Annotated in this window: 42 protein-coding genes, 1 other RNA gene, 1 pseudogene and 1 riboswitch; of the genes and pseudogenes, 25 read left to right on the top strand and 19 right to left on the bottom strand. The window is 70.4% G+C overall.

Annotated features, from left to right (window positions below):
• The 7 genes and pseudogenes from AB7F93_RS11680 to glgB form a co-directional block, all read right to left on the bottom strand.
• Window positions 1–395, bottom strand: a pseudogene (locus AB7F93_RS11680) (hypothetical protein); the annotation flags it as partial.
• Complete coding sequence (locus tag AB7F93_RS11675) at window positions 392–1,195, bottom strand: ABC transporter substrate-binding protein (protein ID WP_428303083.1); 804 nt, start codon at window positions 1,193–1,195, stop codon at window positions 392–394. The pseudogene AB7F93_RS11680 and the gene AB7F93_RS11675, both read right to left, overlap by 4 nt.
• The gene (locus tag AB7F93_RS11670; protein ID WP_428303085.1) at window positions 1,192–2,454 is read right to left on the bottom strand and encodes a cobyrinate a,c-diamide synthase; all 1,263 of its coding nucleotides are present in this window, start codon (window positions 2,452–2,454) and stop codon (window positions 1,192–1,194) included. The genes AB7F93_RS11675 and AB7F93_RS11670 overlap by 4 nt, the downstream gene beginning before the upstream one ends.
• A 117-nt stretch (window positions 2,455–2,571) precedes the next feature.
• The gene (locus AB7F93_RS11665; protein ID WP_428303082.1) at window positions 2,572–3,150 is read right to left on the bottom strand and encodes a hypothetical protein; all 579 of its coding nucleotides are present in this window, start codon (window positions 3,148–3,150) and stop codon (window positions 2,572–2,574) included.
• 90 nt (window positions 3,151–3,240) lie between these two features.
• Window positions 3,241–5,094, bottom strand: coding sequence for a TonB-dependent vitamin B12 receptor (gene btuB, locus AB7F93_RS11660; protein WP_428303081.1), 1,854 nt, complete (start codon window positions 5,092–5,094; stop codon window positions 3,241–3,243).
• A 126-nt stretch (window positions 5,095–5,220) separates the two neighbouring features.
• A riboswitch (cobalamin riboswitch) is annotated at window positions 5,221–5,437 on the bottom strand.
• 21 nt (window positions 5,438–5,458) lie between these two features.
• Entirely contained in the window at window positions 5,459–6,913 is a 1,455-nt protein-coding gene (glgA, locus tag AB7F93_RS11655) for a glycogen synthase GlgA (RefSeq protein WP_428303084.1), read from the bottom strand.
• Window positions 6,914–6,918: 5 nt separating this feature from the next.
• Window positions 6,919–9,084: a 1,4-alpha-glucan branching protein GlgB gene (gene glgB / locus AB7F93_RS11650; RefSeq protein ID WP_428303080.1), complete on the bottom strand. Its 2,166-nt coding sequence runs from the start codon at window positions 9,082–9,084 to the stop codon at window positions 6,919–6,921.
• 85 nt (window positions 9,085–9,169) lie between these two features.
• Here glgB and glgC point away from each other — a divergent pair, with 85 nt between their 5' ends.
• From glgC to AB7F93_RS11630, 4 genes are all read left to right on the top strand, one after another.
• The gene (glgC, locus tag AB7F93_RS11645; protein WP_428303079.1) at window positions 9,170–10,441 is read left to right on the top strand and encodes a glucose-1-phosphate adenylyltransferase; all 1,272 of its coding nucleotides are present in this window, start codon (window positions 9,170–9,172) and stop codon (window positions 10,439–10,441) included.
• The gene (malQ, locus tag AB7F93_RS11640; protein ID WP_428303078.1) at window positions 10,431–11,861 is read left to right on the top strand and encodes a 4-alpha-glucanotransferase; all 1,431 of its coding nucleotides are present in this window, start codon (window positions 10,431–10,433) and stop codon (window positions 11,859–11,861) included. The genes glgC and malQ overlap by 11 nt, the downstream gene beginning before the upstream one ends.
• Window positions 11,862–11,902: 41 nt before the next feature.
• On the top strand, window positions 11,903–12,613 hold the full coding sequence (locus AB7F93_RS11635) for a glycoside hydrolase family protein (RefSeq protein ID WP_428303077.1): 711 nt from the start codon (window positions 11,903–11,905) through the stop codon (window positions 12,611–12,613).
• Window positions 12,614–12,752: 139 nt separating this feature from the next.
• Window positions 12,753–13,877, top strand: coding sequence for an HDOD domain-containing protein (locus AB7F93_RS11630; protein WP_428303076.1), 1,125 nt, complete (start codon window positions 12,753–12,755; stop codon window positions 13,875–13,877).
• Window positions 13,878–13,902: 25 nt separating this feature from the next.
• On the opposite strand, the gene ppsR is transcribed toward AB7F93_RS11630, so the two are convergent.
• The 5 genes from ppsR to AB7F93_RS11605 form a co-directional block, all read right to left on the bottom strand.
• Window positions 13,903–14,718: a posphoenolpyruvate synthetase regulatory kinase/phosphorylase PpsR gene (gene ppsR, locus AB7F93_RS11625; RefSeq protein WP_428303075.1), complete on the bottom strand. Its 816-nt coding sequence runs from the start codon at window positions 14,716–14,718 to the stop codon at window positions 13,903–13,905.
• Window positions 14,719–14,732: 14 nt separating this feature from the next.
• Window positions 14,733–16,301 carry a LysM peptidoglycan-binding domain-containing protein gene (locus AB7F93_RS11620; RefSeq protein ID WP_428303074.1) on the bottom strand — a complete coding sequence of 523 codons (1,569 nt, stop codon included), beginning with the start codon at window positions 16,299–16,301 and terminating at the stop codon, window positions 14,733–14,735.
• A gap of 468 nt (window positions 16,302–16,769) precedes the next feature.
• The gene (gene metH / locus AB7F93_RS11615; RefSeq protein ID WP_428303073.1) at window positions 16,770–20,450 is read right to left on the bottom strand and encodes a methionine synthase; all 3,681 of its coding nucleotides are present in this window, start codon (window positions 20,448–20,450) and stop codon (window positions 16,770–16,772) included.
• Window positions 20,451–20,537: 87 nt separating this feature from the next.
• On the bottom strand, window positions 20,538–20,999 hold the full coding sequence (locus AB7F93_RS11610) for a pyrimidine dimer DNA glycosylase/endonuclease V (protein WP_428303072.1): 462 nt from the start codon (window positions 20,997–20,999) through the stop codon (window positions 20,538–20,540).
• A gap of 2 nt (window positions 21,000–21,001) precedes the next feature.
• Entirely contained in the window at window positions 21,002–21,892 is an 891-nt protein-coding gene (locus AB7F93_RS11605) for a MerR family transcriptional regulator (protein WP_428303071.1), read from the bottom strand.
• Window positions 21,893–22,016: 124 nt separating this feature from the next.
• Between AB7F93_RS11605 and crtY the strand changes: the two genes are divergently transcribed.
• The 11 genes from crtY to AB7F93_RS11550 all read left to right on the top strand — a co-directional run bounded on the left by crtY (window position 22,017) and on the right by AB7F93_RS11550 (window position 34,132).
• A complete protein-coding gene (crtY, locus tag AB7F93_RS11600) occupies window positions 22,017–23,204 on the top strand; it encodes a lycopene beta-cyclase CrtY (protein WP_428303070.1) in 1,188 nt (395 codons plus the stop codon).
• Window positions 23,201–24,295, top strand: a complete 1,095-nt coding sequence (locus AB7F93_RS11595) for a polyprenyl synthetase family protein (protein WP_428303069.1) — start codon at window positions 23,201–23,203, stop codon at window positions 24,293–24,295. The genes crtY and AB7F93_RS11595 overlap by 4 nt, the downstream gene beginning before the upstream one ends.
• Window positions 24,288–25,784, top strand: a complete 1,497-nt coding sequence (locus AB7F93_RS11590) for a phytoene desaturase (protein ID WP_428303068.1) — start codon at window positions 24,288–24,290, stop codon at window positions 25,782–25,784. Before AB7F93_RS11595 ends, AB7F93_RS11590 begins: the two co-directional genes overlap by 8 nt.
• A complete protein-coding gene (locus AB7F93_RS11585; RefSeq protein ID WP_428303067.1) occupies window positions 25,781–26,725 on the top strand; it encodes a phytoene/squalene synthase family protein in 945 nt (314 codons plus the stop codon). The genes AB7F93_RS11590 and AB7F93_RS11585 overlap by 4 nt, the downstream gene beginning before the upstream one ends.
• On the top strand, window positions 26,707–27,141 hold the full coding sequence (locus AB7F93_RS11580; protein ID WP_428303066.1) for a DUF2141 domain-containing protein: 435 nt from the start codon (window positions 26,707–26,709) through the stop codon (window positions 27,139–27,141). The genes AB7F93_RS11585 and AB7F93_RS11580 overlap by 19 nt, the downstream gene beginning before the upstream one ends.
• A 2-nt stretch (window positions 27,142–27,143) precedes the next feature.
• Window positions 27,144–27,830: a class I SAM-dependent methyltransferase gene (locus AB7F93_RS11575; RefSeq protein ID WP_428303065.1), complete on the top strand. Its 687-nt coding sequence runs from the start codon at window positions 27,144–27,146 to the stop codon at window positions 27,828–27,830.
• On the top strand, window positions 27,827–29,299 hold the full coding sequence (locus tag AB7F93_RS11570) for an FAD-dependent oxidoreductase (protein ID WP_428303064.1): 1,473 nt from the start codon (window positions 27,827–27,829) through the stop codon (window positions 29,297–29,299). Before AB7F93_RS11575 ends, AB7F93_RS11570 begins: the two co-directional genes overlap by 4 nt.
• Window positions 29,299–30,318, top strand: coding sequence for a DUF5914 domain-containing protein (locus AB7F93_RS11565; protein ID WP_428303063.1), 1,020 nt, complete (start codon window positions 29,299–29,301; stop codon window positions 30,316–30,318). The genes AB7F93_RS11570 and AB7F93_RS11565 overlap by 1 nt, the downstream gene beginning before the upstream one ends.
• Window positions 30,296–32,227, top strand: a complete 1,932-nt coding sequence (gene dxs / locus AB7F93_RS11560; protein ID WP_428303062.1) for a 1-deoxy-D-xylulose-5-phosphate synthase — start codon at window positions 30,296–30,298, stop codon at window positions 32,225–32,227. Before AB7F93_RS11565 ends, dxs begins: the two co-directional genes overlap by 23 nt.
• A gap of 71 nt (window positions 32,228–32,298) precedes the next feature.
• Window positions 32,299–33,609 (top strand): aromatic ring-hydroxylating oxygenase subunit alpha, encoded by a 1,311-nt coding sequence (locus tag AB7F93_RS11555; RefSeq protein WP_428303061.1) that lies wholly within the window; start codon window positions 32,299–32,301, stop codon window positions 33,607–33,609.
• Between the two features lie 4 nt (window positions 33,610–33,613).
• Window positions 33,614–34,132 carry an aromatic-ring-hydroxylating dioxygenase subunit beta gene (locus tag AB7F93_RS11550; RefSeq protein WP_428303060.1) on the top strand — a complete coding sequence of 173 codons (519 nt, stop codon included), beginning with the start codon at window positions 33,614–33,616 and terminating at the stop codon, window positions 34,130–34,132.
• Between the two features lie 13 nt (window positions 34,133–34,145).
• Here AB7F93_RS11550 and AB7F93_RS11545 read toward each other — a convergent pair whose 3' ends face one another.
• Window positions 34,146–34,820 carry an SCO family protein gene (locus AB7F93_RS11545; RefSeq protein WP_428303059.1) on the bottom strand — a complete coding sequence of 225 codons (675 nt, stop codon included), beginning with the start codon at window positions 34,818–34,820 and terminating at the stop codon, window positions 34,146–34,148.
• On the opposite strand from AB7F93_RS11545, the gene hemW reads away from it, so the two are divergent.
• Genes hemW through tsaB form a run of 3 tightly spaced genes read left to right on the top strand, consistent with a single transcriptional unit; the run spans window position 34,801 to window position 38,584 of the window.
• On the top strand, window positions 34,801–36,012 hold the full coding sequence (hemW, locus tag AB7F93_RS11540) for a radical SAM family heme chaperone HemW (RefSeq protein ID WP_428303058.1): 1,212 nt from the start codon (window positions 34,801–34,803) through the stop codon (window positions 36,010–36,012). The two genes, AB7F93_RS11545 and hemW, sit on opposite strands and share 20 nt — an antisense overlap.
• Window positions 36,009–37,916 (top strand): ATP-dependent DNA helicase, encoded by a 1,908-nt coding sequence (locus AB7F93_RS11535; RefSeq protein WP_428303057.1) that lies wholly within the window; start codon window positions 36,009–36,011, stop codon window positions 37,914–37,916. Before hemW ends, AB7F93_RS11535 begins: the two co-directional genes overlap by 4 nt.
• Entirely contained in the window at window positions 37,913–38,584 is a 672-nt protein-coding gene (gene tsaB / locus AB7F93_RS11530; RefSeq protein WP_428303056.1) for a tRNA (adenosine(37)-N6)-threonylcarbamoyltransferase complex dimerization subunit type 1 TsaB, read from the top strand. The genes AB7F93_RS11535 and tsaB overlap by 4 nt, the downstream gene beginning before the upstream one ends.
• Before the next feature lie 7 nt (window positions 38,585–38,591).
• On the opposite strand, the gene ispH is transcribed toward tsaB, so the two are convergent.
• Window positions 38,592–39,548 carry a 4-hydroxy-3-methylbut-2-enyl diphosphate reductase gene (gene ispH / locus AB7F93_RS11525; protein ID WP_428303055.1) on the bottom strand — a complete coding sequence of 319 codons (957 nt, stop codon included), beginning with the start codon at window positions 39,546–39,548 and terminating at the stop codon, window positions 38,592–38,594.
• A gap of 84 nt (window positions 39,549–39,632) precedes the next feature.
• Here ispH and AB7F93_RS11520 point away from each other — a divergent pair, with 84 nt between their 5' ends.
• From AB7F93_RS11520 to AB7F93_RS11500, 5 genes are all read left to right on the top strand, one after another.
• Window positions 39,633–40,586, top strand: coding sequence for an AEC family transporter (locus tag AB7F93_RS11520; protein WP_428303054.1), 954 nt, complete (start codon window positions 39,633–39,635; stop codon window positions 40,584–40,586).
• Between the two features lie 107 nt (window positions 40,587–40,693).
• Entirely contained in the window at window positions 40,694–42,964 is a 2,271-nt protein-coding gene (locus AB7F93_RS11515; RefSeq protein WP_428303053.1) for a 3-hydroxyacyl-CoA dehydrogenase NAD-binding domain-containing protein, read from the top strand.
• A 30-nt stretch (window positions 42,965–42,994) separates the two neighbouring features.
• Entirely contained in the window at window positions 42,995–44,593 is a 1,599-nt protein-coding gene (locus tag AB7F93_RS11510) for an electron transfer flavoprotein-ubiquinone oxidoreductase (protein ID WP_428303052.1), read from the top strand.
• A 33-nt stretch (window positions 44,594–44,626) separates the two neighbouring features.
• Window positions 44,627–45,373 (top strand): electron transfer flavoprotein subunit beta/FixA family protein, encoded by a 747-nt coding sequence (locus AB7F93_RS11505; protein WP_428303051.1) that lies wholly within the window; start codon window positions 44,627–44,629, stop codon window positions 45,371–45,373.
• Window positions 45,373–46,323, top strand: a complete 951-nt coding sequence (locus AB7F93_RS11500) for an FAD-binding protein (protein ID WP_428303050.1) — start codon at window positions 45,373–45,375, stop codon at window positions 46,321–46,323. Before AB7F93_RS11505 ends, AB7F93_RS11500 begins: the two co-directional genes overlap by 1 nt.
• Window positions 46,324–46,438: 115 nt before the next feature.
• Here the strand turns inward: AB7F93_RS11500 and ssrA are convergent.
• Window positions 46,439–46,797, bottom strand: a transfer-messenger RNA (tmRNA) gene (gene ssrA, locus AB7F93_RS11495).
• A gap of 168 nt (window positions 46,798–46,965) precedes the next feature.
• Window positions 46,966–47,421, bottom strand: a complete 456-nt coding sequence (smpB, locus tag AB7F93_RS11490) for an SsrA-binding protein SmpB (RefSeq protein WP_428303049.1) — start codon at window positions 47,419–47,421, stop codon at window positions 46,966–46,968.
• Window positions 47,422–47,527: 106 nt separating this feature from the next.
• Between smpB and AB7F93_RS11485 the strand changes: the two genes are divergently transcribed.
• Both AB7F93_RS11485 and AB7F93_RS11480 read left to right on the top strand, forming a co-directional pair.
• Complete coding sequence (locus tag AB7F93_RS11485) at window positions 47,528–47,974, top strand: type II toxin-antitoxin system RatA family toxin (RefSeq protein ID WP_428303048.1); 447 nt, start codon at window positions 47,528–47,530, stop codon at window positions 47,972–47,974.
• Window positions 47,961–48,248 (top strand): RnfH family protein, encoded by a 288-nt coding sequence (locus AB7F93_RS11480; RefSeq protein ID WP_428303047.1) that lies wholly within the window; start codon window positions 47,961–47,963, stop codon window positions 48,246–48,248. Before AB7F93_RS11485 ends, AB7F93_RS11480 begins: the two co-directional genes overlap by 14 nt.
• Before the next feature lie 132 nt (window positions 48,249–48,380).
• Here AB7F93_RS11480 and AB7F93_RS11475 read toward each other — a convergent pair whose 3' ends face one another.
• The 3 genes from AB7F93_RS11475 to AB7F93_RS11465 form a co-directional block, all read right to left on the bottom strand.
• Window positions 48,381–49,253, bottom strand: coding sequence for an alpha/beta fold hydrolase (locus AB7F93_RS11475; RefSeq protein WP_428303046.1), 873 nt, complete (start codon window positions 49,251–49,253; stop codon window positions 48,381–48,383).
• Window positions 49,250–50,035 carry an enoyl-CoA hydratase-related protein gene (locus AB7F93_RS11470; protein ID WP_428303045.1) on the bottom strand — a complete coding sequence of 262 codons (786 nt, stop codon included), beginning with the start codon at window positions 50,033–50,035 and terminating at the stop codon, window positions 49,250–49,252. Before AB7F93_RS11470 ends, AB7F93_RS11475 begins: the two co-directional genes overlap by 4 nt.
• A gap of 25 nt (window positions 50,036–50,060) precedes the next feature.
• Window positions 50,061–50,771: 3-hydroxyacyl-CoA dehydrogenase family protein (locus AB7F93_RS11465; RefSeq protein WP_428303044.1), on the bottom strand; the 711-nt coding region annotated here is incomplete at its 5' end.

Raw genomic sequence — 50,771 nt, 5'->3', positions numbered from 1 at the left:
ACGATTTCGTCTTCCGGCAGCGGCGGCGCGCCCTGGTAGCGCCAGTAGTACCAGCGCCCGCCCTGGTGGATGTCGAGGCGATCGACGACCGCCGCGTCCGTCATGCGGCCCCAGCCGAGCGCGAAGTCGAGCGGTGCCAGCGACGCCGTGCGGCCGAGGCGATAGCGCTCCGTGGACAGCACCCGCGCGTACGCGGTGTACTCGGCCAGCGCCCGCGCGGCGATGCCGTCGATCACGAAACGCGGCCCGTCCTGGAGATCGCGCTGCACGGGCGCGACGAGGTCGTCGTCCGGGGTGGCCACTGGCGGCGGCGGGCCCTGCACCGCCGGTACCGGCAGCGGCCACCACTGCCAGGCGAGCGCCAGCAGCGCGACGAGCAGCAGCCAGCGTTTCATGCTGGCAGGGCCGCGCAGGCGGCGATGCGCGCGTGCAGTTGCCCGAGGCCGTCGGTCAGCGCCGCCGGGCCCGGCTGCAGGATGTCGCAGGACTTGATCTCGAACACCTGCCCGCGGCGCACGGCCGGCATGGCATCCCAGCCCGGCCGGGCGGCGAGGCTATCCGCCCGAAAGCGCTTGCCGCACCAGGAGCCGATGACGAGGTCTGGTGCGCGCCGAACCACCTCGGCGGGATCGGCGATCACCCGCTCGCGCGCCGCGGCGCGGCCGGCGAGTTCGGGGAAGCACTCCTCGCCGCCGGCGAGCGCGATCAGCTCCGACACCCAGCCGATGCCGCTGATCAGCGGCTCGTCCCATTCCTCGAAGTACACGCGTGGCCGGCGCGGCAGCCGGGCGGCGGCCTGCGCGACGGCCGCCATGCCGGCTTCGAGTTCCGCGACCAGGGCGGCGGCCTTGTCCGGCACGCCAACGAGCGCGCCCACCGTCTCGATCATGGCGAGGATGCCGGCCACCGTGCGCTGGTTGAACACGTGCACGGCAAGCCCCGCGCGGATGAGCGCGGCGGCGATGTCCGCCTGAAGATCGCTGAAGCCGAGCACCAGGTCCGGTTCCAGCGCGAGGATCTTGTCGATCCTGGCGCTGGTGAAGGCGGCCACCTTGGGTTTTTCCCGCCGCGCCCGGGCCGGACGCACGGTAAAGCCGCTGATGCCGACGATACGGTCCTGCTCGCCGAGCCGATACAGCGTCTCGCAGGTCTCCTCGGTGAGGCACACGATGCGCCGGGGCGTGCGGCCGCTCATGGCGCGAGCAGCGCCGCAAGGGCGCCGGGGTTGCTTGGAAAGTAGGCGTGCACGTAGCTCGCGGTGAGACGCCCGATTCGATAGACGGCCTCGCCGGGACGCCCGTCCGGGGTGCTGGCATGCAGCGCCGGCGTGAGCGGCGTGTCGAGGCGCGAGTAGTGAAACGTGTGTCCCCGCAATGTGCCTTCCGGCAGCGCGAGCCGTTGCCCGCCGAGCGCAGCCAGGCGCGCCTGCATCACCGCGCCGCCCGGCAGCAGACCCGCCATGCGGTGCGCCGTGCCGGCGCTGTCGGTGAGCGTGTCGAACAGCACCATCATGCCGCCGCATTCCGCCAGGATGGGTCGCCCGGCGGCGTGGTGGGCGCGCAGGGAGTCGAACAACTGGCGGTTATGCGCGAGCCGTTCGGCGTGCAGTTCGGGATAGCCGCCCGGAAGCCACAGAGCGTCGGCGTCCGGCACCGGCTCGCCGGCGAGCGGCGAGAAAAGCGCAACATCCGCGCCGAGTTCCGCCAGCGTGTCGAGGTTTGCCGGATAGATGAAACCGAACGCCGCGTCGCGCGCCACGGCGATGCGGACGCCGTCGAGCAGGCGGGGCAGGGGCGCAGCGTCTGGAGCGGCGAACGCCACCGCCGGCGGCAGTGTGTCCGCCGCCGCCGGCAGCGCCGCGGCAAGGCGGTCCAGTCGGGCGTCGAGATCGGCGATTTCGGCCGCCTGAATCAAGCCCAGATGCCGCTCCGGCAGGCTGGCTGCGGCTTCCCGCGCGAGCGCGCCGTACCAGGCGATGCCATCCGGCAGGCTGACCCTGAGCAGTTCGGCGTGATGGGCGCTGCCGACGTTGTTCGCGAGCACGCCGGCGAGCCGCAGGCCCGGCCGGTAGCTTGCCAGCCCCAGCGCCAGCGCGCCGAAGGTCTGCGCCATGGCAGCGGCGTCGATCACCGCCAGCACCGGCAGCTTGAACGCGAGCGCCACGTCGGCGCTAGACGGCGTGCCGTCGTGCAGGCCCATCACGCCCTCGACCAGGATCAGGTCGGCATCGTGCGCGGCGGCGGCGAGTCGCCGGGCGCCATCGTCCGCGCCGCACATCCAAAGATCGAGGGTCTCGACCGGCGCGCCGCTGGCGGCTTCGAGGATCTGCGGGTCCAGAAAATCCGGCCCGCACTTGAACACCCGCACCCGCCGGCCGGCGTTGCGGTGGCGGCGGGCGAGTGCGGCGGTGACGGTGGTCTTGCCCTGTCCGGAGGCGATGGCCGCCACCAGCAAAGCGGGACAGGGGCGGTTCACCCGATTATTCGGCCCGGGGGCGGGCCTCCCATCAGGAATCGCGTGCGGGAGCGGCGCCCCTGTTGCGACACCGTGATTGCGGGTCCGCTCGCCGCGTTACGGGCGCGCGGCGATGCTGCCGTGCCGGCCCGGCAGCGCCGCGATCACCGCATACACGATGGCCGCCGCACCGAGGTAGAGCGCCGTCCCTTCGACCGACAGCGGCAGGTACTGCACCAGGCGCGCGCCGAACGTGGCGAGGCTCAGCTCCGCAAAGCGGCCGGAGAACACGTAGAACGCGCCGCTCGACAGCAGCTCGCAGGCCAGCGTGCCGGCGAGGGCTGTGGTTGCGAACGGCACAAGGCTCGACACCGCAGGCCGGTGCCAGCGCGTGTAGAGGCGTCCGGCGGCGAACAGCGCGCCATAGGCCGGAATCAACGCCGCGTACGCCGGGCTGACGCAGAACGCGCTGACGCCGCCAAACGCGATAGCGAGGAAATCCACGGCGGCGGCAAGCCCCAGCAGCGCGGCGAGTGGTCGCCAGCCGGGGAGCAGCGCGCCGGCCAGGAAGAACACCGCCCACGACGCATCCGGCAGGTGCAGCGGGCTCGCGAAATGGTGGCTGCGCGTCGCAAGCATCAGCGCGGCGAGCGCAAGGCCGACCGGCAGCGGGCGGGACACGGGCAGTTTGTTCATGGATGAGCGGCTCTTGGCGTGGACTTGAGGTTGGGCCGTCCGACGGAACGGGCGGCCCATTATGAAGCGCAAGCGGGCGGAAGGCGGCATTCAGCGCGCCGCGGGCGGCGCGTAGCGCACGGTGAGCAGCACGTTGCGGCCGTCCTCGTCGAACAGCCGCGCCGTCTCGTAGTTCTTGTCGAACAGATTGGCGAGCTTGCCCTCGACCGTCCAGGCGCGATCGAGCGCCCAGGCGAGGCGCAGGTCCGCTGTCACGAAACCGCCCATCGGCGCATTGTTGGCGAGATCGTCGTAGCGCTCGCCCTCGCCGTACAGGCTCGCGCCAAGCCGCCAGCGGCCGATGGCGCGGTCGGCGTCGATGCGCCCCATCAGCTTGGCGCGGCGTGGCAACTGGTTGCCGCGGTCGGCGCCGTGGCCGCGGTTTTCGGGGTCGAGCGCGGTCAGGTTGGCGGATAGATCCCAGCCGGCAACCTGCATCCCGGCGACCGCTTCGAGCCCGCGGATGCGCGCCTTGGCGATATTGGCGGGCGCGAAGATCACCGAGTCGAAGGTGATCATCTGGTCGATCTGCGTCTGGTAGGCGTTCAGCGACCAGTCGACGCCCGCGTGCAGGCCGGCAAGGCCAAGTTCGAAGCTGTCCGATTCCTCGGGTTCGAGGTTCGGGTTGCCGAAAAACGGGAAATACAGCTCGTTGAAGGTCGGCGCCTTGAACGCGCTGCCCCAGGACGCCATCACGCGCAGGTCCGGCGCAATGCGGTAGCCCCAGGCGACCGAGCCCGTGGTGTAGCCGCCGTATTGCTGGTTGCTGTCGCGGCGGGCGGCGAGCGTCAGGTCGTGCTCACCGTAGCGACCCTGGTACTGCGCAAAGCCGGCCACGTTGTCGCGCGAGTCCTGTTCGTACGGCGTGGTGGCCGACACGCGGTCGTCGAGCCAGTCGGCGCCGAGCGTCAGGCGCTGGCCGGCGGACAGCGCAATGTCGTTCTGCCAGGTGGCGCTCCAGCGCTCGGAGTCGAAGGTGTCGTTGAACACGCCCTCGAAGTAGTTGTCGCTCAGGTCCCGGTTGCGTCCGCCGGACAGGCTCATGCGCCAGCCTGGCAGCGCCTGCCAGTCGACCCGGGCGCCCACCACGTCCTGCACGAAGTCGGTGCTGTTGCCGGAAAAGATGCTGCCGTCGTATTCGTTGTCGCCGGCGCCACGCAGGTAATGCAGCTCGCCGCTCAGTGCGTCCGTGAGCCGGGACCCGGCGCGCGCGGAGACGCCGGTGTTGCGGTAGGCGTCGTCGTCCGGCTCGTCGACGAAGCAACCGGCAAACAGCGTTGCCGAGCGCGGGTCGCAGGCGTTGAAGCCCTGCGTTTCGGAGTGGCTGGCGCCGAGGTTGTACCAGCCCCGCTCGCCGCCACCGGACAGCCCGGCGCTGTAGTCCTGCGTGGCGTGGCTGCCGCCGCCCACGCTCAGGCGAGGCGTGAGCGGTCCGCCGCCCTTTTTGGTGAAGATCTGGATCACGCCGCCGACGGCATCCGCCCCGTACAGGCTGGAGCGCGGGCCGCGCACGACCTCGATGCGTTCCACAAGATCAATCGGAATGTCCTGGAACGCCGACTGGCCGAGCGTGACCGAGCCGATGCGGATGCCGTCCACCAGCACCAGCACGTGGTCGGCCTCGGTGCCGCGCAGGAAGGCCGACGCCACCTTGCCACGCCCTCCATTGTTGCTGAACGACAGCCCCGGCACGCCGCGCAGCGCGTCCGGTACCGAGCGCGCCTGCCGGCGCTCGATGGCGGCGCGGTCGATCACCGTCACCGACGCCAGCGTGTCGACGTTCGACTGCGGCGCGCGGTTCGCGGTGATGTTGATGGTGAGCGGTGGGTCTTCGGCCGCCGGGACGGCGGCGACGGAAAGAAACGACAGTCCGGCCAAAAGACCGGTCTTGCCTGCGTGCGTCATCGGGATACTCCTGCTCGCGCTCACCCGCGTGAGAGCTGTGGTGAAGTCACCGGCAAGCAGGGAAAACGGCGCGGCACGGCGGGCCGCGGGGCGGCACACCCTCCCGGCGCATCGCCCACCGCAATGCCGACCAAAGTGCTTCGGGCCGGTCTCCGGACTTGCGAGTGGGCGTGAACCCGGCTGCGGCGCCTTCCCGTGCCCGAGGGCACAGTGGCGTGAGGCCGCAGCTTGACTCGCTTACCGTTGCGGGGGCAGTGCCGGAATGGTTCGGGTGAACGCACCGGCTTCCCGTTTCATCCCCTGGGCGAACGCCCTCGGGGACACCAGAAGCGGCGCGGATGGTAGGCGTCGCCGGCCGGCGGCGTCAATTGCGGGAGCGGTCGAGCAGATCCCGGTACAGCGTCGCGTAAGCCTGCGCGCTGCTCGCCCAGGAATGATCCTTCGCCATGCCGGTGCGTTGCAGCTGCCGCCACGGCCGGTCGTCCTGATAGAGCGTATGGGTGCGGACGATGGCGGCCAGCAGCGCCGCGCTCGACGGCGCACTGCACACGATGCCGGTCGCGCTGCCGTCGGCGAGATGGGCGGGGGTGGCGTCGGTCACGGTGTCGAACAGTCCGCCGACGGCGGTCACGATGGGCACCGTGCCGTAGCGCAGCGCGTAGAACTGCGTGAGCCCGCACGGCTCGAAACGTGAGGGCACCAGAAACGCGTCCGCGCCGGCCTGGATGCGGTGCGCAAGCGGTTCGTCGTAGCCGGCGACGAACGCGATTCGCCCGGGCTGCGCACCCGCCGCCGCGCGCAGCGCGGCGACGAAGGCCGCATCGCCGCTGCCGAGCACGGCAAGCTGTACGCCGTCCGGCAGCCGCGGCAGGGCATCGAGCAGCAGGTCGATGCCCTTCTGCTGCACCAGCCGGCTGACCAGGCCGACCAACAGCGCCTGCGGGCGGACCGCCAGCCCGAGTTCCCGTTGCAGGGCGGCCTTGTTGGCGGCCTTGGCGTCGAAGTGCTCGGCGTCGTAGCGGCCGAGCAGGGCAGGGTCGGTCGCCGGGTTCCACTGAGCGGTGTCGATGCCGTTCAGGATGCCGGACAGCACGTCCGCACGGTGCCGCAGCAGGCCGTCGAGGCCGCAGCCGAAGGCGGGAGTCTGGATCTCCTGCGCGTAGCGCGGGCTCACGGTGGTGAGGCGGTCGGCGAACGCGAGCCCGCCCTTGATCAGCGCCAGCTGGCCGAAGAACTCCAGCCCGTCCATCTGCCACCACGCGGCGGGAAGTCCGAGCCCGGCCGCGGCGTCGCCGTCCACCAGTCCCTGATAGGCGAGGTTGTGGATGGTGAACACGGTGCCCGGCCGGCGCGGGTGCAGGCTGAGGAAGGCCGGCAACAGGCCGGCCTGCCAATCGTGCGCGTGCACCACATCGGCGCACCAGTCCGGTGCGAGATGGCCCAGCGCCAGCGCCGCCGCGGCGCGGCAGAACAGCGCGAAGCGAGCCGGGTTGTCCGGCCAGTCCACGTTGTCGGCGTCGTGGTAGGGGTTGCCGGGGCGCTCGAAGGCGTCGGTCGCGATCAGGTATACCGGCAGCCGGCGCCGCCCGCCGGTCGGCAGGTCGCCGCGCAGCAAGGTCATGTCGGCGCCGTACAGCGCCGAGCGGGCCACAGGTTCCGCGTTCGCCAGCGCCGCCCGCGCGGCGGGGTAGGCCGGCAACACCAGGCGCGCATCGACGCCGAGGCCGCGCAGCGCGCCTGGCAGGGCGCCCACCACGTCGCCGAGCCCGCCCGTCTTGACGAGCGGCCAGGCCTCGCTTGCCGCCAGCAGCACCCGCAGTCGCTTCACGGCAGCTCCAGCACCAGCGCGCCGAGCGGCGGCAGGGTGAGCGTGACGGACCACGGCCGACCCATCCAGGGCACCGGTTCGGCCTGCGCGCCGCCGTTGGCGACATCGCTGCCGCCGTAGAACGTGCTGTCCGAGTTGAGCCGCTCGCCGTACCAGCCGGGACGGGGTACGCCGAGCCGGTAGCCGTGCCGAGGCACCGGCGTGAAGTTAAGCACCACCAGCACGCTGCGCCCGCCGCCGTGGCGCAGGTAGCTCACTACCGACTGGCCTGAGTCGTGGCAGTCCACCCACTCGAAACCCTGCGGGTCGAAGTCGTGCGCGTGCAGCGCCGGGTGGTCTCGGTACAGGCGCGCCACGTCGCGCAGCAGGGCGTGCACGCCGCGGTGGGTGTCAAAGTCCAGCAGCGGCCAGTCAATGGCGCGGTCGTGGTTCCACTCGGTCCACTGACCGAACTCGCTGCCCATGAACAGCAGCTTCTTGCCGGGGAAGGTGAACTGGTAGACGTACAGCAGGCGCAGGTTCGCGAACTGCTGCCAGGTGTCGCCGGGCATCTTGGACAGCAGCGCACGCTTGCCGTGGACGACCTCGTCGTGGCTCAGCGGCAGCACGAAGTTTTCCGTATACGCGTACAGCATGCCGAAGGTGAGCCGGTCGTGGTGGTACTGGCGATGCACCGGGTCGTGGCTGACGAAGTCCAGCGTGTCGTGCATCCAGCCCATGTTCCACTTGAGCGCAAAGCCGAGCCCGCCGGTCCACGGCGGGCGCGTCACCTGCGGCCAGGCGGTGGACTCCTCGGCGATCATCAGCGCGCCCGGGTGCTGGCCCTGCACCACGCCGCACGCCTCGCGCAGGAACTCGACCGCCTCCAGGTTCTCGTTGCCGCCGTGGCGGTTGGGCAGCCACTGCCCGGGCTCGCGCGAGTAGTCCAGGTACAGCATGGAGGCAACCGCGTCCACGCGCAGGCCGTCCACATGAAAGGCCTCGACCCAATGCAGCGCCGAGCCGATCAAAAAGCTCTTCACCTCGGCGCGGCCGAAGTTGAACACCAGCGTGCCCCAGTCCGGGTGCTCGCCCAGGCGCGGGTCCTCGTGCTCGTACAGCGCCGTGCCGTCGAAGCGGGCGAGCGCGTGTTCATCGCGCGGAAAGTGCGCCGGCACCCAGTCCAGAATCACGCCGATGCCGGCCTGGTGCAGGCGGTCGATCAGCAGGCGCAGGCCGTCCGGGTCGCCGTGGCGGGCGGTCGGCGCGAAATAGCCGGTGCACTGATAGCCCCAGGAGGCGTCGAACGGGTGCTCCGTTACCGGCAGCAGCTCGACGTGCGTGAAGCCCAGATCCGCCACGTACGGCACCAGCTGGTCGGCGATGTCGGCGTAACTCAGGAAGCCACCATCCGGCGCCCGGCGCCAGGAGCCGATGTGCAGCTCGTAGATGCTGATCGGCTGGCGGTGCCAGTTGCCGGCGGCGCGCCGATCGAGCCAGGCCTGATCGCCCCAGGCGTAATGACTTGCCGCCGCCACGCGGCTTGCGGTGGCCGGGCGCAGCTCGGCCGCGCGGGCGCAGGGATCGGCCTTCAGCAGCAGGCCCTGCGCCGTGCGCAGCTCGAACTTGTACCGCGCCCCGGCCACGACGCCCGGGATGAACAGCTCCCACACGCCGCTGTCGCCCCGATTTCGCATCGGATGCCAGCGCCCGTCCCAGCCGTTCCAGTCACCGACCACCGACACCCCGTCGGCGTTCGGCGCCCACACGGCGAACAGCACGCCTTCCACGCCGTCCACCTGACGCACATGCGCGCCCAGGAAGTTCTGCGGGTGCCAGTGCCGGCCCTGCCCGAACAGCTGCAGGTCAAAGTCCGACAGCAGCGGCGCGAAGCTGTACGGGTCGACGGCGCGGTGTTCCTGGCCCGCGGCGTCCGACCAGCGCAGCGTGTAATGGGCCGGTAGCGGCTGCGTGTCCAAAATGGCCTCGAACACGTCGCTGCCCGGCAGGCGGCGCAGCGGCAGTTCGGGCAGGGATTCGAGGCCAACCGTCGCGGCGCCCGGGCACAGCACGCGCAGGCGCGGCCCGTGGCGGCCCAGCAGGCGAAACGGATCGTGCAGGCGACCTGCCTGCAGGCGCCGCAGATCGTCGGCGGGGACTTCTGGAATGCTTGTTGCGTTCACTCAATCCGACTCGGTTGTCGCGGCCGCTGGAAATGGTATCAATCGCCCACCGCCCGCCCTTGACGCACATTGGAGGATCGATCGCATGAACGGTGCCAGCCGGCCCGAGCGCTTCATCAGCGAGCTCACGCGCGACACGCTGGCCCTGGTGCTGGCCGGCGGGCGCGGCAGCCGGCTGGAGCAACTCACGCTGTGGCGGGCCAAGCCGGCGGTGCCGTTCGGCGGCAAGTTCCGCATCGTCGATTTTCCGCTCTCCAACTGCGTGAACTCCGGCATCCGGCGCATCGGCGTGCTCACGCAGTACAAGGCGCACTCGCTGATCCTGCACATCCAACGCGGCTGGGGGCACCTGAGCGGCCAGTTCGGCGAGTTCGTGGAGCTGCTGCCGGCCCAGCAGCGCCTGGAGACGTCCTGGTACGCCGGCACCGCGGACGCGGTGTGGCAGAACCTCGACATCATCGCCGCGCACAAGCCCGAGTACGTGCTGATCCTGGCCGGCGATCACATCTACAAGATGGATTACGGGCCGATGCTGGCGGCGCACGTCACCCGGCAGGCCGATGTCACCGTCGGCTGCTTCGAGGTGCCGGTGGCCGACGCCCGCGGCTTTGGCGTGATGGCGGTGGACGACGACCTGCGCGTGCGCAGCTTCGTCGAGAAGCCGGCCGAGCCGCCGCCCATGCCCGGCCGCAGCGACGTGGCGCTGTGCTCGATGGGCATTTACGTGTTCAACACGGCGTTCCTGTTCGAGCAGCTGTACAAGGACGCCGACACGCCGGGCTCGCAGCACGACTTCGGCCGCGACGTGATCCCGGGCCTGATCGAGCGCTACCGCGCGTTCGCCTATCCCTTTGTCGACACGCAGACCGGCGGGCAGGCGTACTGGCGCGACGTGGGCACGCTGGATGCCTACTACGCGGCCAACATGGATCTGGTGTCGGTGACGCCGGAGCTGAACCTGTACGACACCGAGTGGCCGATCTGGACCCTCCAGGAGCAGGTGCCACCGGCGAAGTTCGTGTTCGACGACGACGGCCGGCGCGGCATGGCGGTCGACTCGGTGGTGTCCGGCGGCTGCATCGTGTCCGGTGGCTCGGTGCGCCGCTCGCTGCTGTTCACCAACGTGCGCGTCGAGGCCGGCGCCGAGCTCGACGACTGCGTGGTGTTGCCGCAGGTGCAGATCGGCGAGGGCTGCCGAATCCGGCGCGCCATCATCGAGCGCGGCTGCATCATCCCGCCCGGTACCGAGATCGGCTACGACCCCGCCGCCGATGCGCAGCGTTTCAGCGTGACGCCGGGCGGCGTGACGCTGGTCATTCCGGAGATGCTGGGCCAGGCGCTGCACCATGCCCGCTGACCGCCGGGCCGGTCTGCTGCTGCATCCAAGCTCGCTGCCCGGACCGTTCCCACAAGGCGACCTGGGCCACGAGGCCTACCGCTTTGTCGAATTCCTGGCCGCCGCCGGCTGCCGCGAGTGGCAGATGCTGCCGGTCGGCCCGACCGGCGACGGCGGCAGTCCGTACCAGTCGAGTTCCAGCCACGCCGGCAGCCGTGCGCTGATCAGCCTCGACTGGCTGCGCGACCGTGGCTGGCTTGCCAGCATCGACCCGTCGCGCACGCGGGACGAACACCTGCGTGCAGCGGGGGCCGCCTTCGCCGCGCAGCCGGCGGCAGATTTTGGCGAGTTCATGGACCGCGAGGCGCACTGGCTGGCCGACTTTGCGCTCTACAGCGCGCTGAAGGCCGCGCACGGCGCGCGGGCCTGGATCGACTGGCCAGCCGGCGAGCGCCAGCGCGACCGGCGCGCGCTTGCCACCGCCCGGCGCCGCCACGCGGCGGCCATCGCCCAGGCGTGCTTCGAGCAGTACGCGTTCGCGGCGCAGTGGCGCGAGCTGCGGGCCTATGCCCACGCGCACGGCGTGCAGCTGTTCGGCGACCTGCCGCTGTTCGTGGCCCACGACAGCGCCGACGTGTGGGCGGCGCCGCAGGCCTTTGTGCTGGACGAGGCGGGGCAGCCCACCTTCGTGGCCGGCGTGCCGCCGGACTATTTCGCCGCCGACGGCCAGCGCTGGGGCAACCCGCACTACCGCTGGGACTGGCACCAGGCGCAGGACTTCGCCTGGTGGCGGGCGCGCATCGCCACCCAGGCGCAGCGCTTCGACCGGCTGCGCATCGACCATTTCCGCGGGCTCGATGCGGTGTGGATGATCCCGGCCGATCAGTCCACCGCGGTCAGCGGTGCCTGGCAGCCGGTGCCCGGCGCGGCGTTGCTGGGTGCGATCACGCAGGCCTTCCCGGATCTTGCCCTGGTGGCCGAGAACCTCGGCATCATCACGCCCGGGGTCGAGGCACTGCGCCGGCGGTTCGGCCTGCCGGGCATGGTGGTGCTGCAATTCGCCTTCGATGGCGACGCCAGCAACCCCCACTTGCCGCACCACCACGCCCGCGATGACGTGGTTTACACCGGCACCCACGACAACGACACCACGCTCGGCTGGTTCGCGGGCGCGCCGGCGGCGACGCGCGAGCGCCTGCTCGACTACCTCGGCCAGCCCGGCGAGGCGATGCCCCGGCCGCTGGTCCGCGCGGCGCTGGCCTCGGTGGCCACGCTTGCCGTGCTGCCGGTGCAGGATGTGCTCGGTCTTGACGGCGCCGCGCGCATGAACACGCCGGGCACCGTCGAGGGCAACTGGGCCTGGCGCCTCGCGCCCGGGCAACTCACGGCGGACGTCGCGCAGCGCCTGCGCGCGCTGGTGGCTTTGTACGGACGTTCATGATTTGATCCGCAGCGGTGTTTGTCGCTGCGGGGAGTTAGGTCATGTCACGTCCTGTCACCGAAGCCGGTCTCGATCTGGTGCGCACGTTCGAGGGGCTGCGCACCGACGCGTATCGCTGCCCGGCCGGCGTGTGGACCATCGGCTACGGCCACACCGGGGACGTCCAGCCCGGCCAACGCATCAGCCAGAAGCAGGCGGAACAGCTGCTGAAGGACGATCTGGCCGCGTGCGGCGCGGAGGTGGAGCGGTTGATCGGCGTGCCGCTGACGGACTGCCAGTTCGCGGCGCTGGTGAGCTTTGCCTTCAATGCCGGTGGCGATGCGCTGCGCACCAGTACGCTGCGTCGGCGGCTGAACCAGGGCGACTACGAGTGCGTGCCGAGCGAACTTGCGCGCTGGGACAAGGCGACCCATCCCGGCAGCGGGCGCAAGGTTTCGCTGCCGGGCCTGGTGCGCCGCCGCGCCGCCGAGGGCGATCTGTGGCTGCAAGGCAGCGTCGACGACCCGTTCCGCGCCAGTACCGACATGCCGCAGCACGTGCAGACCGATGACACCCGCGTGGCTAGTCGGGTGCTTGCCCGCGACGGCCTGCGTCTGCGCAGTGGGCCCGGGCTGGAGCACGCCGTGCTGCGCGTGCTGCCGTGCGGCACTGCACTGTTCGTGGAGCGGGAAATCAACGGCTGGCTGGCGGTGGATCTGGAGGGCGACGGCGCCATCGACGGGTTCGTGTCAGCGGCGTTTGTTGGCACCTGACGGACAACCGTCCACGCCCGACGATCCGCGATGTCCGCCCCTGCCCAGGGGCTAAGGTTCCGGGGCGCGCCGGTCGTTAATGCGATCAATCTGCCCCCGCCTGTCGAGGGGGCGGGGGGGCATTCATCGGGAGTTTCGGGTGGCGTTTTTCGCGATCGTTGTCGTCGTCCTGGCCGGGCTTGGCGTGCTGTGGTGGCTTGCCGGGCGACGGCGGGCGCCGTCCCACAGCGCCGCCCGTCACGCCGTGCCCGTCCGGGTGGACAGAACGGCGCATCGGGCGAGTGCCGAGTTCAGCCCGCCGCCGACCGGTATTTCCCCAGACGGGCAGCCCGACGCATCGGTTGGGCACAGCGCGGCGCCGCCCCCGGAGGTACAGCTCCTCAACGACGACACGCTGACGCCTCAGGTGGCGCTGGCGCTGACGGCGCTCGCCGATTCCATCCCGCGCCCGCGCAGCGTGATGCTGCAACTGCTGCAGGCGGGCGACGATCCGGTGGAGGTGGCGCGCGTGGTCAGCACCGACCCCGCCACCGCGGCGCTGCTGCTGCGCACGGTCAACTCGGCGCAGTTCGGCCTGGCGCGGGAAATCACCAGCGTGCAGCACGCCATTACCTACCTTGGCGCCAATCTGGTGCGGGACGTGGCCACGCATCACGCCATGGCCATTCCGGTCGACACGCGCAATCTCGCCGCGGAGCGCATCTATCAGGGTCTGTGGCGCGACAGTTATCTCGCGAGCGGCATTGCCCAGGCGCTCGCGCAGCGCTTTGGCTGGCCCTCACCGTCCGTGTTGTCGACACAGGCGCTGCTGTTTCGCCTGGGGGACGTGGCGCTGGTGCTGCACCAGCCCGAGTTGGCCGCGCTGTACAACGCCGATCCGGACCTGTCGGTGCTGGTGGACCAGACGCAGCAGGCGCTGGGTTTCAACGCCGCCATGGCCGGCACGCACCTGGCGCAGGTGTGGGGCCTGCCGCGGGCGATTGGCGAGGTGTTGCGGGGCAGCCTTGCGCCGCTGGTCGGCGGCCCGCTGGACGACGAGCAGCGCCTTGGCGTGACGGTGGGGTATTTCTCGACCCGCCTGGCTCAGGCGCTGTCCCGTCAGGTCGATTTCGACCTGACGGCCGCGCTAGGTGCCTTGATGGAGCGCGCCGAGGCGCACTACCTGCCGCGGTACCTTGCCGCCATCAACTTGCCCGATCCGTTGCTGGCGCTGGCCGAGCCTGCGGTGGAGCGCCGTCTTGCGGGCCTGGTCGCCCGGCGTTGATGCGGGCCTGACCCCACCGAGCGAATCAGAAAAAGCGCCGCTTCAGGCCGAACTGCTGAATGATGGTGGTCGAGATTTCCTCGATCGACTTGTGGGTCGAATCCAGGTGCGGGATGTTCAGGCGCTGGTACAGGCGCAGCGCCTGGCGGGCCTCGAACTGGCACTGCGCGAGCGACGCGTAGCGGCTGCCGGGGCGGCGCTCCTCGCGAATCCGGTGCACGCGTATCGGGTCGATGCTGAGCCCGAACAGCTTGCTGCGGTGCGGCGTGAGCGACTTCGGCAGGGTCTGGTTTTCGAGGTCGTCCTCGGTGAGCGGGAAGTTCGCCGCCCGGATGCCGAATTGCAGGCTGAGGTACAGGCTGGTCGGCGTCTTGCCGGAGCGCGACACGCCGATCAGCACGATGTCGGCATCGGCCAGGTGCTTGCCGTCGACGCCGTCGTCGTGGGCCAGCGTGAAGTTGATGGCCTCGATGCGCTCCTCGTACTCGGTCGACTCGGGCGCGCCCTGCGCCTGGTCGGTGTTGTGCGAGGCGGGCACGCCAAACGCCTGCTCCAGCGGCGCGATGAAGGCCTCCAGCACGTCCAGGCACAGCACGCCGGAGCGGCGGATGATGGCGCGCACGGCGGCGTCGTCGATGCTGCACAGCACCACCGGGGCGAGACCCAGGCGCGTGGCGGTGTCGATGCGGTCGACCACCTGCCTGGCCTTGGCCTCGGTGTCGATGAACGGGATGTCCACGCGGTCGATGCCGGTGTCCGGGAAATGCGCCAGCAGCGCCTCACCCAGCCGCTGCACGGTGAGGCCCGTCTGGTCGGAAATGAAAAAGACCATCCGGTTCATGGGCCGCTCACCCGTCAGCCGCCGCTGCTGCGCACCGTGAGCCGGTCGCCGGGCTGTAGCGGCCGCGTTTTCAGGCCATCGTTCCAGCGCTGCAACTGCTCAAGACTCACGCCGAAGTTCTGTGCAATGCGCCAGGCGGTGTCGCCCTGGCGCACGGTGTAGGTGTCCCGGCGGCTGGCGTCGGCGACGGCGGTGGTCTCGGCGGAGCGGTACACGGACACCGTTTGTCCGGCCGCAATCCGCCCGCCGGCAAGGGCGGGATTGCAGGCCGTGATCCGAGACACGTCCACCTGGTAGCGGCGCGCGATCGCCCACAGCGTCTCGCCGGGCCTCACCCGATGCACCACGCGCTCGCCATCGCAGCCGCGGGCCGGCCCCGGCCGCGTGTCGGCGGCGTACACGACCGGTATCAGCAGATCCTGATCCTTGCGCAGCATGCCGGTGTGCAGGCCGTTGGCCTGTCGCAGCGCGGCAATGCTGACCCGGTACTTGCTGGCGAGGCCGGTCAGGGTCTCGCCCGGCTGCACCTTGTGCCGTCGCCACTGGACGCGCCGCTGCGGCAGGTCGCCGGTCGGCCGGGGCGGCGCCACCGCTACGCGCGGCAGGGTGGCGATCGCCTGGCGTGCCTGCTCGGCTGCGTCGACCGGCACCAGCACGCGATGCGGGCCGCCGGGCGGCGTGTTGCCGCCGTTGTAGCCGCCGTTCAGCGCCCGGATGTCGTCCGGGCTCAGGTTCTCGACCGCGCCGAGCAGATCCAGGCGAATCGGGCCGTGCACGTCGACGGTCGTGAAGTAGGGTTCGTTCGGGATGTCCGGCAGGGTGATGCCGTACCGCTCGGGGTTGTCCACCAGGCGCCTCAGCGCCATCAGCTTGGGCACGTAGCAGCGCGTCTCGTTGCGCAGCGGCAGGTCCAGAAAGCCGGCGCCGCGGCCGGCCGTGCGGTTCGCCTCGCACATGCGCGAGATGTAGCCCGGCCCGCCGTTGTAGGCAGCGAGCGCCAGCGTCCAGTCGCCGTTGAACTGCTGCGCGAGCGTACTGAGATAGTCGAGCGCCGCGCGGGTCGACTCGATCACGTCCCGCCGCTGGTCCACCCAGGCGGTCTGCTGCAGGCCGTAGTCCTTGCCGGTCTCGGACAGGAACTGCCACAACCCGACCGCGTTGCTGCGCGACACGGCGTGGGACTGAAAGCCGCTCTCGACGACCGGCAGCAGGGCCAGTTCGGACGGCAGCTCGCGGCGCTCGATCTCGTTCAGGATATGGAACAGGTACCGGCCGCTGCGCTGCAGGGAGTTCTCCAGAAACAGCGGGTGGTCGAGGTACCAGCGCAGCTCGACGTCGATCTGTGGGTCGGGCGGGGCGTCGATGGCAAAGCCGACGCGCAGCCGATCCCAGATGTCCGTGATCGGCAGCACCTGACCATCAAGCGCCGCCCGGCGCGCCGCCGCGCGGGCGGCGAGGCTGTTCGGGTCGGACATGGGGCGGTGAGCGCTGTCGCGTCGGGCGCTTGCGCCGCCGCCGCCGCTGGCGCAGCCGGCAAGGCCGAGCAGCCACAATGCGATCAGCAGCCCGGCGAGCACGTGCATGCTCCGGCGTGGATAGAACGACGAGGAGGACATGGCGGCAGTTTAACCGCTGCCTGCCGGCACACAGCCAGGCCGAGTAGGCCCGGTGTACGCCCCAGCCCGGGACGGTGTGGTGTCGGCAGCGGGCTCGGCCGTCCGCGAGCTCATGATGCGGCGCAACCCTCCGGCCCCGGGCCCTGCGCTAAGGCTTGGCAAATTGGGCGACCTGCGGTCTTGCCGGACGTTACCCGCTGATTGAGTAGCACGCAGGATTTGGAGTCCAACCCAGACCGAAGGGGGCGGGGCGTGAAGAAGCGGTAAAGCGAAGAGCAGACCATCGGGTTGCTGCAGGAAGCGGACATTGGAGTTTCGGTCAGGGACCTGCGCCGCCGGCACGGGTTCGTGGCGCATCAATCGAGGCTGGCGGCAACGATGCGCCTCCTGCGTCGACACATCCTGAAGTCCTTCAGTTCTCCGGCCTGCCCGGCCTCACGCGTCGTACCCCACATTCGGCGCCAGCCACCTTTCCGCCTGCGCCTGCGTCCAGCCCTTGCGGCGGGCGTAGTCCTCCACCTGGTCGCGGCCGATGTCGCCGACGCCGAAGTAACGCGCCTTGGGGTGCGCGATGTACCAGCCGCTGACGGCGGCGGTGGGCAGCATGGCGAAGTGTTCGGTGAGCCGCATGCCCGCGTTTTTCTCAGCGTCCAGCAGTTGCCACAGCGTGGCTTTTTCGGTGTGGTCGGGGCAGGCGGGGTAGCCGGGGGCGGGGCGGATGCCTTCGTATTGCTCGGCGATGAGGGCGTCGTTGTCGAGTGACTCGCCGGCCGCGTGGCCCCAGATTTCCGTGCGCACGCGCTGGTGTAACCGCTCGGCGAGCGCTTCGGCCAGCCGGTCGGCGAGCGCCTTCAGCATGATGGCGTTGTAGTCGTCGTGCGCGGCTTCGAAGCGGGCGACGTGTTCGTCGATGCCGATGCCGGCGGTGCAGGCAAACGCGCCCAGCCAGTCGGCGACGCCGCTGTCGCGTGGCGCGACGTAGTCGGCGAGGCACAGGTTCGGCACGCCGGCCGGCTTTTCCTGCTGCTGGCGCAGGTGGTGCAGCGTGGTGAGCACCGTGCCGCGCGTGGCGTCGGTGTACAGCTCGGTATCGTCGCCGCGCGCGTTGGCCGGGAACAGGCCGATAACGGCGCGGGCGCGCAGCCAGCGCTCGTCCACGATGCGCTTGAGCATGGCCTGGGCATCGGCGAAGAGCTGGCGCGCCTGCTCGCCGACGATGGCGTCGTCGAGGATCTTCGGGTACCGGCCGGCGAGTTCCCACGCCTGGAAGAACGGCGTCCAGTCGATGTACGGCAGGAGTTCCGCGAGCGGGTAGTCCTCGAACACGGTGATGCCGGGCTGGCGCGGCGTGACCGGCCGGTAGCCGGCCCAGTCCGTCACAAAGGCATTGGCGCGGGCCTTGTCGAGCGACAGCAGCTTGCTGCGCTGCCCGCGCGCGGCGTGGCGCTCGCGCAGCTGCACGTAGTCCTCGCGCGTCTGCTGCACGAAGGCGCTGCGAAGGTCCGGCGAGATGAGGTTCTGCGCCACGCCGACGGCGCGCGAGGCGTCTTTCACGTACACGGTGGCGCCTGCGAACGCCGGCGCGATCTTCACCGCCGTGTGCGTGCGGGACGTGGTGGCGCCGCCGATCAGCAGCGGAATGTCCATCCCTTCGCGCTGCATCTCGCTCGCCACGTGCACCATCTCGTCGAGCGACGGTGTGATCAGGCCAGAGAGTCCAATGATGTCCACCTGCTGCTCGCGCGCGGTGCGCAGGATGGTCTCGCACGGCACCATCACGCCAAGATCAATGACCTCGAAGTTGTTGCACTGCAAGACCACGCCGACGATGTTCTTGCCGATGTCGTGCACGTCGCCCTTGACGGTGGCCATCAGGATGCGCGCCTGGGCGCGGGCGGTGCCGTCCTTTTCGGCCTCGATGTAGGGCAGCAGGTACGCGACGGCCTTTTTCATCACCCGCGCGCTTTTCACCACCTGCGGCAGGAACATCTTGCCGGCGCCGAACAGGTCGCCGACCACGTTCATGCCGTCCATGAGCGGGCCTTCGATGACCTCGATCGGCCGCGCGAAGGCGTGGCGCGCGGCCTCGACGTCCTCGTCCACGTAGTCGGTGATGCCGCGCACCAGCGCGTGTTCGAGACGCTTCGCGACCGGCAGCTCGCGCCAGGCGAGATCCTGCGCCGGGCCGGACGAGGCCGCGCCGCCGCGGTAGCGCTCGGCGATTTCCAGCAGCCGCTCGGTGGCGTCCGGACGGCGGTTCAGCACCACGTCCTCGACCCGCTCGCGCAGATCCGCGTCGATGTCGTCGTACACGCCGAGCTGGCCGGCGTTGACGATGCCCATGTCCATGCCGGCCTTAATGGCGTGGTACAGGAACACCGTGTGGATGGCCTCGCGCACCGGCTCGTTGCCGCGGAACGAGAACGACACGTTGCTGACGCCGCCGCTGATCTTGGCGTGCGGCAGGCGCTGCTTGATCTGCCGCGTCGCCTCGATGAAATCGACCGCGTAGTTGTCGTGCTCGGCGATGCCGGTGGCGATCGCGAAGATGTTGGGGTCGAAGATGATGTCCTCGGGCGGGAAGCCGACTTCCTTGGTCAGCAGCCCGTAGGCGCGCTCGCAGATGGCCACCTTGCGTGCGCAGGTGTCGGCCTGGCCCTGCTCGTCGAAGGCCATTACCACCACCGCCGCGCCGTAGCGGCGCACGCGCCGCGCCTGCTCCAGGAATGCCGCCTCGCCTTCCTTGAGGCTGATGGAGTTGACGATGCCCTTGCCCTGCCCGCATTGCAGGCCGGCCTCGATGACGTCCCACTTGGACGAGTCGATCATCACCGGCACGCGGCTGATGTCGGGCTCGCTCGCGATCAGGTTCAGGAACCGCACCATGGCCGCTCGGGCGTCGAGCATGCCCTCGTCCATGTTGATGTCGATGACCTGAGCGCCGCTTTCCACCTGCTGGCGGGCGACGTCGAGCGCGGTCTCGTAGTCGCCGGCCTTGATGAGGTTCGCGAAGCGCTTCGAGCCCGTGACGTTGGTGCGCTCGCCGATGTTGACGAACAGGCTGTCGTCGCGGATGTCGAGCGGTTCGAGCCCCGCCAGGCGCAGCACGTGGCGCGGCGCCGGCAGCGGGCGCGGGGCGATGCCGGTGACGGCATCGGCAATCGCGCGGATGTGGTCCGGCGTGGTGCCGCAGCAGCCGCCGACGATGTTCAGCATGCCGTCCTGCGCCCATTGCTTGAGGTGCCCGGCCATGAACTCGGCCGTCTCGTCGTAGCCGCCAAACGCATTCGGCAGACCGGCGTTCGGGTGGGCGCTCACGCGGCACTCGGCCACCTGCGCGAGCTCGTGCACGTACGGCCGCAGCAGCTCCACGCCGAGCGCGCAGTTGAGACCCACCGATAGCGGCTGCACGTGCGCCACGGAGGCGTAGAACGCCGCCGCCGTCTGGCCGGACAGGGTGCGCCCGGACGCGTCCGTGATGGTGCCGGAGATCATCACCGGCAACCGCGGGTGGCCGGCCGCGAAGTGGCTCTCGATGGCGTACAGGGCCGCCTTGCAGTTCAGCGTGTCGAAGACGGTCTCGACCAGCAGGATGTCGGCGCCGCCGTCGATCAGGCCGCGCAAAGCCTCGGTGTAGTTCTCCACCAGCTCGGCGAAGGTGACGTTGCGAAAGCCGGGGTCGTTCACGTCCGGCGACACCGACGCCGTGCGGCTGGTTGGCCCGAGCACACCGGCCACGAAGCGCGGGCGTTCGGCGGTGCCGAGTTCGTCCGCCACGCTGCGCGCGAGGCGAGCGCCTTCGCGGTTCAGCTCGTAGACCAGATCCTCCAGCCCGTAGTCGGCCTGCGAGATGGCGGTCGAGTTGAACGTGTTGGTCTCGACGATGTCCGAGCCGGCTTCGAGGTAAGCCCGGTGGATGCCCGCGATCACGTCCGGCCGGGTCAGCGTCAGCAGGTCGTTGTTGCCCTTGAGCTCACGGCCGAAGTCCGCGAAGCGCGCGCCGCGGTAGTCGGTTTCCGTCAGGCCGTGACGCTGGATCATGGTGCCCATGGCGCCGTCCAGCAGCAGGATGCGTTCGGCGAGTTGCCGGTGGAGCAGGGCGGTACGGTCGGTCATGGCGGCAAGGCGGGCGGTCGGCTGGGCGCGGGATTGTAGCGTGCGGGTCCTGGGCTACCCGGACGCCAAGCCCGCGCCCGCCTGCGTCTAGGGGCGATGCTTCCCGGACGGTTTTCCGGCGGTGATGACTTCCCACGGCGCGACGCCGCCGGGTACCACGGCGAACAGCGGGTGCACTTGGGGTGGCAGGTGCTGATCGATCTGCGCGAGCCAGTCCGGGGCGCGCACGCGCAGCTTGGCGACGAGGTGCTCCCACTCGTAGGCGAGCTGCCCATCGCTCACAACCAGTGCGGGTGCCGTCTCAGGACCGCGGATCTTCGACACGTCGAAGCGATAGCCGCGGCGCGTGGCTTCCGCGTGCACCGGCCACAGGTAAGCGGCGATGGCACCGAGTGGATCGGCGCATTGCTGAAACCGTTGCAGTTGCGGATGATGGCGGTAGCCGCGCGTCTCGCCGTGCAGCACCGCCTGCGCCAGCAGCGTTTCGCGCCACAGCGCCACCAGACCCGTGGCATCGAGGTAACGCGGATGCAGGGACCACACGCGCATGGTCAGTCGCTCCCCGCCGCATGAAGCCGGGCCGACAGCAAGTCCGGCACCTGTTCCAGGTTGGCGAGGATGGTGACGCCGGGTGGCGGGCGCTTCAGGCGCTGCGCGGCCCGACCGCCGCACCACAGCTCGACGTCAGCCGGCAGATCCAGGCGCAGTTGCCGCACACCGATGCGCACCGCCCCCGGGTCGAAGTACTCCGAAAACGACAGCGCGACGATGTCGGTCTCGAAGGCGCGCGCGGCGGCGACGATCTGGCTTTGCGGCGTCTGCGCGCCGAGCAGGACGCAGGCCGCGCCCTCCAGGCGCAGCCGCGCCATGGCCAGCATGAGTCCGAGCGTGTGCGGTTCGCCGGTCAGGGTGGTGAGCAGCACGCGCGGCGTCTGGGCACCGGCCGGCAGTTGCGACACGGTTTCCCGCAGCACGGTGTCGAGCTGCGCCGAGAAGTGGTGTTCCTCGAACACTTCGAGCTCGCCGCGCGCCCAGCCGTCGCCGACGCGTTCCAGCATGGCGGCGGCGGTGTTGCACACGAACTGCCGCAGACCTTCACGCAGCACGCGCGCCCGCAGCTCCTGCCGCAGGCCGGTGTCGTCATGGCGCTTGATGAGCGCTATCAGCGCCCATTCGGCGTCGGCGTGAACCAACTGCCGAGCGGCGGCCTGCTCCAGTTCGTCGCCGCTCAGCGTCAGCACCTGACCCGGACGCATGCCCTGGTCCAGCAGGCGGCGCATCTGCCGCAGTCGCGTCACCTGTTGCGCGGGATAGCGGCGCTCGCCGCGCGGGCTGCGCACCGGCTGCGGGAAGCCGTAACGCCGCTCCCACATCCGCAGCGTGTCCTTGGCGATGCCGGTTTCGAGTGCCAGGGCGGCAATTGACAGATGTGTTTTTTCCATTTGTCCAAGGCAAAAAGTTGACAACCGGAAAATCGGCGCCTAATTTTGGCGCGAATTTCATATTTGTCCAGGACAAAATTTCGGGGTGGCGTGATGGCCGCGCCGGATCCGGTGGTTCAAATCAATGGCTTTGACGACTCACCCTGCTGACGACTCGCATCCCGGCGCCGCTGCGGCGCCGTTTGACGTGCTGATCGTCGGCGCCGGCCTGCATGGCGCGCTGATCGCGCTGGCGCTGCTGGACGCGCAGCCGGGGCTGCGTCTTCGGCTGATCGAGCGCGACCCGCAGCCGGCCGGCAACCACACCTGGTGCTTTCACCGTGGCGATGTGCCGGCGGCCGTCGGCGGCTGGTTCGGGCGACTGCCGATGACAACCTGGCCGGGTTACCGGGTGGCGTTTCCGGGCTTCGAGCGGACCGTGGAGCTGCCGTATTGCGGGCTGGGTTCGGCTGATCTGGCCGTGCATCTGCGGGATGTTTTCAGCGCCAGCGCGGCGGCGCGGCTGCTGACCGGCAGCGAGGTGACGGTGGTCGATCAGAACGCCGTGCGCTTTGCCGACGGTCGTGTGCTGCGCGCCGGGCTGGTGATCGACGCCCGCGGCGGCGGTACCGTGGGCGCGACTGGCTATCAGAAGTTCCTGGGGCTGGAAGTGGAGCTCGCCGGCGACTGCGGGCTCGACCGGCCGCTGCTGATGGACGCCTGCCTGCCGCAGGGACCGCAGTTTCGCTTCATGTACGTGCTGCCGTTCGGGCCGCGGCGGGTGCTGATCGAGGACACCGCCTTCGCGCGCACGCCGCACCTGGATCACTCCGCGCGGCGGGCGGCCATCCACGCCTACGCGGCCGCCCGTGGCTGGACCATCCGGGCTGTTGTGCGAGAGGAATCCGGCGTGCTGCCCATGCCCTGGCAGGCGACCGTGCCGGCGCCAGCGCTGCCGCTGAAGGTGGGATACGCCGGCGGCTGGTTTCATCCCGCGACGGGTTACTCCGCGCCGTGCGCGCTGCGCCTGGCGACGGTTCTTGCACGGCACTGGCGCGATCCGCTGCCGGCGCTCACGGCCGAGTGGCGGCGGCATCGGCGCCAGTTCCGGCTGGGTTTGCTGCTGAACGCGCTGGCGTTTCGCGGCTTTCGGCCGGACCTCATGTGGCAGCCGTTTGCGCGCTTCTACCGCCTGCCGCTTGCCACCATCGCGCGCTTTTATCGCCTGGAAAGCACGCCCCGCGACATCGCCCGGCTGCTGCTCGGCCGCCCGCCGCGCGGCTTCGGCAGTGCCTGGTTCCCTCGGCCCCACACCCAGGAGACGTCCTCATGAAACTGCTGGCGCTGGCTGCGGCGTCGGGTCCGGTGCCGGTTGGTCCGGGCCGCGGCCGTTCGCAGGTCGAGGACCCGCGTGAGCCTGCGGACGCCGCCGGCGTGGACCCGGGCAGTCTCGCGGCGTTTTTCGAGCAGCGCGTGAGTACCTTGCCGCCGGCTGCAGGCGTGTGCGAATCGGTGTGGCGCGACGCGCTCTACGCACCGCTCGCCGAGTACCTCGGGCGGTCCGGCAAGCTGGTGCGGGCGCGGCTCGTGCGGCACGGCTGGCAGCTTGGCGGCGGGCGCGGCGAGCCGCCACAGACACTGTGTCTGCTGCCGGAGATCCTGCACAGCGCTTCGCTGATCGTGGACGACCTGCAGGATGGCGCCGTGACGCGCCGAGGCGGCCCGGCGCTGCACCGGGTGATCGGCCCCGAGCGGGCGCTGAACGCCGCCAACTGGCTGTACTTCTGGCCTTACGGGCTGCTCGATGAGCTGCGCCTGTCCGCGGCGCGGCGCCGCGCGTGCGTGGAGCTGATCACCGCGACGCTGCTCGACTGCCACCGCGGTCAGGCGCTCGATCTTGGCGTGCAGGTGTGGACGCTGGCGCAGGACAGCGTGCCGGAACTCGTCGCCGAGCAGAGCCGCCTCAAGACCGGTTGTCTCACGGCGCTGTGCGTCGCGCTCGGCGCGGTGGCGGGTGGCGCCTCGGCCGCGCGCGTGGACGCGCTGCAACGCTTTGGCGAGCGAGTCGGCGTCGGCCTTCAGATGCTGGATGACCTCACCGCCGTGCTGGTGGCGGACCGCCACGACAAGGCGGGCGAGGACCTGCGCTGCGGCCGGCCCACCTGGGCCTGGGCGCTCGCCGCGCAACGCTGCTCGCAGTGGCAGTACCACGCGCTGGCCCGCGAGGCGCGCGCCGCTGTGGAGCGCGGCGACTGGCAGGCGGTGTGCGCGGAGCTGGCGACGTTGATCGGCGCCGATGCCCTGGCCCCGGCGCGTGCCGTGCTGAAGGAAGCGGGCGACCTGCTCGCGGCGCACGGGTTTGCTGCCGCCGCCGTGAGCGACGTGCGTGGCGATCTCGACCGCCTGGAGCGCGCGTATGGCTGAGGCCGGTATCAAGCAACGCGCAGCGGTGATCGGCAGCGGCTTCGGTGGCCTTGCCGCCGCCATCCGTCTGCAGGCGCGCGGCATCAAGACCACCGTGTTCGAGGCGCGTGCGCTGCCCGGCGGGCGGGCCTATGCGTTTGCCGAGCAGGGGCACGTGTTCGACATGGGCCCGACGCTGGTGACGGCGCCGCAGTGCCTGGAGGAGCTGTTCGCCATCGGCGGCGCGCGACTCGCGGATCGCGTCGAGCTGCTGCCGCTCGATCCGTTCTATCGATTGCAGTGGGAGGACGGCACGCGCTTCGAGGCGTTCGAGGACGCCGAGCGTCTCTCCGCCGAGATCGACCGCATCGCGCCCGGCGACGGCCCGGGCTACGCGCGCTTCGCTCGCTACAGCGAGGCGGTGTACCGCGAGGGGTACGAGAACCTCGCCGGCGCGCCGTTCGTGACGGCCGCCAGCATGCTGCGCGCGCTGCCGAAGCTGGTCACGCTGCGGGCCGAGCGCTCCGTGTACGGCGCCGTCAGCCGCTACGTGCGCTCGGACCACCTGCGCCAGGCGCTCTCATTCCACCCGCTGTTCGTCGGCGGCGACCCGTTCGCGACCTCGTCCATCTACGCGCTGATCAACCACCTCGAACGCACGCACGGCGTGTGGTTCGTGCGCGGCGGCACGCACGCGCTGGTGCGGGCCATGGTGACGCTGTTCGAGGAACTCGGCGGCGAACTGCGCCTGGCGTGCCCGGTGGAGGGCATCCGCCTCGACGGCCGCAGCCACCTCGTGCGCACGGCGGCGGGCGAGCAGCGCTTCGATCTGGTGGTCTCGAACGCGGATGTGATGCACACCTACCGCACGCTGTACGCGGACCACCCGCGGGCGGCGCGCATGGCGCGGCGGCTCGATCGGTCGCGCTGGTCGATGGGTCTGTTCGTGGTCTATTTCGGCACCGACCGGCAGTACCGCGACGACGTGCGCCACCACACCATCCTGTTCGGGCCGCGCTACCGCGAGCTGGTGCGGGAAATTTTCTACGGCCACGCGCTGCCGGACGACTTCAGCCTGTACCTGCACGCGCCGAGCGTGACCGATCCCGCGCTCGCCCCGCCGGGCGGCGACACGTTCTATGCGCTCTCGCCGGTGCCGCACCTGGGCAATGCCGACATCGACTGGGACCGCGTCGGCGCCGAGTACGCCGAGCGCATCCTGGCGTACCTCGAACAGCACGCCATGCCGGGCCTGCGCGCGCACGTCACCGTCAAGCGCTGGATGACGCCGCGCGATTTCCAGCGCGAACTCGGCGCCCACCACGGCAACGGCTTCTCGCTGGCGCCGGTGCTGTGGCAGAGCGCGTACCTGCGCCCGCACAACCGCGACCGGCACATCCCGGGCCTGTACCTGGTCGGCGCCGGCACGCATCCGGGCGCCGGCATGCCGGGCGTGATCAATTCCGCCAAGGCGGCCATGACGCTGATCGACGAGGATTTCCCGCGATGAGCGATGCCGTTGCCGCCGTCATCCATCAGCATTCAAAGAGCTTTTCGCTGGCGTCGCGCCTGCTGCCGGCGGCGGTGCGTGGCGACGTGGTGGCGCTCTACGCCTGGTGTCGGCGTGCTGATGATGCGGTCGATATGTCCGCCGATGGTTCGGTTGGATCGGGGGCGAGCCTCGCGCGTCTTACGGCGGAACTCGACGCCGTGTACCGCGGTGAGGCGAGTGACGACCCGATTCTTCTTGCGTTCGCCGGGCTGGTCGAGCGCTGCGCGTTGCCGCGCCATTACCCGCAGGAGCTGCTGGCCGGCATGGCGATGGATTTGGCGCCCGATCTGTACGCCGACGACGCGGCGCTGGCGCTGTACTGCTACCGCGTGGCGGGCGTGGTGGGGCTAATGATGTGCCACGTGATGGGTCTTGCCGACGATGCCGCGCTGCCGCAAGCGGCGTCTCTCGGCATGGGCATGCAGCTCACCAACATCTGTCGCGACGTGGCCGAGGACTGGCAGCGCGGGCGGCTGTACCTGCCGTACCGGGCGCTCGGCTTTGCGGACGAAGGCGCGGTGCGCAGTGCGCTCGCGCGGCCGCTGGACAATGCCCTCGCCGCGCAACTGCCGCGCGAGGTGCGCCGCACGCTCGCGCTGGCGGACGCGTATTACCGGCGCGGCCTTGGCGGCATCGGCGCGCTCGACTGGCGCTGCGGTCTTGCCGTGCGGGCGGCGGCACGCATCTACCGCGGCATCGGCGCGGCACTGGCGCGGCAGGGTTACCAGCCGCTTGCCGGACGCGCCTACCTGCCGGGCCGCGGCAAGGCGGCGCAGGTGCTGATCGCGCTCGCGCAGCAGCTTCGCGGCGGCTTTGCCCGCGCGCCGAAGGGCACGTCGAAGCGGGCGCCGCTGCGGGTACTCGAATTCGGAGCCGAGCTGTGTCTGCCGGGCGCGTGATGCTCGGCGCAGCGCTGCTGGCGGGGTTGGCCACGGAGGCGCATGCCATGGATGTCGAGGTCATCGCCCGCGGGCTGCGCAACCAGAACGGCAGCGCGCTGTTCGCGGTGTTTCTGGAACCGGCCGGGTTTCCGGGCGAGGGCGAGCGCGCCGCCTATCGTGTTGAGGCGCCAATCACCGGCAGCGAGGTGCGCGTGCGTTTCACCGATCTGCCGGACGATCGGCCGCTGGCGATAGCCGTGCTGCACGACGAGGACGGCGACAAGCGCATGGCGATGGGCTTTTTCGGCATTCCCAAGGAGGGCTTTGGCGTGTCCAACAACCCGCGCATCCTGTTCGGGCCGCCGAGCTTCAGGGATGCGCTGCTGACACCCAAGGCCGGCCAGCCGGTCCTCATCGACATGCGGTACTTCTGAGCATGGAAAAGATCGCCGTTCCGGACGCCTTCGACGCCGTGGCGCCGCGCTACGACCTGATGTGTCGGCTGAATCCGGGCTACGTCGGCATGCTGGCGGACGCCGCCCGAGCGCTCGCGCCGTTGCCGGTGCCGCGGCTGCTCGATCTGTGCTGCGGCAGTGGCCTGTCGACGCAGGCGCTGCGCCGCGCGCACCCCGGCGTGCCGATGGTGGCGCTCGATGGCTCGGCCGGCATGTTGGCGCAGGCGCGGCAAAAGGCGCTCGACCCGATCGAGTACCTGCAAGGCGACGCGCAGACGCCGGGGCGGTACCTCGCCGGCCCCTTCGGCGGGATTCTGATGTCCTATGGCCTGCGCAACGTGCGCGACCCGGACCGGGCACTCGTCGAGATCAAGGACCTGCTCGCGCCGGGCGGGCTGCTGGCGATCCACGACTACAGCCTCGCCGGCCCGGGCGCCGAGCGGCTGTGGCGCTTCATGTGCCGGGCGGTGGTGCGGCCGTTCTGCGCGGCGGTGTCGGGCGCGCCGCAGTTGTTCGAGTACCTGGAGGACAGCGTGCTCGATTTCGACCGCCGCGACGCGCTCGCCGCGCGGGTCGAGCGCGCCGGCTTCGAGCTGCTGCGCGTCATCCCCGGCCGGCTGTGGCAGCGCCAGATCGTGCACACCTTCATCGCCCGGCGGCCGGCATGAGGGCGTTCTCGCAACCGCATTTCGGCCGCGCCCGGCTCGCCGAGCCGCTGCGCGTGGCGGTACTGGGCGGCGGTCTTGCCGGCATCGCGGCGGCGGTGACGCTCGCCGAGCGCGGCGCCGCCGTCACGCTGCTGGAAGCCAACGCCGGGCTCGGCGGGCGGCTCGCCGCCTGGCCGGTCGAGGTGGCCGGCGAGCGCTTCGAGATGGACCGCGGCTTTCACGCCTTCTTCCGCAACTATTACAACTTGCGCGCGCTGCTGCGGCGGGTGGACCCGGCGCTCGACGGCCTTGTGCCACTCACCGATTACCCGATCCTGACGCCGGCCGGGCCGCTGTCGTTCGCCGACCTGCCGGCCAATGCGCTGCTCACGCTGCTGCCGCTGATGCGCCAGGTCGGGATCGGCATCGGCGATCTGCGCCGGGTGCGCATCGGCCACGCGCTCGCCATGCTCGGCTGGCACCCGCAGCGCACGCCGGCGCGCTGGGATGGGCTGAGTGCCGAGGACTGGCTGCGCGGGCTCAACTTTCCGCCGGCCGCGCGCATGCGCCTGCTGGATGTGTTCGCGCATAGCTTCTTCAACCCGACCGACGCGTTCTCGGCGGCGGACTTGTTGATGCTGTTCCACTACTACTTTTTCGGTAACCGCGAAGGGCTGGTGTTCGACGTGGCGCGGCGGCCGTTCGGGGCGTGGTTGTGGCGGCCGTTCGAGGCGCACCTGAGGGCCTTGGGTGTTGATCTGCGGCTCGGCTGCGCCGCGCAGGCCATCGCGCGTCACGATGACCACTGGCAGGTGCACACCGCAGACGGCCCGCTGACGGCCGACGAGCTGGTGCTGGCACTCGACGCCCCCGGCCTGCGGCGTGTTCTCGATGCCAGCGGCACGCTCGCGGCCGCCGTGCGCACGCCGCTGGAGCGCGTGCAGGCCACGCGGCCGTTCGCCGTGTGGCGGCTGTGGCTTGACCGGCCGGTCGACGCTGCGCGTGCGCCGTTCGCCGGCACGGCGGGTTACGACATCCTCGACAACGTGTCCGTGTACAGCGCGTTTCACGACGAGAGCGCCGACTGGGCGCGCCGCCACGGCGGCGCGGTGCTGGAGCTGCACGCTTACGGCCTCAACACCGAAGACGAGGCCGACATCCGCCGCCGCCTGCTCGGCGCGCTGCACGCGGTGTATCCCGAAACCGCCACGGCGCAGGTGCTCGGCGAGCAGTTCCTGCTGCGCGCCGACTGCCCGGCGTTTCCGCCTGGCAGTGCGGCGGATCGGCCGGGCGTCGGCACGGCCGATCCGACACTGGTGCTGGCGGGCGATCACGTGCGCCTGCCGTTTGCCTGCGCGCTGATGGAACGGGCCACGGCGTCCGGCGTGCTTGCCGCCAACACGCTGCTCGCGATGCACAGGGTGGACCCGGCTCCGCTGTGGACGGGTCCGCAGCGCGGGCTGCTCGCGCCGACACTGAGGGCCGCCTGATGCGCCGGGTAAGCGACGTGCACGGCCGGGCGCTGTGGCTGTTCGGGGCGGATCTTGGCGAACTGCCGGCGCCGTCCCGCGCCGACTGGCAGGCGGCTGAGCCCCGCTGGATCGCGGGCGCGCTGGAGCAGGCATTGGAACGCCCGGCCGGCGGCTGGCACGTGGTGGCGGGCTCCGCGGCTCTGCGCGGCAAGCCGATCGCGGCGCGCGTGCTGGGCCGCGATCTGGTGCTCTGGCGCAGCGCGCACGGCGTGCACGCGGCGGACGACCACTGCCCGCACCTTGGCGCACCCTGGTCGCAGGGACGGGTCGCCAATGGCGCCGTTATCTGCCCATGGCACGGCCTCGCGCTCGATGCCCAGGCGCCGTGCGCGGCGCTGCTGCCGGCGCATGACGACGGCGTGCTGGTGTGGGTGCAACTGCCGGGCGAGGAGCCGCTCGCGGCACCGGTGCTGCCAGCGCGGCCCACGGACTCGCTGGTATCCGTCATGACGCTGCCGGCGCGCTGCACGCCGCGCGAGGTGCTGGAAAACCGCCTCGACCCCTGGCACGGCGCGCACTTCCACGGCCATTCCTTCGCCCGCCTGAAGGTGCTGGAGCAGGCCGCGGACAGCATCACCGTGCGCGTGGCGTTTCGCGTGGCAGGACCGCTGGCGGTCGAGGTCGACGCGCGCTTTCACTGCCCGCAGCGGCGCTCGATCGCCATGACCATCGTCGCCGGCGAGGGGGTGGGCTCGGTGGTCGAAACGCACGGCACGACAGTCGACGCCGGCCGCTGTCAGATCACCGAGGCCGTGTTCGCGCACTCGGCACGGCCGGGCTTCGCGCTCGCACGGCGGCTCGGCTGGCTGCTGCGGCCGGTGGTGAGCCACGCCGCGCGGCGCCTGTGGATCGAGGACGCCGCTTACTGCGAGCGCCGTTATGAACTTCGCGCGCAGCCGGTGGCGCTGCGCCCGCTCGCCGTTTCACGTTCAGGTCAGCCTGAGGACAGTTCCGATGAACGACACGCCGCTCGATAGCATCGAATCGCCGGCCGAACTGCGCGCGCTGCCCGCGGACGCGCTGCCCGACGTCGCCCAGGCGCTGCGCGACGAGATCGTGCAGCTCGTGTCGCGCAGCGGCGGGCATCTTGCGTCCAGCCTCGGCGCGGTCGATTTGCTGGTCGCGCTGCATTACGTCTTCGATACGCCGCGCGACCGGCTGGTGCTGGATGTCGGTCATCAGGCCTACGCGCACAAGCTGCTCACCGGCCGGCGCGCGGACTTCGCCCGCATCGGCAAGGAAGGCGGGCCCGCCAAGTTCCTGCGCCGGGCGGAGTCGCCGTACGACGATTTCGGCGCCGGCCACGCCGGCACGTCCATCTCGGCCGCGCTCGGCATGGCGCGCGGCTTGCAGGCTGCCGGCGAGGACGCCTTTGCCGTAGCCATGATCGGCGACGGCGCGCTCACCGCCGGCATGGCGCTGGAGGCACTGAACCACGCCGGACACTTGAAGCAACCCAACCTGCTGGTGGTGCTGAACGACAACGAGATGTCGATCGAGCCGAACGTCGGCGCGCTCGGCGCGTTCCTGTCGCGCAAGCTGTCGGCGCCGTCGGCGCGGCGCCTGCGCCGTCTGGCCAAGGACGTGCTGGCGCCGCTGCCGCAGCCATTGCAGCAGCTCGCGCGCCGGGCGGAGCGCTCGGCCAAGGCGCTGCTGACGCCGGCCACGCTGTTCGAGGCGTTCGGCTTTCGCTATATCGGGCCGGTATCGGGCCACGACCTGCCGTCGCTGCTGGCGACGCTGAAGAACGCCCGCGCGATGATGGCGGGCGGCGAGGGGCCGGTGCTGGTGCACGCCATCACGCGCAAGGGCGCGGGCTACGCGCCGGCCGAGGCCAATCCGCTCAAGTACCACGGCGTGACGGCCTTCGATGCCGCCACCGGCGACATGCCCAAACCCGCCGCGACGGTGCCGTCCTACACGTCCGTGTTCGCGGATGCCGCCGTGCAGCTCGCGCGGGCGGACGAGCGCATCGTCGCCATCACCGCCGCCATGGCGGGCGGCACCGGGCTCGACCGCTTTGCCGCCGCGCTGCCGGAGCGTTTTCACGATGTCGGTATCGCCGAGCAGCACGCCGTCACCTTCGCGGCCGGCCTCGCCACCACGGGCCTGAAGCCGCTGGCGGCGATCTATTCCACCTTCCTGCAGCGCGGCTACGACCAGGTGGTGCACGACGTGTGCCTGCAGAACCTCGACGTCACGTTTGCACTCGACCGCGCCGGCCTGGTCGGCGCGGATGGCGCCACCCACCAGGGCCTGTTTGACTTGGCCTACCTGCGCTGCCTGCCGAACATGGTGCTGATGGCGCCGAAGGACGAGAACGAGCTGCGGCACATGCTGCGCACGGCCATCGAGCACCCCGGCCCGGCGGCGCTGCGCTACCCGCGCGGCAACGGGCTTGGCGTGGCGCTCGATGCCGACATCCGGGGGCTCGAGATCGGCCGCGGCGAGTTGCTGCGCGACGGCGGTGATCTCGCCATCGTCGCGCTCGGCAGCCGCGTGGCGCCGGCGCTCGACGCCGCCGCACGGCTTGCCGAGGCGGGCATCGAGGCGGCGGTGTTCAACGCCCGCTTCGTGAAGCCGCTCGACCTGCCGGCGATTGCCGATCTCGCCCGCCGCTGCGGGGCGCTGGTCACGGTGGAGGAACACGCGCTCGCCGGCGGCTTCGGCAGCGCCGTGCTGGAGGCGCTGGCGGGGCAGGGCATCCACGTGCCGACGCGGCTGCTGGCGGTGCCGGACACGCTGGTCGAGCACGGCGATCCGGCAGTGCAGCTTGCACGGTTTGGGCTCGATGCCGCCGGCATCGCGCGGTCGGCGCTCGGTCTGCTCGACGCGTGCGGCCGCTCGCGCCCGGCGCCGGGTGGCCACTTGCGGGGTGTTGCCTAGTACGGCACCTTAAAGACACGAGCGCGCTGGCACCGTATCGGCGCGCCGTATCGTTCACGGAGGAGCGAGCCATGAAGATCGATGACCTCGGCCACCCGGGCCACCTGGTGGACCCGGACACGGGGCTGGTCAGTCGCCGCGTGTTCACGGACCCCGACATCCACCGCCTGGAGCTGACGCGCATCTTTGCGCGCAGCTGGCTGTTCGTGGGCCACGACAGCGAACTGCCCAAACCCGGCGACTACGTGACGCGCGTGATGGGCGACGACCCGGTGATCCTGGCGCGCGGCCAGGACGGCGCGCTGCGCGTGTTCCTGAACGCCTGCCCGCACCGCGGCGCCCTGCTGTGCCGCGCGGACAGCGGCAACGCCATGGGCTATGTCTGTCCGTACCACGGCTGGAGCTTCGACAACACGGGCCGCCTCGCCGCCATGGCGGACGCGCCCGAGGCCTACAAGGGACGGGTGGATCTGGCCACCTTCGATCTGGTGCAGGCGCGCGTCGCCACGCACGCGGGGCTCATCTTCGCCACCTTTGACCCGCAGGCGCCGAGCCTCGACGACTACCTCGGCGACGCCCGCTGGTATATCGACATGCTGTTCGCGCGCACGCCGGGAGGCGCGCAGGCGCTGGGCGCGCCGGTGCGCTGGGTGGCGCGCAAGAACTGGAAATACGGCGCCGTGAATTTCGCCGCCGACGGCCCGCACGCGCTGAAGACGCACGGTCCGATCACGCGCAAGATCGCCGCCGGCATGCCGCTCGACGTGCTACGCGAGCTCGCCATCGCAGGTCCGGCGGTGCGCGCCGGCAACGGCCACGGCTGCATCTTCGTGGACCTGCCGCCCGGCATGCCGCCGTGGGTGGGCTTCCACCCCGGCATGGTCGAGCTGTACCAGAAGACCCTGAACCCGGGCCAGCTGAAGCTCAAGGCGAACATGTTCAACAAGGTGATGACCGTCTTTCCGAACCTGTCCTGGGTGCACTTTCCGATCAGCTTCGCGCCCGATCAGATGCCGGTGAATTTCTTCAACGTGCGCGTCTGGCAGCCGACCGGTCCCGACCGCACCGAAATCTGGAACTGGTTCTTCGCCGACCGGGAGGCGCCCGACGAGTACAAGCAGGCGAGTCTTGCGGCCGGCATCCGTACGTTCACTGCCGCCGGCACCTTCGACCAGGACGACGCCGAGGCCTGGGCGGCCATCGACGCCGGCAGCCGCGGCACCGTCGGCCGCGACCGCATGAGCAGCTTCCAGATGATCCTGGCCTCGCACGACGAGCGCATCGCGGACTTCCCCGGCCCGGGCGAGGCTTACCGCTCGACGTACTCGGAAATGTCCGAGTTCGGGCTGCTGCTGCGCTGGCGCGAACTGATGGCGGGCTGAGGCGATGGACACGCAACAACAGGTCGACGACGCCACCTACCGGCGCATCCTGAATTTTCTGTACGACGAGGCCGAGCTGTTCGACCAGCACGCCTACGGCCGCTGGCTGGAGCGCGTCACGCCGGACATCCGCTACCGCATGCCGGGGCGGGGTTTTCACGAGGGTCAGGCGCCGACGCCGACGTTCCAGAACGGCTACTACGACGACGACTACGCCACGCTGGCAACGCGCATCGAGCTGTGGTCACGGCCGTCCACCACCACCGCCGAGAGCCCGCCGACCATCACGCGGCACTTCGTGACCAACATCCGCGCCTGGGACGGGACCCAGCCCGGCACGTATCGGGTCACCAGCCACGTGCTGGTGTTCCGCGTGCGGCCGACGCAGAGCACGCCGTATTTCTTCTCCGGCCGGCGTGAGGATGTGCTGCGCGAGGAAGGCGGCGTGCTGCGCCTGGCGGCGCGGGACATCCTGATGGACGAAGTGGTGCTGATGAGCCCGAATCTGAGCTTTCTGGTCTGAGCCGGGCGACCGGTCAGCGCTTGCGTTCGGGGGTGCCCGCCCAGGTGCTCAGATCGCGCAGCAGCGCGTAGTCGTCCTTGGGGTCCGTGAACACGGCGTGCAGGCGCGCGCGTGCGTCCAGCACGTACAGCGTTTCGGAGTGCGTCACCGTATAGGCCGGGGCGCCGTGTCCGTCATGGCCGGCATGCCCGGCGTGTTCGTCGTGCTCCTGCGCCGTGTAGGCGTAGCTCACACCCAGCTCCTTGAGCAGCGGCGCGAGTTCACCGAGTGGCGCCGTGGCGCCGACGAAGTCCTGCCCGAACTGGCCGACGTACTCGGCAAGACGTTCGGGCGTGTCGCGCATCGGATCTACCGACACCAGCATGAAGCGCACCTTGGGACGGATGGCCTCCGGCAGGCGGCGCTGCACGCCGGCCAGGCGCGCGAGCGTGGTCGGGCACACGTCCGGGCAGTGCGTGAAGCCGAAGAACAGCACCGTCCAGCGGCCCGCAAGGCTTTCCGCCGTGACCGGCGCGCCGTGCTGGTCGAGGAGCTTCATGTGCTCGACCGGCCGCGGCGGCTTCAGCACCGTGGCGGCCAGCGCCAGCGGCGCGCACAAGGCCAGCAGCAGGGCTGCGAGCAGCGGGCGATATACTCCGCGTGCGCAAATCTTGCGCTGACCCATCCGCATGACCTTGAAAACCCTCACGTTTCACCGCTCCGGCGACGGCGCGGCGGCGCAGTTTAGCAGCGCGCCGCCGCTGTCCCTGTACGTGCACCTGCCGTGGTGCGTGCGCAAGTGCCCGTACTGCGACTTCAATTCGCACGCCGCCGCGGGCCCGGTCCCCGAGAACGACTACATCGACGCGCTGCTGCGCGATCTCGAAGCCGACCTGCCGCGGGTGTGGGGGCGGCCGGTGGTGAGCGTGTTCATTGGCGGCGGCACGCCGAGCCTGTTCGATCCGACGTCCATCGACCGGATGCTGTCGGAGCTGCGCGCGCGCCTGTCGTTGTTGGGCGGCGCCGAGATCACGATGGAGGCCAACCCCGGCACGCTCGATACCGCGCGTCTGAAGGGCTTCGCCGACGCCGGCGTGAACCGGCTCTCGCTCGGCGTGCAGAGTTTCGACGATGGCGCGCTCAAGGCGCTCGGGCGCATTCACGACGGCGCCGCGGCGCGCCAGGCGGTGGAGGTGGCGCTTAACAGCGGCTTCGAGCGCGTGAACATCGACCTCATGTACGGCCTGCCGGGGCAGGACGTGGCGCGGGCGCTGGCCGATCTCGACGCCGCGCTGGCGCTCGATCCGGGCCACGTGTCCTGGTACCAGCTCACGGTCGAGCCGAACACGGTGTTCTACAGCGCGCGGCCCGGGTTGCCGACGCCGGAAGCGCTGGCGGATATCGAGGCGGCGGGTCTTGAACGTCTCGCCGGCGCGGGTTACCGACGCTACGAGGTGTCCGCTCACGCCCGGCTCGGGCAGGAATGCCGGCATAACGTGAACTACTGGCAGTTCGGCGACTACCTCGGCATCGGCGCCGGCGCGCACGGCAAGCTCACCTCGGCCGAGGGCATCCTGCGTCTGGCCAAGTACCGCCAGCCGCAGGCGTATATGACGCACGCGACGGCCGGTGATGCGGCGGCCGAGCAGCGCTGGGTGGCGCCGTCGGAGCGGGCGTTCGAGTTCCTGCTGAATGCGCTGCGCCTGACCGACGGCTTCACCTGGCGGCAGTTCGCCGAACGCACGGGCCTGTCGCCGATCGCCATCCGCCCGCGGCTTGAAGCCGCCGCGGGGCAGGGCCTGATCGCACTCGACGCCGAGGGCGCGCGCGCCACGACGCGCGGTTTCGAACTGCTGGACAGCGTGCTCGAACCGTTCCTGCCCGACACGGCGCTGGCGTGACGGCCACCGAACTGCTGGGCGCCGACGGGCCGTTGGTTGAAGCCCTGCCGGGTTTCGCGCCGCGCGCGACGCAGCTTGAGATGGCCGAGGCGGTGGAAGCCGCCATCGCCGAGCGGGCCACGCTGCTGGTCGAGGCCGGCACTGGTACCGGCAAGACCTTCGCATACCTGCTGCCGGCGCTGCTCGGCGGGCGCAAGGCGCTGATCGCTACCGGCACACGCGCGCTGCAAGACCAGCTTTTTCACCGCGACCTGCCGACGTTGCAACGGGCGCTGGGTCTTGCCGTCGACACGGCGCTGCTGAAGGGTCGCGCCAATTACCTGTGCCCGCACCGGCTGGAGCGCCTGCTGGCGGGCGATTTCGGTGTCGATCTCACGCTGCACCCGGCGCTCGCCGCGGTGCGCGGGTTTGCCGAGCGCTCGCCGGACGGCGATCTCGACACGCTCGAAGACCTCTCGCCGCAGTCGAGTCTGCGGCCGTTCGTGACCTCCACCGGCGACAACTGCCTGGGGCAGGACTGCCCGCAGATCGGCGAGTGCTTTTTGCTCAAGGCCCGCCGCGCCGCGCAGCAGGCGGATCTGGTGGTCGTTAACCATCACCTGTTCTTCGCCGACCTGTCGCTGAAGGAAACCGGTTTCGGCGAGGTGCTGCCGGACGCCGACGTGTTCGTGTTCGACGAGGCGCACCTGCTGCCGGACGTGGCGACGCTGTTCTTCGGCGTGAGTCTCGGCAGCCTGCAACTGGTGGATCTGGCGCGCGATCTGGTCGCGCTGGCGGGGACGCTTGGCGACGTGCCGGAATTGCCGGCGCAGGCCGAGGCGCTGCGCGCGGCGGCGGCGGAACTGCTGGCCTCGCTCGGCGAGCCGGCGCGGCGCGAGCCCTGGCCGGGGCGGTTGCCGGCGCGCTTTGCGGCGGCTTTGCAGGCGATTCGCGACGCGCTGGCCGTGCTGGCACCGGCGCTCGAAGCACTCGAAGGCCGCAGCACCGATCTCGACAACGCCGCCGCGCGGGTGGCCTTGCTGCAAGGCCGTCTTGCGCCGTTTCTGGCGGAAAGCCAGGCCGATCAGGTGCGCTGGATCGACGTGCGCGCGCGCTCCTGCACGCTGCACGCGAGCCCCGTGGACGTGGCGCCGCTGTTCACGGAGCGCTTCGCGCGCGCCGGCCGGGCCTGCGTGTTCACGTCCGGCACGCTTGCGGTGGCCGGGCAGTTCGGGCACTTCGTGCAGCGCCTGGGACTCGCCGACGCGCGCACGCTGGCGCTGCCGGGCGGCTTCGACTACCGCGAGCGGGCCTTGCTGTACCTGCCGCCGGACCTGCCGGAGCCGTCCGATCCCGGCTACACGGATGCGCTGGTCGATGCCGCATTGCCGGTGCTGCGGGCGAGCCGCGGGCGGGCCTTCATGCTGTTCACCAGCCACAGCGCGCTGCGCCGGGCGGCGACGCGGCTGCGCCATGTCGACGGCTTTACGCTGCTGGTCCAGGGCGAGCGGCCGAACGGCGAACTGCTGGCGCAATTCCGCCGCGCCGCGGCGCCGCTGCTGCTCGGCACCGGCAGCTTCTGGCAGGGCGTGGACGTGCGCGGCGAGGCGCTGTCCTGCGTCATCGTAGACAAGCTGCCGTTCGCCTCGCCGGGCGAGCCGATCGTCGCCGGGCGCATAGCGCACCTGCGCGCGCAGGGTCAGGATCCATTCAACGACTACCAGCTCCCGCACGCCGTGATCACGCTGAAACAAGGTCTCGGACGGTTGATCCGCGACGCCGGCGACCGCGGCGTGCTGATGGTGGGCGACCGGCGCCTCGTCGGGCGCGGCTACGGCAAGGTGTTCCTGCAGAGCCTGCCGGACATGCCGATTACGCGGGACATCGACGACGTGCAGCGCTTTTTTCAGGAGACCCCGGCGTGAACCTGCTGGCGCTCGAAACCGCCACCGACTGCTGCTCCGTGGCGCTGCTGGTGGGCGACGAGGTGATCGAGGACCACCGCCTCGCGCCGCGCCAGCACGCGGCGCTGATCCTGCCGATGATCGACGGCGTGCTCGCCGCGGCCGGCGTGACACGCCATGCGCTCGATGCCATCGCGTTTGGCCGCGGCCCCGGTGCCTTCACCGGCCTTCGCATCGCCGCTGGCGTGGCGCAGGGCCTTGCGCTCGGGCTCGACCGGCCGGTGGTGCCGGTCTCGACGCTCGCCGCACTGGCGCAGGCGAGCGGGGCAGGGCGCGTGCTGGCGGCGCTCGACGCGCGCCTGGGCGAGGTCTATTACGGCTACTACACGCGCGGCGCCGACGGGCTGGTAGTGGCCGATGTCGACGACGCCCTGGCGCCGCCTGACGCGATCGCGCTGCCCGCGACTACGGACTGGCGCGGCGTGGGCGTGGGTCCAGGCTGGGCGGCCTACGGCGAGGTGCTCGCCGCTCGACTGGGTGAGCGCATCGACGCGGTCGCTGGGGACGCGCAGCCGCGGGCGGGTGGTCTAGCCCGGCTGGCGGCGGCGGCGTTTCTGCGCGGCGAGGCGGTGTCCGCCGAGTTGGCGTTGCCGACGTATCTGCGCGACCGGGTCACGCACGGCGGCTAGAGGCCGGCTAGCGCAGGTCCGCCGGCAACCGCCCCCGATCCGGCCGCGCCAGCTCCGGCGGCAGGCGGAAGATGGTCTCCTCGGCAATGCCGGCCTGGCTGCGCGTGGCGGTGAGGCCCCAATCGCGCAGTCGTTCGAGTACGCCGTCCACCAGCCGCTGCGGCGTGGACGCGCCGGCGGTGATGCCAATGCGGTTGTCCGGTGCGAACCAGGCGCGGTCGAGTCCCGAGGCGTCGCTGACGAGGTAAGACGGCAGGCCGGCGCGCTCGCCGACCTCGCGCAGGCGGTTCGAGTTCGAGCTGCTGCGGCTGCCGACCACCAGCAGCACGTCGATGTCGCCGAGCAGCGCCTTGACGGCGTTCTGGCGGTTCTGCGTGGCGTAGCAGATGTCGTTGGTGTCCGGCCCGCGGGCGGCCGGGAAGCGTTTTTTGAGCGCGTCGATCACGTCGCGGGTGTCGTCGAGCGACAGCGTGGTCTGCGTCACATAGGCGACGCGCGCCGGATCCTTCACCACGAGATCCGCCACCTCGTGCGGCTCCCCGACCACGTGGACGCGGCCTTTCACGCTGCCGCGCGTGCCCTCGACTTCCGGGTGCCCGGTGTGGCCGACGATGACCACGTCGTAGTCCTGTGCCGCGTAGCGCTGCGCCTGGCCGTGCACCTTGGTGACCAGCGGGCAGGTGGCGTCGATGCTTTTCAGACCCCGTGCGGCGGCGGCTTCGACCACGCTGTCGGCCACGCCGTGGGCGCTGAAGATGGCGCGCGCGCCGGGCGGAATCTCGTCCACGGTCTCGACGAACACGGCGCCGCGGGCGCGCAGGTCGTCCACCACGTGCCGGTTGTGGACGATCTCGTGCAGCACGTAGACGGGTGGGCCGTAGAGTTCGAGCGCGCGCTCGACGATGTCGATGGCGCGCACCACGCCGGCGCAAAAGCCACGGGGTTCGGCAAGGATCGCGTGCATGGAAGAAGCGGTGAGGGGGCTGACGCGTACCATACCGCAGCCCCGCAGCCGGCGCGCCGCGGAATTCAACGAACAAGGAACTGCGTGGTCAGTCTCGCCCCGGTATTGCAACAGGCGCTGCTGCCGGTCGGCGGCATCATGGCGGTCGGTTACGTGTGGCGGCGCCTGCGCCCGGGCGGCATCGACGCGCCGACGGCGCGGCGCGTGATCGGCGCGCTCGTGATGTACGTCTACTACCCGGCGCTGGCCTTTCACACGGTGGTGCGGGCCGAGGTGAATGCCGAGCTGATACTGGCGCCGCTGCTGACCATGTTCGCCATCGTGCTCGGCATGGCGCTCGCGTTCGGGTTGTTCCGGCAGCGCTTCTTTGCACTCAGCGGCCCGGCGCAGCTCGGCGCGCTCATCATCGGCTGCGGCCTGCCGAACATCATCTCGCTCGGCATCCCAGTCATGCAGACCTTGTTCGGGCAGGGCGGGGCGCGATACGCCATCTATTCCGACATCCTCGGCATCAACCCGCTGTTCTGGTCGCTCGCGCTGTGGGTGGCGGTGCGCTGCGGAAACCACGGTGAGCACTTGCAGACGCCGGCGCAGTTCCTGCGCGTGCTGAGCAAGCTGCCGCCGATCTGGGCATTCGTGATCGGCTTTGCGCTGAACGTGCTCGGCATCCCGATCGCGCCGTGGCTCGACAAGGCGAGCGGCATGCTCGGCTACGCCACCATGCCGGCCATGCTGCTCACGGTCGGCATGTCGCTGGCGTTCGGGCACTTCCGGCTGCACTGGCGGCCGATTGCGGGCGTGGCGCTGATCAAGCTGCTGCTGGTGCCGCTGGCGGTATACGGCCTTGCCCATGCCATTACGGGGCCGGGCGAGCTGACCGTCGCCACGACCTTGCTGATGGGCATGCCGACCATGATGGCGGCGATGATCCTCAGCGAGCGCTTCGGGCTCGACACGGAGCTGCTGGCGGCGGTGATGGTCGGCTCGACACTGCTGTATTTCGTGACGCTGCCGGTTGGCATGGCAATTCTGCTGTGACCCGGTTGCCAGTGGCGGCAAACATTCATTAAGGTGCGTGGCTGCGTTGCGGTGCGGAAAATGCCTGCGCCGGCGCAGTCCTGAATCACCGACGGCGGGGCCAAGACGTGGCGGATCACACGACGATCAAGAAGGTGGCGGTGCTCGGCGCCGGCAACATGGGGGCCGGCATCGCGGGGCAGGTGGCGAACGCCGGCCTGCCGGTGTTGCTGCTGGATGTCACCCGCGAGGCCGCCGAGCGCGGCAAGCAGGACTTGTTCAAGCGCAAGCCGGCGCCGCTGATGAGCGCCGCCGCCGCCGACCTGATCGAGACCGGCGGGTTCGATCAGGACCTCCCGCGCCTGGCCGAAGCCGACTGGATCGTCGAGGTGGTGGTCGAGCGCCTGCCGGTCAAGCAGGCGCTGTTCGAGCGGGTCGAGCGCGTGCGCCGGCCGGGTTCAATCGTCAGTTCCAACACGTCCGGTATTCGCCTTTCGGAAATCACCGCCGGGCTGCCGGCGAGTTTTGCGGCCGATTTCTGCATCACACACTTCTTCAACCCGCCGCGCTACATGGGCCTGCTGGAGCTCATCGCCGGCCCCGCCACGCGGCCGGACGCGGTAGACACGCTGCGCGCGTTCTGCACCGTGCAGCTTGGCAAGGAAGTGGTGGACGCGCGCGACACGCCGTCGTTCATCGGCAACCGCATCGGCATCCTCGCCATGCTGGCCGGCGTGCGGGCGGCGCAGCGCCACGGCCTCACCGTGGAGCAGGCGGATGCCGTGGCCGGCAAGCCCATCGGCTGGCCGGGCACGGGCGTGTTCGGCCTGATCGATCTGGTCGGTCTCGACGTGCTGGCGGATGTCGCGCGCAACATGCAAAGCCAGTTGCCGGCCGGCGACCCGGCGCACCCGCTGCTGGAGCTGCCGCCGCTGCTCAAGACCCTGCTGGAGCGCGGCTGGATCGGCCGCAAGGCCGGCGGCGGCTTCTACCGCATGACGGCTGATAAGCAGCGCGAGGCGCTCGATCTGTCGACCTTGGAATACCGCCCTGCGCAGAAGGTGGATCTCGCCAGCGCCAAGGCGCGCGGCCCGAAGGACGTACTGGCCGGCGACGATGCCGGCGCGCGCTTTGCGGCCGACATGCTGGGCTACACGCTGGCCTATACCGCGACCGTGGCCAGCGAGATTGCCGGGGACGTGCGCGCCATCGACACCGCCATGCGCGAGGGCTATTCCTGGCGCGCCGGGCCGTTCGAGCTGCTGGACGAGATCGGTCTTGCCGGGTTCGTCGAGCGCCTGGCGGCGGCGGGTGAGCCGGTGCCGGCGCTGCTGCAAAAGGCGCAGGCGACAGGCGATGGGCGGTTTTATCGGGAAGAAGCCGACGGCCCCGAATACCTCGGCTTCGACGGCGCGTATCACGCCGCACCAAGCGCGGCCGGCACGCTGGCAGTCGCCGACCTGCGCCGCGCCGGCAAGCCCGTGCTCGGCAACGCGTCCGCCAGCCTGTGGGACATGGGTGACGGCGTGGCGCTGCTCGAATTCCACACCAAGATGAACGCGCTCGACGAGTTCTCGGTCGAGGCGATGGAGCTGACGCTGGACCGCGTCGGGCGGGACTTTCAGGCGCTGGTGATCGGCTCCGACGCGCCGCATTTCTGCGCCGGGGCCAATCTGAAACGCATGCTGGATGCCGCCCGCGCCGGCGACTTCACGTTCCTGGACGGCTTCATCGACGGCCTGCAGCACGCGCTGATGGGCTTCAAGTACGCGCCGTTCCCGGTGGTGGGCGCGCCGCGCGGGCTGGCGCTTGGCGGTGGCTGCGAGGTGCTGCTGCACTGCAACGTCCTGCAGGCGCACGCGGAGCTGAACGCGGGCCTGGTCGAGCTGCGCGTCGGCCTGCTGCCGGCCGGCGGCGGCACCAAGGAAATGACGCTGCGGCACCTCGACGCCGGCGTCGAGCGCGGCTTCGATCTGGTCGTGGGTTCGGTGACGTCAAGTTCGGCCGCCGACGCCCGCGCCATGCGCGTGCTGACCGATTACTGCGCCATCACCATGCACCGCCGGCGCGTGCTGGCGGATGCCAAGGCGCTGGCCCGGCGCATGGTCGGTGCCTACGCGCCGGCGAGACCGGCGGTGGTCAACCTGCCCGGCCCGGCCGGGCGGGCGGCGCTCGAAGCACGCGTCGCGCCGCAGGTCGAGGCCGGTAAAATGACCGCCCACGACGCCGTGGTGGCCAGCCACATCGCCGCCGTGATGAGCGGCGGCGCCGGCGGCGAGGTGACCGAGCACGACCTGTTGCGCCTGGAGCGCGAGCACTTCCTCGAACTGCTGCGCCTGCCGCCGTCGCAGGCGCGCATGGAGCACATGCTGGCCACCGGCAAGCCGCTGCGTAACTGACAACACAGAACACCGGAGAGACCAGCGGCCATGAGCGAACGCGACGTGATCGAGTTCGACGTACTGATCGTCGGCGCTGGCCCGTCGGGCCTGGCGACCGCCATCCGTCTGAAGCAGCTCAGCCCCGACACGAGCGTGTGCCTGATCGACAAGGCCTCGCAGATCGGTGCGCAGATCCTGTCCGGCGCCGTCATCGAGCCGCAGGCGCTGGATGAGCTGCTGCCCGGCTGGCGCGACAACCCGCCGCCGGTGTGCGTGCCGGTACGCCACGACGAGTTCGCGTACCTGACCAAGACCGGCCGCATCACGTCGCCGGTGGTGCCGCCGCAGATGAACAACCACGGCAACTTCATCGTGTCGCTGGGCGCGCTGTGCGCGTGGCTTGCGCCGCAGGCCGAAGCGCTGGGCGTCGAGGTATTCCCGGGCTTCGCCGCCGCCGAGCCGCTGTTCGACGAGGCCGGGCAGCGCGTGATCGGCGTGCGCATCGGCGACATGGGCATCGACAAGGCCGGCGAGCAGAAGGACAGCTACACGCAGGGCATCGACATCCACGCCAAGACCACCGTGCTGGCCGAGGGTTGCCGGGGCAGTCTTGCCAAGCAGCTCATCCGGCATTTCGGGCTCGATGCCGGCGTGGACCCGCAGACCTACGGCATCGGCATGAAGGAGCTGTGGCAGTTGCCGGCCGGTCGCGGTGATCCGGGCCTCGTGCAGCACACGGTCGGCTGGCCATTGAAGTCAGACACTTACGGCGGCAGCTTCATCTATCACCTGACGGATGATCGCGTCGCCGTCGGCTTCGTGGTCGGGCTCGATTACCGCGACCCGAACTTCTCGCCGTTCGAGGCGTTCCAGCAGTTCAAGCACCACCCGAGCGTGAAGCCGCTGCTCGAAGGCGGCACGATCATCTCGACCGGTGCCCGCGCGCTGGTGGAGGGCGGCCTGCAGTCGCTGCCGCGCCTGTCCATGCCGGGTGCGCTGCTGGTGGGCGACGCCGCCGGCAAGATCAACGTGCCCAAGATCAAGGGCACGCACATGGCGCTCAGGAGCGGCATGCTCGCCGCCGAGCACCTGGTGGCGGACGCGCCGGACCGCTTCGACGCCGGCTGGCGCGCCTCGCCCTCGGCGGCGGAATTGAAGCGCGTGCGCAACATCCGCCCGGGCTTTCACCGCGGCCTGTGGTTGGGTCTCGCCAATGCGGCGCTCGAAACCGCCGTCGGCGGGCGCACGCCCTGGACGCTGCGCAACCACGCGGACCACAGCGCGCTGCACCTGCTGTCCGCAGGTGAACCGCCGCCGGATTACGTGGAGCGCACGCTGGAGCCGCGCGACCGCCTGGCGTCGGTGTACTTCGCCGCCACCGAGCACGACGAGGACCAGCCGGTGCACCTGCGGGTGGCCGACACCAGCATCTGTGTGGACCGCTGCCGCACCGAATACGGCAATCCCTGCACGCGCTTCTGTCCCGCCAACGTGTACGAGATGGTGGAGGAGGACGGCCAGCCGCGTTTGCAGATCAACGCCGCCAACTGCGTGCACTGCAAGACCTGCGACATCAAGGATCCGTACCAGATCATCACCTGGGTGCCGCCGGAGGGCGGGTCTGGTCCCAATTACGTCAATCTGTAAGGCCGTCCTGCGGTCGTTTCCCGAGGAGAAAGCATGAAAGTCCTGGTGGGCGTCAAGCGCGTGGTGGACTACAACGTCCGCATCCGCGTCAAACCCGACGGCAGCGGTGTGCTCACCGACGGCGTCAAGATGAGCATGAACCCGTTCGACGAGATCGCCGTCGAGGAGGCCATACGGCTGCGCGAGCGCGGCGTGGCGACGGAGCTGGTTGCCGTCAGCATCGGCCCGCAGGCGGTGCAGGAGCAGCTGCGCACGGCGCTCGCGATGGGCATGGACCGCGCCGTCCACGTCGAGACCACCGACGCGCTGCAGCCGCTCGAAGCCGCGCAGATCTTCAAGGCGCTGGCCGACCAGGAGCAGGCGCAGATCGTGCTCCTCGGCAAGCAGGCCATCGACGACGACGCCAACCAGACCGGCCAGATGCTGGCCGCGCTGTGGGACCGGCCGCAGGCCACCTTCGCCTCGGCCATCGAAATCAACGGCAACACCGCGCGCGTGACGCGCGAGGTGGACGCCGGCCTCGAGGTGATCGACGTCGACCTGCCGGCCGTGTTCACGAGCGATCTGCGTCTGAACGAACCGCGCTACGTGAAGCTGCCGGAGATGATGAAGGCGAAGAAAAAGCCGCTCGACGTCAAATCCGCCGCCGACCTGCTCGGCGCCGGCACAACGCGTCTGCAGACGGGATCGGTGCGCCCGCCGGCCGCGCGCGGCGCCGGCATCAAGGTCAAGAGCGTGGAAGAACTGGTGGCCGAACTGCAGGGCCGGGGGCTGATCTGATGGCAAAGGTACTCGTCATCGCCGAACACGACGGCGCCAAACTGAACGCCGGCACCGCCAAGGTGCTGGCCTGCGCCGGCGCGCTGGGCGCGCAGGCCATCGACGTGCTGGTCTGCGGCACAGACGGTAGCGGTCTCGACACCGTCTGCACGCAGGCGGCGGCGCTCGCCGGCGTGAGCTGCGTGCTCAAGAACGCCCGCGCCGAGAACGCCGCGCCGCTCGCCGCCGTGCTGGCGCCGCAGATCGCGGACATCGCTGCCGGCTACGACCATGTGCTCGGCCCGTCCACCACCTTCGGCAAGGACCTGCTGCCGCGCGTTGCCGGCCTGCTGTGCGCGCCGGCAGTGAGCGACATCATGACCGTGCTCGGCCCGCGGCAGTTCGAGCGGCCCATCTACGCCGGCAACGCCATCCTCACCGTGACCGTACCGGACGGCAGCAAGGTGGTGGGCACCGTGCGCGTGGCGTCCTACAAGGCCGTCGGCGAGCAGGCCCCGGCGCCGGTGGAGGCGGTGAGCGCCAACGCCGCGCTGCCGACACACACGCGCTTTGTCGAACTGCGCGCCGGCGCCAAGGATCGGCCGGATCTGCAGTCGGCCAGCAAGGTCGTGTCCGGCGGGCGGGGTGTCGGCAGCGGCGAGAACTTCCGCCTCATCTTCGAGCTGGCCGACAAGCTCGGCGCCGCGGCCGGTGCGTCGCGCGCGGCGGTGGACGCCGGCTTCGTGCCGAACGACATGCAGGTCGGCCAGACCGGCAAGGTCGTGGCGCCGGAGCTGTACGTCGCGGTCGGCATCTCGGGCGCCATTCAGCATCTGGCCGGCATCAAGGACGCCGGCACCATCGTCGCCGTCAACAAGGACGCCGACGCGCCGATTTTCGAGGTGGCGGACATCGGTCTCGTGGCAGACCTGTTCGAGGCCGTGCCGGCGCTGGTGAAGGCACTGCCCTGAGAGAGTCGCGCGGCCCGCACACAGGCGCCTGACGGGCGCGCGTGGCGGGCTTCGCTGGGCTGGCGCGGGAACGGGCAAAAAAAACCAACCGCGGACGGTTGGTTTTTTTCGTGGATGGTGGAGGCGGCGGGAATCGAACCCGCGTCCGCAAGTCCTCTGCCTTCGGCTCTACATGCTTATCCCAGTCTATTGTTTTAACCGGCCACCACCCGACGGGCAGGGAAGGCTACCGGCGATCCTGAAAGGTTTTAACGGGTTGGCCCCAGGCTGGCCGCGCCGCGAGCCGGTGTGAGTCGACGCCTGAACCCCGAACGCACGGGCACATCCGGTCAGACGGCACCCTACTGGGTTTTAAGCAGCGAGTGCGTAGTTGTCGTCGTTGGCAACTATCTTTTTGCAGCGTGATTTACGAGGTCACTGCACCTCGGCATGCACCTTAGGTTTCGCAACCCACGTCGAAGCCAGGTCGCCCCCAAGTCGAATCGTGAGACAGCATAGCCGGCCCGGGAGTTCCGTGCCAGTACGGCGAGCGGCCTTGGGGCAGGATGCCCCAACGCGGGCATGCGCCAAGCGTCTGCCCGCGGAGCCCGTCGCGGCTGTGCCGCGACGCGGCGAGCTGGAAAACGCCATGGATGGCGTTTTCTAGTGTCGTTTAAGCAGCCGGCTGCGTTCGCGTTGCCAGTCGCGATCGCGCTCGCTGTCGCGCTTGTCGTGCGCCTGCTTGCCCTTGGCAAGGCCAACCTCCACCTTGCACAGGCCGCGCTTCCAGTACAGCGCCAGCGCGAGCAGCGTGTAGCCCTTGCGCTCCACGGCGCCGATCAGCTTGTTGAGTTCCTCGCGGTGCAGCAGCAGGCGGCGGGTGCGGCGCGGCTCGGGCTCGAAGTGGGTCGACACGGTCGGCAGCGGCGTGATCAGGGCGCCGAGCAGGAAGGCCTGGTTGTTCTTGATGATCACGTAGCTGTCGACGAGCTGCACGCGCCCGGCGCGCAGGCTCTTGACCTCCCAGCCCTGCAACTCGATGCCGGCCTCGTAGCGGTCCTCAAGGAAATAGTCGTGGCGCGCCTTCTTGTTGACGACGATGCTGGCGGGGCTGGACATGGTCGGGCGGCCGGCGGACAGGGCCGGGCATTGTAGGGGAACCGGCCCCCGGGGCGGCTTGGTTATCATGCCGGCAGGCAAACGACGGGTTCGGGACGGCAGACGGATGGCGGCAACGCGGGAAATACGCAAGTCGGTGGTGGTGGCGCACAGCGCGCCGGACATGTTCTGCCTGGTCAACGACGTCGAGTCCTATCCGCAGTTTCTGCCCTGGTGTTCGTCGGCGCGCGTGCTCGACCGGGACGACGCGACCATGCTGGCGAGTCTGGACATGGCCATGGCCGGCCTGCACAAGCGCGTCACCACGCGCAACCTGCTGGAGCCGCATCGGCGCGTGGAGCTGCGCCTGGTGGAGGGGCCCTTCAGCCGCTTTCACGCCGTGTGGACCTTCGACGAACTGGCGCAGGCGCAAACCCGCGTCGGGTTCCACCTGTCTTACGCGCTCGCCGGTCGACTGCTCGGCGCGGCCCTGGGCGCGGTCCTTGGCGTGGTGGCAGACGGGCTGGTGGACGCTTTCTGTCGTCGCGCGGACGTGCTCCATGGCCGGCGCTGAAACCGTGCAGGTCGAGATTGCCTGGCCGGACGGCGCCGATTACCGCGTGGTGATGGTGGAATTGGCGGCTGGCGCCACGGTGCGCGGGGCGCTCGTTGCCGGTGGGTTTGGGGAATGGGCAGGCGCTCTTGGCGTGTTTGGCGAGCCGGTGGAAACCGACAGCTCGCTGCGGGACGGCGATCGCCTGGAGCTGTATGCCCCCCTGCGGGTGGACCCCAAAACGGCGCGCCGGCGCCGTGCGGCGGCGGCCGAAAAAAATCGCGCTGGCGGGTGAAACTTTTTCCGGCGGCTGCCGGTCTTAACCAGCGACACCTCTGCGAGGTATCACCCGCTTCCCCTCCCTGAGCGGGTTTTCTTCTAGCCCGGCCCCTTGCGGCCGGGTTTTTTTTGTCCGGCGTCGGCCGGCTTACAGCGAGTGCCAGTCCGCCAGCAGTGTGCGCAGCGCCGCCACGAAGGCGAGCGGCTGGTCCAGGAACAGGTGGTGGTGCGACTGCGGTATCGCCGCCACTGGCCCCCGGCTGTCCACCAACTGGTGCACGTAGGCGCGGACCTCGGGCGGGAACAGCTTGCTCTGTTCGCCGTACAGGATGCCGATGCGGCAGCGCACGGCGCGCAGCTCCTCTGCCTGCTCGCCGACCTTGATGTGGGCGAGCCCCCGGTCGTCGAACTTCCAGGTGAAGAACCCGTCCGGCGTTTCGATGATCGAGCGCCGGCCGATGTAGTCCAGGATGTAGCCGTTCTCGCAGGGCTGTTCCGGGATCAGCCGAAACCGCGCCAGCGCACTGTCAAAGTCCGGGTAGTCGCGCCGCGGCTGGCGCAGCGGGTTTCGCGCCGTGCCGGGGAACTGAAATCCTGGCGGGCGGATGGGCGAGTCGGCCATCACGAGTCCGCCGACCCGCTCCGGGCGGTTGGCTGCCGCCCGCAGGCACACGGCCCCACCGAGACTGTGCCCGACCAGCGTCACGTCCGGCCCGAAGCCGGCGTCCTCGCACACGCCAATCGCCTCGGCGGCGAAGTCGTCCAGCGCGTACTGCTCGCGCCGGCCGCTCTCGCCCATGCCGGACAAGTCCATCGCCGCCACGCGGTGATCGGCCGCCAGCCACGGCGCGATGAAGTCCCACCAGTGGCTGTGCGCGCCGCCGCCGTGCACCAGCAGCAGCGGTGGGCCGGATTCGCCCCAGCGACGGTAGTGGATGCTGCAACCGGCGACCTGCACCCAGTGCGGATCGGCCGGCGTGCCGACCGCCTCGTGAAACCAGTCGGGGGGATCGACGATCATTTCTTCTGGTGCTTGCGGAAGTCGGGCGGGCGCTTTTCGTTGAAGGCGCGCACGCCTTCCTTCGATTCCTCGGTGTCGTAGTACAGCGACAGCGCCTGCAGGCCCATGGCGGCCTGGCCGCGAATCTGCTCGCTGTCGGCGTTGAAGGAACGCTTGGCGATGGCCAGCGCCGTCGGGCTCTTGGCCAGGATCTCGGCGCACCAGGCGGCGACCTCCGCGTCGAGCTGGTCGTGCGGAACGACCTTGTTGACGAGCCCCATGCGCTCGGCCTCCTCGGCGCTGTAGCGGCGGCACAGGTACCAGATCTCGCGCGCCTTCTTCTCGCCGACGATGCGTGCGAGATACGCCGTGCCGAAGCCGGGGTCGATCGATCCGACCTTGGGTCCCACCTGCCCGAACTGCGCCTTGTCAGACGCGATGGTCAGATCGCACAGCACCGCCAGCACGTTGCCGCCACCGATGGCAAAGCCCTGCACGCGGGCGATGACGGGCTTCGGCACGTCGCGGATGACGGTGTGCAGTTCCTCGACCGGCAGGCCGATGGTGCCGCGCCCGCCGTAGCTGCCGGCGTGGGATTTCTGGTCACCGCCGGTCGAGAACGCCTTGTCGCCGGCGCCGGTCAGCACGATGACGCCGATGTCCGGGTTCCAGCCGGCGCGCTGGAAGGCGTGGATCAGCTCCTCGACGGTCTGCGCACGAAACGCGTTGTAGACCTCCGGGCGGTTGATGGTGATGGTGGCGACGCCGTCCTGTTCGGCGTACAGAAGATCCTGATAGTCCACGAGGTTTCCTGTCGTCTGGATGAAGTCAGCGCGCGTCGCGCAGTTTGCGGCCTGTGCCAGCGAGTTGCTTAAGCAGGTCCGGCACTGCAAAACGCGGTCCGACGCGCGCGGCGAGCGCCTCGCAGTCGGCCACGAAGCGGTCCACGCCCACCGTGTCGATGTACGCGAACACGCCGCCGGCCCACGGCGGAAAGCCCCAGCCGAGCAGCGAGGCGACATTGCCGTCGGTGGTATTGCCTACCACGCCCTCGGCGAGGCAGCGCACCGCTTCCACGGCCTGGATGTGCAGCAGGCGCTGCTTGACGGCGGCGACGTCCGGCTGGCGCGCGGCGCGCGGGAAGTGGTCGGCGAGCCCCGGCCACAGGCGCCGACCGGCGTCGGTGTAGTCGTAAAAGCCCTTGCCCGACTTCTTGCCGAGCCGGCCGAGCCGTTCCACGAACAGTTCGATCACCGGCGCCGACGGCGGCGGCGTGTAGGCGCTGCCCAGATCCGCCCGCGTCTGCTTGATCACCTTCTGCAGCAGGTCGAGCGCCACCTCGTCCGCCACCGCGAGCGGACCTAGCGGCATGCCGGTCTGCCGGCCGGCGTTTTCGAGCAGCGCCGACGCCACGCCCTCGGCGAGCATGGCCATGCCTTCCTCGAAGTAGGTGCTGAACACGCGGCTGGTGAAAAAGCCGCGGCTGTCGTTGACCACCACCGGCGTCTTGCCGATGCGCGCCACGAAGTCGAGCGCCTG

This window comes from Immundisolibacter sp. (genome assembly GCF_050250495.1).
Classification (GTDB): domain Bacteria; phylum Pseudomonadota; class Gammaproteobacteria; order Immundisolibacterales; family Immundisolibacteraceae; genus Immundisolibacter.
The sequence above is the reverse complement of the archived record's forward strand: the minus strand, read 5'-3'. Positions and strand labels throughout refer to the sequence as shown.

Bases quoted from the DNA above. Each gene is read 5' to 3' on its own strand.
- AB7F93_RS11675 (WP_428303083.1), bottom strand. From the start codon at position 1,195: ATGAGCGGCCGCACGCCCCGGCGCATCGTGTGCCTCACCGAGGAGACC.
- AB7F93_RS11665 (WP_428303082.1), bottom strand. From the start codon at position 3,150: ATGAACAAACTGCCCGTGTCCCGCCCGCTGCCGGTCGGCCTTGCGCTC.
- btuB (WP_428303081.1), bottom strand. From the start codon at position 5,094: ATGACGCACGCAGGCAAGACCGGTCTTTTGGCCGGACTGTCGTTTCTT.
- glgC (WP_428303079.1), top strand. From the start codon at position 9,170: ATGAACGGTGCCAGCCGGCCCGAGCGCTTCATCAGCGAGCTCACGCGC.
- malQ (WP_428303078.1), top strand. From the start codon at position 10,431: ATGCCCGCTGACCGCCGGGCCGGTCTGCTGCTGCATCCAAGCTCGCTG.
- AB7F93_RS11635 (WP_428303077.1), top strand. From the start codon at position 11,903: ATGTCACGTCCTGTCACCGAAGCCGGTCTCGATCTGGTGCGCACGTTC.
- ppsR (WP_428303075.1), bottom strand. From the start codon at position 14,718: ATGAACCGGATGGTCTTTTTCATTTCCGACCAGACGGGCCTCACCGTG.
- AB7F93_RS11620 (WP_428303074.1), bottom strand. From the start codon at position 16,301: ATGCACGTGCTCGCCGGGCTGCTGATCGCATTGTGGCTGCTCGGCCTT.
- metH (WP_428303073.1), bottom strand. From the start codon at position 20,450: ATGACCGACCGTACCGCCCTGCTCCACCGGCAACTCGCCGAACGCATC.
- AB7F93_RS11610 (WP_428303072.1), bottom strand. From the start codon at position 20,999: ATGCGCGTGTGGTCCCTGCATCCGCGTTACCTCGATGCCACGGGTCTG.
- AB7F93_RS11605 (WP_428303071.1), bottom strand. From the start codon at position 21,892: ATGGAAAAAACACATCTGTCAATTGCCGCCCTGGCACTCGAAACCGGC.
- crtY (WP_428303070.1), top strand. From the start codon at position 22,017: ATGGCTTTGACGACTCACCCTGCTGACGACTCGCATCCCGGCGCCGCT.
- AB7F93_RS11595 (WP_428303069.1), top strand. From the start codon at position 23,201: ATGAAACTGCTGGCGCTGGCTGCGGCGTCGGGTCCGGTGCCGGTTGGT.
- AB7F93_RS11590 (WP_428303068.1), top strand. From the start codon at position 24,288: ATGGCTGAGGCCGGTATCAAGCAACGCGCAGCGGTGATCGGCAGCGGC.
- AB7F93_RS11585 (WP_428303067.1), top strand. From the start codon at position 25,781: ATGAGCGATGCCGTTGCCGCCGTCATCCATCAGCATTCAAAGAGCTTT.
- AB7F93_RS11575 (WP_428303065.1), top strand. From the start codon at position 27,144: ATGGAAAAGATCGCCGTTCCGGACGCCTTCGACGCCGTGGCGCCGCGC.
- AB7F93_RS11570 (WP_428303064.1), top strand. From the start codon at position 27,827: ATGAGGGCGTTCTCGCAACCGCATTTCGGCCGCGCCCGGCTCGCCGAG.
- AB7F93_RS11565 (WP_428303063.1), top strand. From the start codon at position 29,299: ATGCGCCGGGTAAGCGACGTGCACGGCCGGGCGCTGTGGCTGTTCGGG.
- dxs (WP_428303062.1), top strand. From the start codon at position 30,296: ATGAACGACACGCCGCTCGATAGCATCGAATCGCCGGCCGAACTGCGC.
- AB7F93_RS11555 (WP_428303061.1), top strand. From the start codon at position 32,299: ATGAAGATCGATGACCTCGGCCACCCGGGCCACCTGGTGGACCCGGAC.
- AB7F93_RS11550 (WP_428303060.1), top strand. From the start codon at position 33,614: ATGGACACGCAACAACAGGTCGACGACGCCACCTACCGGCGCATCCTG.
- hemW (WP_428303058.1), top strand. From the start codon at position 34,801: ATGACCTTGAAAACCCTCACGTTTCACCGCTCCGGCGACGGCGCGGCG.
- ispH (WP_428303055.1), bottom strand. From the start codon at position 39,548: ATGCACGCGATCCTTGCCGAACCCCGTGGCTTTTGCGCCGGCGTGGTG.
- AB7F93_RS11510 (WP_428303052.1), top strand. From the start codon at position 42,995: ATGAGCGAACGCGACGTGATCGAGTTCGACGTACTGATCGTCGGCGCT.
- AB7F93_RS11505 (WP_428303051.1), top strand. From the start codon at position 44,627: ATGAAAGTCCTGGTGGGCGTCAAGCGCGTGGTGGACTACAACGTCCGC.
- AB7F93_RS11500 (WP_428303050.1), top strand. From the start codon at position 45,373: ATGGCAAAGGTACTCGTCATCGCCGAACACGACGGCGCCAAACTGAAC.
- smpB (WP_428303049.1), bottom strand. From the start codon at position 47,421: ATGTCCAGCCCCGCCAGCATCGTCGTCAACAAGAAGGCGCGCCACGAC.
- AB7F93_RS11485 (WP_428303048.1), top strand. From the start codon at position 47,528: ATGGCGGCAACGCGGGAAATACGCAAGTCGGTGGTGGTGGCGCACAGC.
- AB7F93_RS11480 (WP_428303047.1), top strand. From the start codon at position 47,961: ATGGCCGGCGCTGAAACCGTGCAGGTCGAGATTGCCTGGCCGGACGGC.
- AB7F93_RS11475 (WP_428303046.1), bottom strand. From the start codon at position 49,253: ATGATCGTCGATCCCCCCGACTGGTTTCACGAGGCGGTCGGCACGCCG.